Origin of the sequence: Streptomyces sp. NBC_00289 (assembly GCF_041435115.1) — a bacterium.
In the GTDB taxonomy this organism is placed as follows: domain Bacteria; phylum Actinomycetota; class Actinomycetes; order Streptomycetales; family Streptomycetaceae; genus Streptomyces.
Genome location: NZ_CP108046.1, coordinates 5,175,206 through 5,232,876, shown reverse-complemented (window position 1 = coordinate 5,232,876; position 57,671 = coordinate 5,175,206). Strand labels below are relative to the sequence as shown.

Genomic DNA, 57,671 nt, shown 5'->3' with positions numbered 1-57,671 from the left:
GAGCGTGCCACCCGTTTCGGTGAGTTCGTCCCGCTGCTGGACAGGCTGCTGACCGAGGACTCGGTGTCCTACGAGGGTGACTTCTACTCGGCTCACGAGGCGCGCAACATCCCGGGCTGTGTGCAGCGCCCCAGGCTGCCCTTCGCGGTGGCCGCGACCGGTCCGCGCGGGTTGCGGCTCGCCGCACGGTACGGACAGGCATGGGTCACCACCGGCGACCCCAAGCTGTACGAGGACGGCAGCCCTGAACAGTCGGTTCACGCCATTCGCGGCCAGGTGGGCAAGCTGACCGACGCCTGTGCCGAGATCGGCCGCGACGTGACCGGCCTCGACAAGATCCTGCTCACCGGATTCACCCCGGACCGCAGCCGTCCCCTGGAGTCGCTCAACGCCTTCGTGGACTTCGCGGGCCGCCACCGGGACCTGGGCTTCACCGACATCGTGATCCACTGGCCCATCCCCGGCTCGGACTTCGCCGCGGACGAGAAGGTCTTCGAACAGATCGCCATGGAGGCGTCCTCCCAGCTGAGCTGATCCGGTGGACCACGACCGCGCTGGTGAGGGCGGTAAGGGCTCGTAGCGAAACAAGTTATGAATCAGTCGCGCGGCGCGTACGTTTCCTGCTATGCCGATCGATATGGAGTCCCTGGCCCGGCGCTACGAGGCGATCCGGGATCACCTGACCGAGCGGCAGCGACGGTTGTGGCTCGGCAACGAGGCTCGTGAGCTGGGTGGCGGCGGTGCACGGATCGTCTGTGAGGCGACCGGGGTGTCCCAGGACACGATCCGACGGGGCCGCGGGGAACTGGACGATCCGCAGCCGCTGGCGGTCGGGCGGTCCCGGGGCCGGGAGGCGGCCGCAGACGGGCCGAGGTCCTGGACCCGCAACTGGCCGTGGACCTGGATGCCCTGGTCGAGCCGGAGACTCGTGGTGATCCGATGAACCCGCTGCGCTGGACCACGAAATCGCTGTCGCACCTGGTTGCCGAGCTGGTCAATCGGGGACACCGGTGCACCGAGAACGTCGTGGCCCGACTGCTGCACGAGGCCGGCTACTCCTTGCAGGGCAACGCCAAAACCGTCGAGGGCAAGCAGCACCCCGACCGCGACGCCCAGTTCCGCTACCTCAACGATCAGGTCAGGGCGGCCCTCGCTGCCGGACAGCCCGTCGTGTCCGTGGACTGCAAGAAAAAGGAACTGATCGGGAACTTCAAGAACGTCGGCAAGGAATGGCGACCGCCTGGGGACCCGGTGAAGGTCAACGTCCACGACTTCCCCGGACCGGCCGGCAAAGCCATCCCCTACGGCGTCTACGACATCGGCGCCAACGCCGGCTGGGTCAGCGTCGGCATGGATCACGACACCGCCGCGTTCGCCGTGAACACCCTGCGGACCTGGTGGAACAACGTCGGCCGGGCCGCATATCCGCAGGCCACGACACTGACGATCACCGCGGACAGCGGCGGATCCAACGGCAGCCGACTACGGGCCTGGAAGACCGGGCTGGCTGCCCTCGCCGCCGAGACCGGCCTGTCGATCACCGTGCTGCACCTGCCGCCGGGTACTTCGAAGTGGAATCGCATAGAGCACCGGCTGTTCTCCGCAATCACCATGAACTGGCGCGGGACACCACTGACCAGCCACGAGGCCGCCGTTTCCCTGATCGGTGCGACGACGACCGAGACCGGCCTGACCGTGTCCGCGGCCCTGGACACCGGTGTCTACCCCACAGGCATCAAGATCAGCGACAAGGCCATGAAGGCCCTCCCGCTGACCCGTCACGAAACCCACGGCCAGTGGAACTACACCATCAGCCCACCCGCCGACACTCCCGAACCCGCAGACGTTAAATCACACTGAGCCCTAACCACTCACCTGCGCGGACTGCCGCACGGGCGTGCGGGCATATGCGGGAGAATGGCCGGGTGACCTCAGCTACCCGCCAGCCCGAAACCCCGGCCGCCACCATGCCGCCGCGGCTGATCGCCACCGACCTCGACGGCACTCTGCTGCGCGACGACAAGTCGGTCTCGCCCCGCACGGTCGCGGCCCTCGCCGCCGCCGAGGAGGCGGGCGTCGAGGTCTTCTTCGTCACCGGCCGCCCGGCCCGCTGGATGGACGTGGTCAGCGACCACGTCCACGGTCACGGCCTGGCGATCTGCGGAAACGGCGCCGCCGTCGTCGATCTGCACGGCGGTCCCGGCGCCCACCGGTTCGTGAAAGTACGGGAGCTGGCCCGGGAGAACGCCCTGGACGCCGTACGGCTGCTGCGGGACGCGGCGCCGGGCACGGTGTACGCGGTGGAGCAGACGTACGGCTTCTACCAGGAGCCGGACTACCCCAAGCTGCACCTGGAGATCCCCGACACCCTCGCGCCCGCCGAGCGGCTCCTCGCACCGGACGCGCCCGGCGCCGACGAGCCGGTGCTCAAAATCCTCGCGTTCCACCCCGAGATCGACCCGGACGCCTTCCTCACGACGGCCCGGCTCGCCATCGGTGAGCGCGCCAACGTCACCCGCTCCAGCCCGAGCGCCCTGCTGGAGATCAGCGGGCCGGGCGTCTCCAAGGCGAGCACGCTCGCCCTGTGCTGCGCCGAACGCGGCATCTCGCACGAGGAGGTCGTCGCTTTCGGCGACATGCCGAACGACGTGGAGATGCTCACCTGGGCCGGCCAGTCGTACGCCATGGGCAACGCACACCCGGACGTCATCGCCGCCGCCTCGGGGCGCACGGTCGCCAACAACGAGGACGGGGTGGCGGTGGTGATCGAACGGATGCTGGCGCTGCGTCCGTAGGCCTACCCGAGCGGCACCCCGCGTTCGGCCAGCCACGGCACCGGGTCCAGGGCGGAGCCCGCCTCGGGGGTGATCCGCACCTCGAAGTGCAGGTGTGGGCCGGTCGAGTTGCCGCTGGTGCCCGACTGCCCGATCCACTGGCCCGTGGCGACGCGCTCCCCCTGGTCGACGGCGACGGCCGCGAGGTGCGCGTACTGCGTGTAGTAGCCGCCCGCGTGCTCGACCACGACCTCGATCCCGAAAGGGCCCCCGCAGGACACCCTGACCACCCGGCCCGCACCGGCCGCCCGCACCGGGCTGCCGATCGGCACCGCGAAGTCCTGCCCGGTGTGCCGGTTCGCCCACCGCGCACCATCGTTGCCGAATCCTGCGGACAGCTCGTACGTCTCGACGGGGGCCACCCACGCACGCGTGACGGCGATCCGTGGCTGGTCGAGCCGGACCGCTCCGCGACACGCGCCGGCCGCGACCGACGCGTCCGCCAGTCCCTGCAACTGCCCTCGCGCGTCCTCGAGTTTCCGCTCGACGGTGTCCTTCAGCGCGGCGAGCTCGGCATTCCGCTTGTCCAGGTTCTGCCACGCCGCGAGGGCTCTCGCCTCGTCCGCGGCAAGCCGGGCCTCGGCCCGCCGTCTCCTGCCGATGGCGTTGTGCACGGCGAGATCCGCCCGCGAGAAGGCCTGTTGTCCCTCCAGCAGCCCGGCGGGGTCGTCCGCGAGGAGAAGCTGCGCGACGAGTGGCAGACCTCCGGTGCGGTATTGGGCACGGGCGATCCGTCCCAGGTCCGCGCGCAGACCGGCGATCTCCTGCCGCTCGCGCTCGAGCGGAGCCTCGGCCCGCAGCGCCCTCGCCCGCTGCGCTTCGGCCGCCGCCCGCCCCGCCTCGTACCGCTGCGTGGCCAGAGCGGCGTCCTCGTACAGCCGCACCACCTGGGTACTGATGCCGCTGCCGGCATCGCCGTCACCTGCGTCCGAGCCGTCGGCGGGCCCGGCCGCGAGGGCCGCCACCGCGCACAGCAGCGCCGCAACGATCAACGGACGGCGGTGGAATGACCCCATGTCAGCGATCGTGCCCCGGGCCGGTGACTCCGGTCCTGTTGAAGGCGTACACCTGGGGGACCTCTGTCCCCGGGTTGGCCCAGTACCGCGCCCGCGTGGGGCGGTGAAAGTCCGGTGCCGGTCCGACAGCGCCCCGGTGGCCTACCGGGCTTCCGGTGGGCCGCTCAGCGCACGGTCGTGAGTAGTTCCGACTCCGTCTCCCGCTCGGCCATCGCCCGCAGCGGCCCCTCCTCGGCGGTCAGTTCGGCGTAGGTGCCGCGCTGCACCACACGTCCCTCGTCGAGCACGACCACCTCGTCCACCGCCTCCAGTCCGGCCAGCCGGTGTGTGATGAGCAGCGTCGTACGGCCTTCGGTCGCGGCCAGCAGATCCGCGGTCAGCGCGTCGGCCGTGGGCAGATCGAGGTGTTCGGCCGGCTCGTCGAGCACGAGGACGGGGAAGTCGGCGAGCAGCGTGCGGGCCAGCGCCAGCCGCTGCCGCTGCCCGCCCGACAGCCGGGCCCCGTGCTCCCCGACCAGCGTGTCGAGCCCGTCGGGCAGGCTGTCGGCCCAGTCGAGCAGCCGGGCCCGCCCCAGCGCGTCCCGCAACTCGCTCTCCGTCGCGCTCTTCCTGGCAAGGAGCAGGTTCTGGCGCACCGAGCTGTCGAAGAGGTGCGCGTCCTGCGCACACAGCCCCACGAGCCGCCGTACGTCGTCGCCGTCCAGTGCGTTCGCGTCCACGCCGGCCAGCGTGTACGTGCCCCGGTCCGCGTCCAGGAAGCGCAGGAGGACCTGGGCGAGGGTCGTCTTGCCGGACCCGGACGCCCCGACCACGGCGACCCGCCGGCCCTCCTCCAAGGTGAGGTCGAGTGCGGCGAGGGCGTCCCGGTCCTGTCCGGAGTGCCGGGCGGCCAGTCCCTTGAGCTCGACCGGGAAAGGGGACTGGGGCGCCTGCCGCGGCCGCTCCGGCTCCCGTACGGGCTCGGGTGCGTCCAGCACCTCGAACACGCGCTCCGCGCTCCTGGCCACCCGCTGCCGGTACTGCGCGGCGAGGGGCATGCCGAGGACCGCCTCGAAGGCGGCCAACGGTGTGAGGACGACGACGGCCATGGCCACCCCGCTCAGCCGTCCGTCGGCGACCGCCTGGGCGCCGAGGAGGGCGGTGGCGGCGACGGTCAGACCGGAGAGCAGCGCGGTGAGTCCGTCGCCGAGCGCTGTGGCGGTGGCGGCCCGCGCGGAGATCCGGGTGAGAGTGCCGTCGGCCCTGTGTGCCTCGGCGGCATGGGCGGGCAGGGCGCCGGCGACGGTCAGCTCGGCGGTTCCGGTGAGCAGGTCCGTCACCCGGGTCGCCAGTGCTCCGCGGGCGGGCGCCAGCCTGCGCTCGGCCCGCCGTGCCACGGCGCCCGTGACGAGCGGGACTCCGGCACCGGCGGCCAGCAGTCCGGCCGCGAGCGCGGCGCCGGCCACGGGAAGCAGCCAGGCCGTGAAGGCGACGGCCGCGGCGGACACCAACACCGCGGCACCGGCGGGCAGCAGCCACCGCAGCCAGTAGTCCTGCAGGGCGTCCACATCGGCGACCAGGCGTGAGAGCAGGTCGCCCCGGCGGGTCCGGCGCAGCCCGGCGGGCGCCAGCCGCTCCAGCCGCCGGTAGACGGCGACTCGAGTGTCGGCCAGCATCCGCAGGACCGCGTCGTGCGAGACGAGCCGCTCGCCGTACCGGAAGACGGCGCGCCCGATGCCGAAGGCCCGCGTCGCCGTCACGGCGACCATGAGATACAGCACCGGCGGCTGCTGCGAGGCCCGGGAGATGAGCCACCCGGAGGTCGCCATGAGTCCGACGGCACTGCCGAGGGCGAGGCTTCCCAGCAGCAGCGCGAGGCCGAGGCGGCCACGCCGGGCGCCGGACAGGGCGCGCACCCGGGCCAGGACACCGGGGGCCCCGGCGGCCGGGCCGGGCGTCTCGATCCCGCCGTCACCTATGTCCCCTGCCGGATCCTCCTCGATCCGGCGGGCCTCGGGCGCCCGGTCCACGGCTTCTGCGGCGGCGGGGACCTGCGCCGGGGCGGTGAGGTCACCGGATGCGGAAGGCGTGGCGTCCTCCAGCCGCACCACCCGGTCCGCGACTCCCAGCAGCGCCGGACGGTGGACCACCAGCAGCACCGTCCGCCCGACGGCCAGTCGCTGTACCGCCTCCACGACCTCGGCTTCCGTGGCTCCGTCCAGCGCGGCCGTCGGCTCGTCCAGGAGCAGGAACGGCCGGTCCGCGAGGAACACCCGGGCGAGCGCGAGCCGCTGCCGCTGCCCGGCGGACAGTCCGGCGCCGTCCTCGCCGAGCCGTGTCTCCGCGCCTTCGGGCAGCGTGTCCACGAACTTCAGCGCGCCCGCGTCCGCAAGCGCCCGCCGTACGGCGACTTCGTCCGCGTCGGGCCGTGCGAGCCGTACGTTCTCGGTGATCGTCCCGGCGAACAGCTGGGGCCGCTGAGGCACCCAGGCGACCAGTGAGTGCCACTGCGCGAGATCGATGTCGGTGAGATCGGCTCCCCCGACCAGGATCCGCCCCTCGCTGGGCCGCACGAACCCCAGAAGGGCGTTCAGCAGCGTCGACTTGCCCGCACCGCTCGGCCCGACGAGCGCGACCGTCTCCCCGAGCTCGACGGCGAAGGACACGTCCGACGCGGCGTCTCCGGACCTCCCCGGGTAGCGAACCGTGACGTGGTCGAAGGACAGGGCGCCGTTCGGCACGGCGCCGGCCCCCGAAACCGGCACCGGCGTCTCGAGCACCGCGAAGATCTCCTCGGCCGCGGCAAGTCCCTCAGAGGCCGCGTGGTACTGCGCACCCACCTGACGCAGGGGCAGATAGGCCTCGGGCGCGAGGATGAGGATGACCAGGCCGATGTACAGGTCCATCTCCCCGTGCACGAGTCGCATGCCGATCGTCACGGCGACCAGGGCCACCGAGAGCGTGGAGAGCAGTTCCAGCGCGAAGGAGGAGATGAAGGCGATCCGCAGGGTGCGAAGGGTGGCCTGCCGGTACTCGTCGGTGATCCGCCGGATCGACTCCGCCTGCGCCTTGGCCCGTCCGAACACCTTGAGGGTCGGCAGGCCGGCGACGACGTCCAGGAAGTGCCCGGACAGCCTGGACAGCAACTGCCACTGCCGGTCCATCCGGGACTGCGTGGCCCAGCCGATCAGCACCATGAAGACGGGGATGAGCGGCAGGGTCCCGACGATGAGGGCGGCCGAGACCCAGTCCTCGGTCACGATCCGGGCCAGCACCGCCACCGGCACGACCACAGCGAGCCCCAACTGCGGCAGATAGCGCGAGAAGTAGTCGTCGAGGGCGTCGACTCCCCGGGTGGCGAGGGCGACGAGTGACCCGGTCCGCTGTCCGCCGAGCCAGCCGGGACCGAGCGCCGCCGCGCGCTCGAGCAGCTTCCGGCGCAGCTCCGACTTCACCGCCGCACTCGCCCGGTGCGCGGCGAGCCCGGTGAGCCATGAGACCAGGGCACGACCGATCGCGACGGTCACCAACAGCGCGAGGGGAGACTGGAGTTCAGTGGCGGACATCCCGTGCTGGAACGCCCCCACGACCACCTCGGCGATGAGCATCGCCTGCGCGATGACCAGTCCCGCCCCGATGACCCCGAGGACGACGACCGCCACCAGGAATCGGCGTGTGGCGTGGGCGTATCGGAGCAGACGTGGATCGATCGGTTTCACGTGAAACATGCCCTTCGGTCCAGAGAGGGGTGTTTCACGTGAAACACCGGGAAACACCCCTCCGCGGCGGACTCAGTGTGCGGCTTCGGCGATGTGCTGCGTGCCGATCCGCTTGCGGAACACCCAGTAGGTCCAGCCCTGGTAGAGGAGGACGAGCGGTGTCGCGATCCCCGCACACCAAGTCATGATCCTCAGGGTGTACGGGCTGGACGAGGCATTGGTGACCGTGAGACTCCAGTCCTCGTTGAGCGAGGACGGCATGACGTTCGGGAAGAGCGTCAGGAAGAGCATCGCCACGGCGGCCACGATGGTGATCCCGGACAGGGCGAACGACCATCCCTCCCGCCCAGCCTGGTTCGCCACCAGTGCCGCGACCAACGCGACGACCGCCACGACCATCGCGACCAGGCTCTTGCCGTCGCCGCCGTTCACCTGCGTCCAGAGCAGGAAGAGCAAGGCGGCTCCGGCAGCGAGGAGACCGACCCGCAGCGCCAGCTTCCGCGCCCTCTCACGGATGTCCCCGACCGTCTTGAGTGCCGTGAACACCGCACCGTGGAAGGTGAAGAGCGTCAAGGTCACCAGACCGCCGAGCAGCGCGTACGGGTTGAGCAGGTCCCACAGGGTGCCGACGTACTCGAAGTTCCGGTCGATCTTCACGCCTCGCACGATGTTGCCGAAGGCCACGCCCCACAGGAACGCCGGGATCAGCGAGGTCCAGAAGATCGCGGTCTCCCAGTTGCGCTGCCAGTTCTCCTCGGGCCGCTTCGCCCGGTACTCGAAGGCGACGCCCCGGAGGATCAGACAGACCAGGATGACCAGCAGGGGCAGATAGAAGCCGGAGAAGAGGGTGGCGTACCACTCGGGGAAGGCGGCGAAGGTCGCGCCGCCGGCCGAGAGCAGCCACACCTCGTTGCCGTCCCACACGGGACCGATCGTGTTGATCAGCACCCGCTTCTCGGGACGGTCCCGAGCCAGCAGCTTGGTGAGGATGCCGACTCCGAAGTCGAAGCCCTCCAGGAAGAAGTAGCCGGTCCACAGGACCGCGATGAGGACGAACCAGACGTCGTGGAGTTCCATGACTCAGCAGCTCCCTGGGCCTAGTAGGAGAAGGCCATCGGCTTGTCGGCGTCACGGGTGTCGCCGCCGATCTTCGTGGGCGGGTTGAGGTCGGCCTCGGTGAGCTCGGGCGGCCCGCCCTTGACGTACTTCACCAGCAGCTTGACCTCGACGACGGCGAGGACGGCGTAGAGCGCGGTGAAGACGAGCATGGAGGTGAGGATCTCGCCCTGGGAGACGCCGGGGGAGACCGCGTCCCGGGTCTGCATCACGCCGTAGACGACCCACGGCTGGCGGCCCATCTCGGTGAAGATCCAGCCCCAGGAGTTGGCGATCAGCGGGAAGCCCAGGGTCCAGATCGCCACCAGCCAGTACAGCCTGGTGAGCTTGGGTCCGAGCGCCTTGTTCCTGAAGAGGACCAGATGCGGCACCTCGTCCTCGCCGACCCGCAGGTGCTGGGGGAGCATGAACTTCCTGCGGGTCAGCCACAGCCCGGCGAGGCCGATCGTGAAGGACGCCATGCCGAAGCCGATCATCCAGCGGAACGCCCAGAAGGTGACGGGGATGATGGGGCGGTAGTCGCCGGGGCCGTACTTCTGCTGCTCGGCCTTGTTGGTGTCGTTGATACCGGGGACGTAGGAGTTGAAGTCGTCGTCGGCGAGGAACGACAGTATCCCCGGGACGGACAGCTCGACGCTGTTGTGCCCCTTGCTGACGTCCCCGTACGCGAAGATCGAGAACGGCGCGGAGTTCTGGCCGTCCCACAGCGCCTCGGCGGCCGCCATTTTCATCGGCTGCTGCTTGAACATGACCTTGCCGAGCGTGTCACCGCTGATCGCGGTGAGCAGGCCGGCGATGGCCACGGTGACCAGCCCCAGCCGCAGCGAGGTCTTCATCACCCGCACGTGCTTCTTGCGGAAGAGGTGGAAGGCCGCGATGCCGACCATGAAGGCGCCGCCGGTCAGGAAGGACGCGGCGAGCGTGTGGAAGGCCTGGGCCAGCGCGGTGTTCTGGGTCAGCACCTGCCAGAAGTCCGTGAGCTCGGCACGACCCTTCGCCTTGTTGATCCGGTAGCCGACGGGGTGCTGCATCCATGAGTTGGCCGCGAGGATGAAGTACGCCGACAGGATCGTGCCGATCGAGACCATCCATATGCAGGCCAGGTGGATCCGCTTCGGCAGCTTGTCCCAGCCGAAGATCCACAGGCCGATGAACGTGGACTCGAAGAAGAAGGCGATCAGGGCCTCGAAGGCGAGCGGGGCACCGAAGACGTCACCGACGAAGCGGGAGTAGTCCGACCAGTTCATACCGAACTGGAACTCCTGCACGATGCCGGTGACCACGCCCATCGCGATGTTGATCAGGAAGAGCTTGCCCCAGAACTTGGTCGCCCTGAGGTACTTCTCGTTCTCGGTCCGCACCCAGGCGGTCTGCAACCCGGCCGTGAGAGCGGCAAGAGAGATCGTCAGGGGGACGAACAGGAAGTGGTAGACGGTGGTGATGCCGAACTGCCAACGCGCCAGAGTCTCCGGCGCCAAAGCCAGGTCCACGTCGTCAGTCTCCTTACGTTGCCACCACGCGGCGGCAGTATGCCCCTTTTGTCGTACGCATCACGGGAGCAACCGGGACACGCTTGTGAACGCGTTCACATTCACAAGCCATTATGGCGTACTGATTTTCGACAATCCACAGGGGGTCCCTCTAGGGCCCTTCGGCCCCCTCCTGGATCCCCGGAGTCCCCTGGGGCCCAAAAACGGGCGGAGGTCCACTGGTGAAGTTCGCCAGTGGACCCCCGCCCGCGGAATCGGGCCTCGAGCCCGGTTAACCGCTGCGGCGGCGCTGCTAGAGCTCCTTCCGGAACCCTTCCGCCACCCGCAGGAAGATGTCGTTCGCCTCGTTCTCACCGACCGTGACCCGCACACCCTCACCGGCGAAGGGGCGCACCACCACACCCGCCTGCTCGCAGGCGGCCGCGAAGGCGACCGTCTGCTCCCCCAGCCGCAGCCACACGAAGTTGGCCTGCGTCTCGGGCACCGTCCAGCCCTGCGCCCGCAGCGCGTCGACCACCCGCGTGCGCTCGCAGACCAGCGAGCCGACCCGGCCGAGCAGTTCGTCCTCGGCCCGTAGGGAGGCGACGGCCGCGTCCTGGGCGAGCTGGCTCACACCGAACGGCACGGCCGTCTTGCGCAGCGCCGCCGCGACCGGCTCATGGGCGATGGCGAACCCGACGCGCAGGCCGGCGAGACCGTACGCCTTGGAGAACGTGCGCAGAACACAGACGTTCGGCCGGTCCCGGTACAACGTCACGCCGTCCGGCACCTCGATGTCCCGGATGAACTCCCGGTACGCCTCGTCCAGCACCACCAGCACATCGCCCGGCACGCGGTCGAGGAACCGTTCCAGCTCGGCCCGTCGGACGACCGTGCCCGTGGGGTTGTTGGGGTTGCAGACGAAGATCAGCCGCGTCCGGTCGGTGATCGCGTCCGCCATGGCGTCCAGGTCGTGCACATCACCGGGCGTCAGCGGCACCGGGACCGCGGTAGCGCCGCTGACCTGCGTGATGATCGGGTACGCCTCGAAGGACCGCCAGGCGTAGATCACCTCGTCGCCAGGTCCGGAGGTCGCCTGCACCAGCTGCTGGGCGACACCGACCGAGCCGGTGCCGGTCGCCAGGTGGGAGAGGGGAACGGCGAAGCGCTCGGACAGTTCGTCCATCAGGCCGGTACACGCCATGTCCGGGTAGCGGTTGAACGACGCGGCGGCGCCCGTCACCGTCTCCATCACGCCCGGCAGCGGAGGATAGGGGTTCTCGTTGGAGGACAGCTTGTACGCGACCGGACCGCCGGACGCGGCGGGCCTGCCCGGCTTGTAGGTGGGGATACCCTCCAGCTCGGCACGCAGCTTGGGGCTCGTCTCGCTCACCGCAGTCCTCCTCGCGACCACCGGCGGACCGTCACCACCACCGGCTTCCAATACTCCTCACCTTATGAGGATTCCGCACCGCTGCGTACAGATGGGGGACGACCTCTGCCGGTCGGGACCGAAACCTCATCCGTCACACCAGCATCAGGGGCATCACCGTACGAAGTCACACGAATCGAGGGGGCGCGGCTACATATATCTATGCGCCGGTGGCTCACGCCGTAGCGCGCATCCCTCGTGCAGGTGAGTTGAGACCTCTTCGAAACATGGGGTACTTGGCAGGCCGGTGCGGGTCGTCGAGTCATGTCCTGGCATGGAATCGTTCAAGTCCCTTGGTTTCCAAGGCAATTGAACAGTGATGACCTTGCAGAAACGTGCCTGTCAATGCGTGCATATGCGTCCGCCCTACCCCACCGCATGAGCCCTACTATCGGCTCGCCATGACAGCAGCAGGGAAGCACCAGGTGAGCCGCGCGGAAACCTCACGCCGAGGCAGCCGGCCGGGCCGGGCGGGCATCAGGGACGTGGCCGCCGCCGCCGGAGTGTCCATCACGACCGTCTCCGACGCCCTCAACGGGAAGGGCCGGCTCCCGGACGCCACCCGACGCCACGTCCGCGAAGTCGCCGACCGGCTCGGATACCGCCCGTCAGCCGCCGCACGCACGCTCCGTACCGGCAAGTCCGGACTGATCGGCCTGACCGTGACGACGTACGGGGATGAACCTTTCACCTTCACCGAGTTCGCGTACTTCGCCGAGATGGCGCGCGCCGCCACCTCGGCCGCGCTCGCCCGCGGCTACGCCCTCGTCATCCTCCCCGCGACCTCACGCCACGACGTGTGGTCGAACGTCGCCCTCGACGGGACCGTGGTCATCGACCCGTCCGACCACGACCCGGTGGTGAGCGAACTGGTCCGGCAGGGGTTACCTGTCGTCTCCGACGGCCGCCCGGCCGGCTCGCTCCCGGTCACCGCCTGGGTCGACAACGACCACGAGGCCGCCGTACTCGGCATCCTCGACCATCTGGCCGACGCGGGAGCCCGCCGCATCGGCCTGCTGACCGGGACCACCACCGACACCTACACCCACCTGTCGACCACCGCCTACCTGCGCTGGTGCGAGCGCGTCGGCCAGGATCCGGTGTACGAGGCCTATCCGGCGCACGATCCGTGCGCGGGCGCCGTCGCCGCCGACCGGCTGCTCGCCCGCCCCGACCGGCCCGACGCGGTCTACGGCCTGTTCGACCCGAACGGCACCGACCTCCTCGCCGCCGCCCGCCGCTACGGGCTGCGCGTCCCGGAGGACCTGCTGCTCGTCTGCTGCAGCGAGTCCACCGTGTACGCCAACACCGAGCCGCCCATCACCACGCTCTCCCTCAAGCCGCGCCGCATCGGCACGGCGGTGGTCCAGCTCCTCATCGACGCCATCGAGGGCCTCGAATCGGACCAATTGGTCGAGCAGGTGATACCGACCGAGCTGATCGTGCGTACCTCGTCCCAGCGACGTCCTCCGCGTACGACCGTCAGCCCCCCGCGTTCGCCCGAGGAGAAGTAGACACGGGCGATCGAGAGACGGCCGAAGCCCTGCCCAATCGGGGCGAAAGCCGCGGTGAACCGGAGTCCCGCTCTGATTCACCACCCCTGGGTCATCACACGGCGCGATCCGCATTCCTATGATGGGCCCACGACACCGCGGGCCGCTGCGACCAGGCAGTCCGATGCGGTGCAGATGCGGCGCGATGGTGGAGGGGTCGATGACTCAGGGGGCCGGTCAGGGACCCGAGGCGGAACGGACGGCGACGTTGCGCGACTTCCGGGTACCGGCATACGTCCACGAGACCGGGCCGTACTCCGACAGCAGCCACGCCGACGGTGCCGTCAGACCCGTAGAGGAGCCGGTGGAGCATCCGGAGGGGTACACGCCCACGCAGCGCGATCTTCCCGTCATCAACCGCGGTGACACGCTTCAGGTGACGATCGACCCGGCGTCCGTTCCGGCCCAGCAGTCCGCCGGCGGGCCGGGGCCCCTGTTCGTCGTCGGAGACGTGCACGGCTACATCGACGAACTGGTGGCCGCCCTCCAGGAGAAGGGCCTGGTCGACTCGGCGGGGAACTGGTGCGCGGGCACCGCCCGGCTGTGGTTCCTCGGCGACTTCACCGACCGCGGCCCCGACGGCATCGGTGTCATCGACCTCGTGATGCGGCTGTCCGCCGAGGCGGCCGCGGCCGGCGGCTACTGCAAGGCCCTCATGGGCAACCACGAACTGCTGCTGCTCGGCGCCAAGCGGTTCGGCGACACCCCCGTCCACTCCGGCGCGGGCACCGCCACCTTCCAGGCGGCCTGGCTGCTCAACGGCGGCCAGAAGACCGACATGGACCGCCTCCAGGACCATCACCTCCAGTGGATGGCCCGCCTCGACGCCGTCGAGGAGGTCGACGGCCACCTGCTCGTCCACTCGGACACCACCGCGTACCTCGACTACGGCGACTCGATCGAGGCGGTCAACGACACCGTCCGCGAGACGATCACACGCAACGACGCGGACGAAGTGTGGGATCTGTTCCGCAAGTTCACCAAGCGCTTCTCCTTCCGCGACGAAGGCGGCGCCGACGCCGTGCGCTCGCTGCTGGACACCTACGGCGGCACCCGCATCGTCCACGGGCACAGCCCCATCCCGTACCTGATGGGCGAAGTCGGCTCCGAGGACGACGAGGACACGACCGATCCCCTGGTCGAGGGCCCGCACGTCTACGCCGACGGCCTCGCCATCGCGATGGACGGCGGAGTGACCATGGCCGGAAAGCTCCTGGTGCAGCAACTTCCCCTGGACATCTGAGCATTCGGGGGGCAAACGCCCCCACGGCGGACTGACGGACGACGGCGCAGGCCAGGGGCCAATTTCTGCAAACCCCCTGTCACCTTGTGCCGTCACCGCTCTACCATCGGCTTATCCGTAGCAGGCTCCCCTCCGTTTCTGCCCGACGGCTCGTCGTCATGCGAGCCACCAGCCCTACGGAGCATCGGGGGATGCAGATGAACAGCGTTCCGCAGCACCTGCTGAGCGAGGACCGCCAGGAATACGAGCGGATCCTCGATGAGGCGCTGCGCTCCGCCCCACACCGCCCGGAACTGGCCGCTGTCGGACAGCGGCTCAACACCGAACAGCTGCGCACCATGGCGCTCAACGCCACCGCACTCATCACGGCGGCCGCGGCGACCGAGTACCAGCACTACGTGAAGGTCCGCGAGGAACTACGCCAGCCGGCGCCGTCCACCCCCTCGTCTGTTCGCGAAACCGGCCCCCTGGAGCCGGGCGCGAGCGCGATGGGGCTCGCCACCACCATGGGAGAGGTCGCCGAGACGGCCGGCGCGGGCGCCGTCGCCGTCGTCGCGGTCCTGGCCCCCGTCCTCGCCGGAACCGCCGCGGCGATCTTCCTGCTCGTGGGTTACATCCTGAAAATGCTGGACCCCGAGCCGGCGTTCGCCCAGACCATGATCACCGCCGGCTGGGTGTTCGGCGCCGTCACCGCGGCCGCCATCCTGGTCGCCGCCGTCGGGCTGCTGCTCACGGCTCTGCGCAACAGGCCCTCACTCACCGCCGGACCGTACGGCGAGATGAGCGCGGAAGTGGCCCGGGCCGGGGAGACCTGGCGCGAAGCCCTGCTGGAGCGCGGCATCCTGCCTTTCCTACGGGAGGCACTGGCCGACCCCGGCAGCGCCGCACTGCACCGTGCGGCACCGCAGGCGCCGATCAACCGCATGCCGCACCTCGGTTACGGCCGCCCGGGTTTCAGCAGCCCCGACGACGGTCCCGCGAGTCCGCGTCCGAGCTTCACGAGCCCGGACTACACCAGCCCGGACTTCGGAGGACCGGACCACCAGCCGGAGTAGCCCTCGGCTTGCGCCCCCGCCCCGGGGCACCCCTCCGCATCGGAGGACCCCGCCTCGGGGAGCGCAAGCCGGACACCCGGCCGTCGGCCGACCGTGCGTGCCTCGGGATCAGTCGACGACCGGCAGATAGACCCGGTTGCCGGCCGCCGCGAACTCCTTCGACTTCTGAGCCATCCCCTCCTCGACCGCCTCCCGGGATCCGCCGTGTTCGCGGCGGATGTCCTGGGAGATCTTCATGCTGCAGAACTTCGGCCCGCACATCGAGCAGAAGTGAGCCGTCTTGGCGGGTTCGGCGGGCAGCGTCTCGTCGTGGAACTCCCGGGCCGTGTCCGGATCGAGGGCCAGGTTGAACTGGTCCTCCCAGCGGAACTCGAACCGGGCGTCGGAGAGCGCGTCGTCCCATTCCTGCGCACCCGGGTGGCCCTTGGCGAGATCGGCCGCATGGGCGGCGATCTTGTACGTGATGACTCCGGTCTTGACGTCGTCACGGTTGGGCAGGCCCAGGTGCTCCTTGGGCGTGACGTAGCAGAGCATGGCCGTGCCCCACCAGGCGATCATCGCGGCGCCGATGCCGGAGGTGATGTGGTCGTACGCCGGCGCGACGTCCGTCGTCAGCGGGCCGAGGGTATAGAACGGAGCTTCATCGCAGATCTCCTGCTGAAGGTCGATGTTCTCCTTGATCTTGTGCATCGGGACATGTCCCGGGCCTTCGATCATGGTCTGTACGTTGAAACGCTTGGCTGTCCGGTTGAGTTCCCCGAGCGTCCGCAACTCCGCGAACTGCGCCTCGTCGTTGGCGTCCGCGATCGAGCCCGGCCTGAGGCCGTCGCCGAGCGAGTACGTGACGTCGTAGGCGGCGAGGATCTCGCAGAGTTCCTCGAAGTTCTCGTACAGGAAACTCTCGCGGTGGTGCGCGAGGCACCAGGCGGCCATGATCGAACCGCCACGGGAGACGATGCCGGTCTTGCGGTTCGCCGTCAGCGGTACGTACGGCAGGCGCACGCCCGCGTGGACGGTCATGTAGTCCACGCCCTGCTCGGCCTGTTCGACGACCGTGTCCTTGTAGATCTCCCAGGTCAGCTCCTCGGCGCGCCCGTCGACCTTCTCCAGAGCCTGGTAGAGCGGCACCGTGCCGATGGGAACGGGGGAGTTGCGCAGCACCCATTCCCGAGTGGTGTGGATGTTGCGGCCGGTGGACAGGTCCATGACCGTGTCGGCGCCCCAGCGGGTCGCCCAGGTCATCTTCTCGACCTCTTCCTCGATAGAGGAAGTCACCGCGGAATTCCCGATGTTGGCGTTGACCTTCACCAGGAACCGCTTGCCGATGATCATCGGCTCGATCTCCGGGTGGTTGACGTTGGCCGGCAACACCGCACGCCCCGCCGCGATCTCCTCGCGGACCACCTCGGGTGCCACGTTCTCCCGGATGGCCACGTACTCCATCTCGGGTGTGACCTCGCCGCGGCGCGCGTAGGCCAGCTGCGTGACCGCCTCGCCGTCACGGCTGCGGCGCGGCTGACGCGGCCGTCCGGGGAAGACAGCGTCGAGGTTGCGCAGACCGCCTCGCGGTGAGGTGTGCTTGACGCCGTCGTCCTCGGGCCGGACGGGACGGCCTGCGTACTCCTCGGTGTCGCCACGGGCGACGATCCAGTTCTCCCGCAGCGGAGGCAGGCCCCGGCGGACGTCGGTGTCGAGGAGGGGATCGGTGTACGGGCCCGAGGTGTCGTACAGCGTGACCGACTGCCCGTTGGTGAGGTGCACCTGACGGACCGGCACCCTCAGGTCGGGGCGTGAGCCCTCGACATACCCCTTGTGCCAGCCGATGGACTTCCCGCTCTCCCCGCTGGTCGCGCCCTCCTTCGAAGGATCCGTCGGAATCTGCGTGGAGGCAGGCGTGCGTGCGTCCTTGTTGGTCATGAGACCTACTCCCTACGCCGGCATTACCCGGTAACAGGTTCGGCGGTCGACGCAGCGATGTCCGTCTGCCGATGTTTCATGTGAAACATCACTCGGTTCGGGTGACGTCCCTGTGAAACACCGCAAAGACGGAGGTCAGCGCCCTCTCAGCCCGGTGCTCCGAGCTCCCGCGTGTGCAAAGGTGACTCCACGCTAGCGTCAATTCGGGCGCGGTGAACAGAGGGCCCCTGCCGTTCTTGCGATGATCGGTCGGTGACCACGACGCATCAGCCCCCGTACCCGCCGTCCGAGCCGCCCCGCGGGCCCGGCCGAGGAGACGGCCAGGGCGACGGGCACAACCACGGCCTCGGACCCGGCCACAACTTCGCGGGTGGCGTCCACCACGGCTCCGGTGGCGGGCACGCCCACGGACCGGGCCCCAGCGGCGGGTCCGGCCACGGCTCCGACGACGGGCACGGCTCGGGCTCCGGTGGCGGCCACGGGCACTCGCACAGTCACGGGCCGGCCGCACCCGTGTCCAAGCATCTGCGCAAGGTCATCGCGGCGATCCTCATCCCGTTCGGCATGGCGGTGGTGGTCGGGCTCGTGGTGCTGTGGCCCGGCGGCGCCCCGGCACACGAGCGCACCGGTGTCGGCTTCGACCGCCAGACCCAGCACGCCACGGTCACCGAGGTGGTGAGCGTGAGCTGTGCGTCGGTGAACGCCTCCGGGGGCGCACCGACAGGTGACACCTCCACCGCCGAGGGCTCGTCCGCCCAGCAGCAGGCGAACGGGACCTGCAAGAAGGCGACGATCCGGGTCGACACCGGTGACGACAAGGGCCGTACGTTCACGGAGATCGTCCAGCCGGACCAGTCACGGCAGTTGCACGAGGGTGAGAAGGTCGTGGTCGCCTACGAGCCTTCCGCACCCAAGGATTTGCAGTACTCCGTCACCGACGTGAACCGCAGGTTCCCCATGGCCCTGCTCGCCGGCATCTTCGCGGTGGCCGTCGTGGTGGTGGGACGGCTGCGCGGCATCATGGCGCTGGTGGCGCTGGCCGCCAGCTTCCTGGTGCTGACCCTGTTCATCCTGCCTGCGATTCTGCAGGGCTCGAATCCGCTGGCCGTGGCCGTGGTCGGGGCGAGCGCCATCATGCTCATCGCCCTGTATCTGTGCCACGGTCTGTCGGCCCGTACGTCGGTCGCCGTGCTCGGAACCCTCATCTCGCTGGTGCTGATCGGCGTACTCGGCTCGTTGTTCAACGGCTGGGCCGCGCTCACCGGCAACACGGACGACAACACCGGCCTGATCCACGGCCTGTTCCCGTCGATCGACATGAGCGGTCTGCTGCTCGCCGGCATCATCATCGGCTCGCTCGGTGTCCTCGACGACGTGACGGTCACCCAGACGTCCGCGGTCTGGGAGCTGCACGAGGCGAAACCGTCGATGGGCCGGCGTGGGCTGTACCGCGCGGGCATCCGCATCGGACGCGACCACATCGCGTCCGTCGTCAACACACTCGTGCTCGCCTACGCGGGCGCGGCGCTGCCTCTGTTGCTGCTCTTCTCCATCGCACAGAGCAGTGTGGGGACGGTCGCCAACAGTGAACTCGTCGCGGAGGAGATCGTGCGCACGCTCGTCGGCTCGATCGGCCTGGTCGCCTCCGTGCCCGTCACGACGGCTCTCGCGGCCCTGGTGGTCGCCGCCGACCGGCCGAATCCCGAGGCGGTGACGGCGGAGCCCCAGGAGGCTCCCGCGCGTGGCGGCAGGGGTCGGCGGCGCAAGCGCTGAAGCGGACGGTCCCGCTGAAGCGGACGGTCAGTGCGAGGCGTTCGGTCCCGCCCGCCTCGGCCGCCTCACCGTTCCTGCCGTGAAGTACCGGGGACGTAGGGATTCCCTGCCGGCGCAGCTGCCGGGACGGAAGCGTCCTGCCGGCGAAGTACCCGGGGCCGAAGCGTTCCTGCCGGTGAAGCCTCCGGGGCGGAAGCGTTCCTGCACGGCCGCACCGCACCCGGTTCACCGACGCGGGCGGATTCGCGGTCCCCGGCTCGTGCTGCGCGGCCACCCGTCCCGGTGCGGCGAAGAGTTCAGTCCACCTCGTCGCCGTACGGCATCAGCCCGTGCTCTGTTCCTCGGCCAGGATGCGGTCCAGCGCCTCGTCGAGGTGGGCGTCGAAATCGCCGATCGCACCCTCCTGGCCCAACGGCACCAACTTGTCGGTGCGGTCCAGGAAGGCGATGAGCGGAGCCGTCGACGAGCGGAACAGCGCCTGGTCGCCGCTGACCTGTAGCCGGATCAGAACCTCGCCCAGCGACTCGGGGTCGGCGGGTGAGACCCGCACGTCTCCCTCCCCGCACGGCCGACCCACGCCGTCGATCAGCAGCTCGCGACCGAAAGCCCAGGTCACCGGCGCGTCGCCGGGCAGATGGAAGGTCAGCCGGACTGCGTAGGGATCACCGGCCTCGTAGCGCAGTTGCACCGGGATGCGGAAGGAGAGCTCCTCGGAGACGAGGAAGCTCATCATGACCTCTGCCTGTACGGACTCGCGCATCGCCTACCCCGTCATATGCCGTCGATTGGCCGGGAATCAACCCTCTGACATTGAAGGCATCTTGCAGAAAGTACACAACAGATCACAAGGAGTGAGTTTTCAGATACTGATAGAGATGGCCAGCGACCCCAGGAGCCGACCCACCTCGTCCTGCAGTTGCCGGGCCGCCGCCAGGAGGCGATCGGCCTGATGGGAGGGGAGAGAAATGGCCATCGAGGCGGCCGTGGTGCCCACGGTGATCGGGATCGCCGCACACACCGTCCCCAGCGCGTACTCCTGCCGCTCGGTCACCGGATCCATCCGCCGCATGTGCTGGAGACGCCGGAGCAATGTGTGATCGTCACGCACCGTGTACGGAGTGACGGACTGCACGGGATAGCGGTCGAGGTGGTCGCGCCGAGCGTCCTCGTCCAGCTGAGCCAGCAGGCACTGCCCGATGGCGTGCGCGTGCCCGGTCTCGCGGAAGTCGGCCCACTCCTCGACCGCCGGATTGCCCGGGGTGTCGGCGACGCACATGATCTCGATCTCGCCGTCGCGGTACATCGCGTAGTACACGGGTACGCCGATCGCATCGCGCCAGTGCGCGAGCGTGTCGGCAACCGTGCTGCGACGTTTCTGCTGGGCTCCGTTGCTGCCCAGTCGCTCGGCCGCCTCACCGAGGAAGAACAGCCCCTTGTCGCGGCGCAGATAGCCCTCGTGCACGAGGGTGCGCAACAGGTGGTATGCCGTGGGGAGCGCCAGCCCGGTCTCACGGGCCAGTTGTTTGGCGGGGGCCCCGTGCACGTGCTCGGCGACACATTCCAGCAGGCGCATCGCCCGCTGCACGGACCCGATGAGCGTGGCCGCGTGCGGTGCGGCGGAGTGGGGCGGGGAGGAGTGCGGTTGCTCGGGCAGTGCCGCCGGGAGCCGCTGGGCCGCGGATGCCGTCGGATGCGGCCGTAGCGGGGGCGTGGGCTGCTCGGGGGGCCGGAGGCGGGCCCCCGGGGAAGAGACGGCGGTGTGGGCCGCTGCGGGCGGTGCGTGGGCTTCCGCAGGGGCGATGTCTACCGTGGCCAAGGGTCACTCCCGAAGTGCGAGGGGGCAGCCCGTGCGGGTCACACGGGAGGGGGTGTACGCCGCTCGCGGGGTGGTCCCCGCGTCGAGTTCCCGGACTTTAACCGCCTGCCACCGCTTGCAGACGGCCTGTCCGTGAAACTTCCCCCGCCCGAGGGAACCGGTGATTCCTGTTACCGGTCACCGGTTGCCCGGGAGGCTCACCAGTCGCCCCGCGACGAGGAACTCGCCGTGAACTTCCGTACGACGTAGATCAGTCCGCCCACCAGGGCCACGAAGACCAGTGCCTTGAAGAGCAGGCCGATGAAGAAGCCGACGACGCTGGCTATCAGTCCGCCGAACACGACCAGGGCGATGACCGGCACCGCAACCCACTTCACCCACCAGGGCAGTCCCGCGAAGATCTCTCGCATCGCTCTTGTCCTTACCTCTCCGCCCGTCGCTGTGCCGGGTTCCGTCGACGACCTGCACGCGCGGTGCCGGGTCCTGTCGACCCCCGCACTTCTGATGCCAGGTCCTGCTTGTGCCTGCGTTCGATGCTAGGGCCGGGAGGGGCCCCGACGGGGGCCTCGCATCCCTTGTCGTCCCCTGACCGAACCCCTAGGGAACCCTGAGGCGACAGATCAGCTCTCGGGCGGAGAGAAGACCACCAGGACCCGCAGATCCTCGCTGATGTGGTGGAACTTGTGGGCCACACCGGCCGGCACGTACACCACGCTGCCGCGCGCCACCTGAGTGGTCTCCAGGCCCACGGTGATCGCCGCGCGGCCGCTCACCACGAAGTAGACCTCGTCCTGGTTGTGGGGCTGCTGCCGGTCGTGCTCACCGGCGTCCAGGGCGTACAGGCCGACCGACATGTTCCGTTCGCGCAGAAACTGCAGGTAGGCACCATCATTGGCGGCGCGCTCCGCCTCCAGTTCGTCCAGCCGGAATGCCTTCATCTGCTTCGTCCGCCCTCGCCCGTACTCGTAACCGATCTCTTCTGCCACGATCAGACACATGAAGAATTTCCTAGTCAAGACGATCGCCAACGCGGGTGCCCTGGCGGTCGCGGTGTGGCTGCTCGACAAGATCACTCTGGCCGGTGACAGCACGGGCAAGGAGTTCGCCACCCTGATATTGGTCGCCCTGGTCTTCGGCCTGGTGAACTTCCTTGTCAAGCCGGTCGTGAAGGTGCTGACCTTCCCGTTGTTCATCCTGACGCTCGGCCTGATCACCCTGGTGGTCAACGCGTTGATGCTGCTGCTCACCTCGTGGCTCGCCGACAAGCTCGACCTGAGCTTCCATGTCGACGGCTTCTGGACCGCCGTCCTGGGCGGCTTGATCATCTCGATCGTCTCCTGGGCGCTGAACGTCGTCCTGCCGGACGGGGACTGAGTCCGTCATGTCCTATCGCGTCTGCTTCGTCTGCACGGGCAACATCTGCCGCTCGCCGATGGCCGAGTCCGTCTTCCGTTCCCGCGTGCGGGAGGCCGGGCTCGGCGGCCGGGTCGAAGTCGACAGCGCCGGCACCGACGGGTGGCACGAGGGCGACGGTGCCGATCCGCGCACCGTCGCCGTCCTCGAGGACAACGGCTATGGGAGCGGCCACACGGCCCGGCGGTTCCAGGCGTCCTGGTTCTCCCGCCTAGACCTCGTCCTCGCGCTCGACGCCGGCCACCTCAGGGCCCTGCGCCGCCTCGCGCCCACCGCTCAGGACGCGGAGAAGGTGCGGTTGCTCCGTTCGTACGATCCCGCCGCCGGGGACCTGGACGTACCGGACCCGTACTACGGGGGGATGGACGGCTTCGAGGAGTGTCTTGAGATGGTGGAGGCGGCGAGCGACGGTCTGCTCGCCGCGGTACGTGAGCACGTGGAAGGACGAGCGGCATGAGCGGTACGGAGACACAGGGCCCGGCGGACGGCAGCGGGGACGGCACGCGCGCGGTGAGGGCCGGGTTGCCCGAGCCGGTCAAGCACGAGCCGACACTGCCCGGGCCGGTCTTCGCCGCCCACTTCCACCTGCCGGGCGATCCCACCGGCCCGTACACCTACGGCCGCGACGAGAACCCCACCTGGACCCTGCTGGAGCGGGCCATCGGCGAGCTGGAGGCGCCCGGGCAGGACGGCGTCCAGACGCTCGTGTTCGCCTCCGGCATGGCCGCCATCTCCTCGGTGCTCTTCTCCCAGCTGCGCGCCGGGGACAGCGTCGTCCTGCCGAACGACGGCTACCAGGTGCTGCCCCTGGTCCGCGCCCAACTGGAGGCGTACGGCATCGAGGTCCGCACCGCTCCCACCGGCGGCGACGCGCAGCTCGACGTCCTCGACGGCGCGAAGCTGCTGTGGATCGAGAGCCCGTCGAACCCCGGTCTGGACGTGTGCGACATCCGCAGACTCGTCGAGGCGGCACACACGCGCGGCGCCCTGGTGGCCGTCGACAACACGCTGGCGACGCCGCTCGGGCAGCGCCCGCTGGAGCTCGGCGCCGACTTCTCGGTCGCGAGCGGCACCAAGCAACTCACCGGGCACGGTGACGTCCTGCTCGGGTACGTCACCGGCCGCGACGCCGAGACCATGGCCGGCGTGCGCCGCTGGCGGAAGATCGTCGGTGCGATCCCGGGGCCCATGGAGGCCTGGCTGGCCCACCGCTCGATCGCCACGCTCCAGTTGCGGGTCGAACGGCAGAACGCGAGCGCGCTCGTCCTGGCCGAGGCGCTGCGGGGACGGCCTGAGGTGACCGGGCTCCGGTATCCGGGGCTGCCCGACGATCCCTCGTACAAGATCGCCTCACAGCAGATGCACCGCTATGGGTGCGTGGTTTCCTTCACCCTGCCCACGCGCGCGCATGCCGACCGATTCCTCGACGCGCTGCGGCTCGTGGACGACGCGACCAGCTTCGGCGGGGTGCGGTCCACTGCCGAACGGCGCGGCCGCTGGGGCGGGGACGCGGTGCCGGAGGGGTTCATTCGTCTCTCGGTCGGAGCCGAGGATCCGCAGGACCTGGTGGCGGACGTGCTGCGTGCGCTGGCCGAATCGGCGCACTGACCGGCGGGTTGTCGGTGCCCGGCCGCGTATGGACGGACGGTCCGAGCCTCCCCCCTCGTGGCTCGGACCGTCCCGGTTCTGCGCGCGAAGAACCGCGCGCCCAAGGCTAGTTGACTCTGTGTCAGTGTCCAATCACAGTAGCGACAGAGACCTATCGACTTATTTATAGTTGGGCGCGGCCGGGGGGCCGGGAAAAAGGGCAGGAAGGGGAGGGCGTCTATGGATCTGGCCTTACTGCGCACGTTCGTGACCGTGCACCGGGCCGGCTCCTTCACTCGTGCCGCCGCTCTGCTCGGCCTCTCCCAGCCCGCCGTCACCTCGCAGATACGCACCCTGGAGCGGCAGTTGGGCCGCCCGTTGTTCCTGCGCCAGGCCCGCGGTGTGACACCGACGAGCATCGGAGACGAGCTCGCGCACAAGGCCGCGCCGCATCTCGACGCCCTGGTGGAAATCACCGAGACCGGGCTCGACGACGACTCCTCCGTACGGAGCCTGCACCTCGCCGGTCCCCCCGAATTCACCGCCGAGCGGGCACTGCCCGCCCTGACGGAACTGACCGGCGAGGACGGTCAGGGGTTCGCCCTCCGCACCTCCTTCGGGAATGCCGAGGAAACCCTGGAGGGGCTGGCCGCCGGACATCATGATCTGGCCATCTGTACGGCCCGTCCGCGCGGACCGCTGCTCACGGCGACTCCGCTCTGCGACGAGGAGCACATCCTGGTGGCCTCCCCGCGCTGGGCCGGGGAGATCGGTCTGGAGGAACCTCGCCGTGACGGAGCGGTCGCACTGGAACGGGCACCGTTGATCGAGGTGCACGAGTCCCTCCCCTTCGTCTCCCGCTACTGGGCCTCCGTCTTCGACTCCCGCCCAGCCGCCCCGGGCACCGTCATCGTTCCCGACCTGCGGGCGGTCCTCGCCTGTGCGGTAGCCGGCGCGGGCCTCGCGGTGCTGCCCCGCTATCTGTGCGCGGCGGCCCTGGAGCGTGGTGACGTCCTGGCTCTGCATGATCCGGCAGTGCCACCCTTACGGACGTACTTCCTGGTCGTCCGTACCGGCACGCTGGCCATGCCGCACATCGCGCGGGCCCATGAGTGGCTGCTGCGTACGGCCGCCGACTGGTGCTGAGCCGCGTTTCCCCGGTATCGAGGGGCTGGGCCACGAGAGATCACGCCCTGAGCTCGGTCGGTGACCTTTCGCGATGTTTCACGTGGAACCAGCCGGGCCACATTCCTCCCATGACCGTCCGACCCGTGGTCAAGCGCACCGCCCGTGCCGTTCTGCTGGATGGCGACGACCTGATCCTGATCAAACGCACCAAGCCCGGCGTGGATCCCTACTGGGTCACGCCTGGTGGCGGGGTCGAGCCGGAGGACCCGACGGTCGTGCATGCACTGCATCGCGAGGTCTACGAGGAACTCGGCGCCAAGATCACAAACGTCGTGCCGTGCTTCGTCGACACCGTCGAGCACATCGGCGCGGACGGTGGCGCGACCGGCGTGAAGGTGCAGCACTTCTTCGTCTGCAACCTCGAATCCATGAACACGGCGCTACGCCACGGCCCCGAGATGGACGAACCCATCGGCGAGTACGAGATCGTGCGGGTGCCGTTCACCCGGGTCGGGATCGCCTCCGTCCACCTCGTGCCGCTGTCCCTACGGCACTACCTGGACGGGAACATCGAGGGTGTACGCGCCATGCAGGCCCCGGACCTGGGCTGACGCCGGCGCGGGCGCGGGCGCGGGCGCGGGTCAAGATCCGACGGCGACGAGCTCCTCCACCGAGTCGTGCCGTATGCGTTGTGCCGGGATGCCGATGTCCCGCAGGGCATCCACTCCGCTGCGGATCATTCCGGGCGGACCCGAGACATAGGCGTCGTAGTCGTGCCACGGCCCGTACGCCCGTATCGCGTCCGGGAGCTGGAGTTGCGCCTGCCGGTCGACGACAGCGCGGACCGATAGCCAGGGGTGGGACTGCTGGAGCCTGAGCAGGGTGTCCATGTCGTACAGGTCGTGGTCGGAACGGGCGCCGTAGAACACCTCGACCGGCCGCCGCTCACCGTGCTCGGCGACATCCTCGACCAGCGCCTTGATCGGGGCTATGCCGGTGCCGCCGCCCAGGCAGAGCAGCCCGTTGTCGGTGGTGTGGTCGACGGTCATGGAACCGCTCGGCGGGCCCAGCCTGATGGTGTCGCCGAGCCGGGCGCGGTGCACCAGAGCGTTGGAGACCCAGCCCGCGGGGACGGCCTTCACGTGGAACGACAGCAGACCGTCGGAGCGGGGCGCTGAGGCGAAGGAATAGTGCCGCCAGATCCGTGGCCACCAGGGGGTTTCCACGCTCGCGTACTGACCGGCGAGGAAGGGGTAGGGCTGGTCGGGGCGGACGGTGACGACCGCGACGTCCGGCGTCCGCAGCTCGTGCGCCACGACCTCCGCGTACCACCAGGCCGGGGCGGTGCGTTCGTTGACGGCCGCGGCGTCGATCATCACCTGCGAGATCGTCGTGTACGTCCGGACCCAGGCCGCCTCCGTCTCCGCGCTCCAGACGCTCGAGGCGTACTTGTTCAGCGCACCGATCAGGCACTCCCCGACGGCCGGGTAGTGCTCGGCCCGGGTGCCGTACTTGCGGTGGCCCCGGCCCAGGTTCTGCAGATAGGCGACGAGCACCTCGGTGTTGTCGATGTGCTCGGCCGCGGTGAGCAGCGCCTTGAGAAGCCGGTCCCGTTGGGTGTCCATCGCGGCGGGAAAGAGCGAACGCAGATCGGGGTGGCGCACGAAGAGCAACGCGTAGAAGTACGAGGTGACCTTGTCGGCCACGGGGGCGACCTCGGCCATGGTCCGGCGAATGAGGACAGCATCCGGCGAGGCGCTGTCCTGGGAGGGCTCGGCCGGAAGTTCCCGGGTGATGCGGGCGGGCACCTTCGGCTCGGGCGGGATCGGTGGGGCGGACCGTTGGGCAGGCAGTCGGTGGGGGGTGAGCGGTGCTTCGACAGGTGTGGACACAGATGCGGGGGGCGACGCCCGGGGCGTCTGTAGCGCGGCCGGCTCGGCGCCGGCCGGGGCGGCCTGGGGGTGGCCGAGTGCGAGCGCGGTGCGGGGATCGGTGAATGCGGGGACGGTGTGGGGATCGGTGACGGCAGCGTCCGTTCGACGATCGTCGAACGCGGGGGCGGGCGGGGTTCCGCGGGCCGCGGTGGAGGCCTGCGCAGCGCCTCCACCCTCCGGACTCGTCCCAGTGGCGGCCGCGGTCCTGCCCACGGGGCGCAGCGCCGCCAGACGACTGCCCTCGTTGGTCTCCTGTCCGCTGCTGTGCGTCGTCTCCGGCTGCACGCGTGGGGTGAACCAGCCGCCCGCACCGCCTGAAGTGCCGTTGTCGGCCGACGTGGTGGTCGGAGCGTCCATGATGTGCCTCGCCTCGAACATCTTTCGGTCGGTCTGCGCACCTCCGCGTTCGGAGAGTGCCTGCTTCCCCCGCAGACGGCTTGCCTTTCCGTTCGGTGCCGCCGGCCGATACGGCCACATTCAACGTGCGTTGGCGCTTCGTACGGACAAGTAAGGCGAGAGTGTGACATTGGCCCCAGTCCTCTCACCGCATCGTCCCACCCGGTCCGGATGCCCAGTCGTTCAACCGAAAACGCAGGCCTTCGATCTCTCCGTCCCGTCAGGCTGCACTGCTTCGTTCACGGTTCGCACGGGATGTGCACTCCTCGCCCGCCGCGAACCGGAGTCGACCATACCGGCCACCGCTCCGCCCACAACCACCCCCTCCTTCACCCTGAATGAAGAAGGGGGTGAACCCAGCGAATAGCTCAACTACCGTGCGTGGCGCACCAATTCATAGGCTTCCCACAGATCCTTGCCGCGGTAGGAGTGGGTGGAGACGTCGGACAGATGGCGGTCCGCGTTGACCGCGACGGAGACCGGCACCACACCGAACAGTTCCCTGTCCGACGAGGAGTCGCCATAAGCAACGCAGTCGGCCCGCCGTATGCCGAACTCCGCACAGAGTCGGTCGGCGATCAGTACCTTGGCCGCCGCGCTGAGGACGCCGGACGGGTCCACTGGTTCGGTGAAGGGAACAGCGGGAAACCGTGATCCGTACGCGGCATGCGCACCCCATCCGGTCAGCCGTTCCACGAAGAAGGACGGGGAGAGCGACACGACCGCGCAGTAGTCGCCCCTCTCTCTGATCTCCGCCCACACCTCGCGAATACGAGCCAACCAGGGCGCACTCTCGAAGGCCGCCGTCACATGGGCTTCCGTGAGGTCCGTCCAGAGCTCACGGACCCGAGTCGCGTACTGGGGTGGTGTGATCAGCCCCGCCAGGACAGCCTCGTCGAGGGCCTGCGTCTCTGCCTCCAGTCCGAGCTGCCGCGAGATTTCCACGGGCGCGCTGGTTCCGTGCAGCAATGTGCCGTCGAGGTCGAAGAGATGAAGTCTCGCCATGCTTCCAGAGGCTAGTGGGACCTGCCGCTCACTCCCCCGGAAGATTGCCGGATGCCTGCCGTTCGCCGATGTTTCACGTGAAACTCCCAAGGTCTGGCCGCGTGCTGTGGGGTTGGCCACGCATGGCCAAAAGCTCGTATGTCCCGTCGGAAAGAGGTGGACGCCGAGGGCGCCCGTCCGACAGCCTGACCTGCGTGCCGACTCCCTCCCTCACCGCTCTGCCCATCCGCCGTCTGACGCTTCGCGATCTCACCGCCTGCGCCGACTTGTCCGAGGACCGGGGGTGGCCGCGCGAGGAGCACAAGTGGGGCCTCCTGCTCGCGGCCGGCAAGGGGTACGGCATCGACGACCCCGGCGGAGGCCTGGTGAGCGCCTGTGTCGTCACGGAGTACGGGCCGCGGGAGCGCCCCGATCTCGGGGCCATCGGGATGGTGCTGGTCGCCGAACGGCATGCTCGCCAGGGCGTCGGCCGACGTCTGATGCGTCACGTCGTCTCCGAGCTGGGCCCGACACCCCTGACTCTGCACGCGACACCGTACGGGCGCCCGCTCTACGAGGAGCTCGGTTTCAAGGTCATCGGACGGGCCGAGATGCTGCACGGCCGCTTTCGGCCCGGTGGGCCGGAACCCGAGGTCGTGACGCGTGCGGCCACCGCCGAGGACATCGCCTCGATCCTCCGGCTCGACGAGGAGGTGTTCGGCGCCGACCGTACACACATCGTCACCCGTCTGCCCGCCTTTGCCGACCAGTTGCGTGTGGCCGAGGCACAGGGGCGGATCATCGGATACGCGGCTGCCTGGCCCAACATGGACACCCATGTCGTGGGCCCGCTGATCGCCCACGACGCCGAGACGGCGCAGGCGCTTCTCACGTCCCTCGCCGCCCGCACCGACCGCCCCCTGCGGACCGATATCGACGTACGTCATGAAGAGCTGCTCGACTGGGCCAAGCAGCGTGGTCTGGAGTCCATCGCCTTCAACGCGGTCATGACGTACGGCATCACGGAGCTGCCCGGGGACTGGAGCCGACGGTTCGCACCGTTGACGGTGGCAGCCGGCTGAGACATCCCCGTACGGCGAACGCCGGTTCCCGGCTGGATACCGCCGGTGGGAGCGCTACGGCTCAGCCGTGGACAGCGGCCCGCCGCTCGGCGACCGAGGCGTCCGCGACGACCGTGGCGGGGACGTTGTCACGGCGCTCCAGGCCGGCCGACAGGAAGGCGAGAAGCAGCGCGGCCACGGCGAGGGCGGCGCCGACCCAGTTGGGAGCCGTATATCCGAAGCCGGCCCCGATGACGAGACCGCCGAGCCACGCGGAGAGCGCGTTGCCGAGGTTGAAGGCGCCGATGTTCACAGCCGAGGCCAGGGTCGGCGCGCCGTGCGCCTGGTCGAGTACGCGCTTCTGAAGCGGCGGGACGGTGGCGAACCCGAGGGCGCCGATGAGGGTGATCGTGACGGCTGCCGCCGCCTTGTGGTGCGCGGTGAGCGTGAAGAGCGCCAGTACGAGTGCCAGGGCCCCCAAGGAGACGTACAGCAGAGGCATCAGGGCGCGGTCGGCGAACCTGCCGCCGACGAGGTTGCCGGCGACCATGCCGAGGCCGAAGAGCACCAGCAGCCAGGTGACGGAGCTGTCGGCGAAGCCTGCGACGTGGGTCATCATCGGCGATATGTAGGTGATGGCCGCGAAGACTCCGCCGAAGCCGAGGACGGTCATCGCCATCGCGAGCAGGACCTGAGTGTTCTTGAACGCGGCCAGTTCGTGCCTCAGCCGCACTCCCTGTGGCCTGGGCAGCTCGGGGACGAGCTTGGCTATGCCGACCAGGCCGATGACACCCAGACCGGCCACGAGGCCGAAGGTGACCCGCCAGCCGACCGACTGCCCGACGAGCGTGCCGAGCGGGACACCGACGACGTTGGCGACGGTCAGTCCGGTGAACATCATCGCGATGGCCCCGGCCTTCTTGTCCGGGGCGACCAGGTCTGCCGCGACGACCGAGCCGATACCGAAGAAGGCACCGTGCGCGAGCGAGGCGACGACCCGGCCGATCAGCATGACGGCGAAGGACGGCGCCAGGGCGGAGAGCAGGTTGCCGACGACGAAGAGGCCCATCAGCAGCATCAGCATCCGCTTACGGGAGATCTTGGTGCCGAGGACGGTCATCAGGGGAGCACCGAGCATGACGCCGAGTGCGTAGCCGGTCACCAGGAAGCCGGCGGTGGGAATCGAGACACCGAAATCGCCGGCGACCTCGGGCAGCAGACCCATGATCACGAACTCGGTCGTCCCGATTCCGAAGGCCCCGATCGCGAGGGCCAGAAGCGCGAGCGGCATGTGCAGGCACCTTCCAGAAGATTGCAGAAGCTCGTCAAGCACCGTTCACGTTAATTGCACACGCGGGCTATATGCAAACGCCGACTATCGCGGAGTTGACGTATCCTGAGGGGAAGCCGCTCCTGGACGGAGGAACGCCCATGACCGCCACGGACCCCGCGCTCACCGCCCTCGCACAGGGCTGGTGCGCCCTCTCGCTCCTGCACGGGAGGATCGAGGCCCACATCGAGCGCGCACTGCAGAGCGGCCACGATCTGAGCGTGCGCGAGTACTCCCTGCTCGACGTGCTCAGCCGCCAACACGACGGCGAGGGGGGCCATCTACAGATGAAGCAGGTCGCCGACGCGGTTGTCCTCAGCCAGAGCGCCACCACCCGACTGGTCACCCGGCTCGAGGACCGCGGCCTGCTCTCCCGGTACCTGTGCCCCACCGACCGGCGCGGCATCTACACCGACGTCACGGACGCCGGCCTCGCGCTCCTTGAACAGGCACGGCCCACCAACGACGCCGCCCTCCGCGAGGCACTCGACGAAGCGGCCAAGAGCCCGGAACTCGCCCCACTGGTCCGAGTCGTGGAATCACTCAACGCTCCCGCGGCAGCGTGAGAAGCACCATTCCGGGACGTCGGCTACGTAGGGTGCGGGCATGGGAGATCTTGAGATACGGCCCGCCACGAAGGACGACATCGCGGCGATCGTGGCGATGCTCGCCAACGACCCCCTGGGAGCCCAGCGGGAGTCCCCCGACGATCTGACGCCGTACCTGGCGGCACTGGAGCGCCTCTCGTCCGACCCGAACCAACACCTGGTCGTCGCCGTCCGCGCGGGCCGCGTCGTCGGTACGCTCCAGCTCACGGTGATCCCGGGGCTGTCGCGTCGCGGCTCCACCCGGTCGGTCATCGAGGGGGTTCGCATCCATACCGACGAGCGCGGCAGCGGCCTGGGGACCCTGTTCATCGAGTGGGCGGTCGATGAGTCCCGGCGTCAGGGGTGCCAGTTGGTGCAGCTGACCTCCGACGCCACCCGCACGGACGCCCACCGTTTCTACGAGCGGCTCGGTTTCACGGCCTCACACGTCGGCTTCAAGCTCCAACTGTGAACGCGGTTCGAGCAGGCGAAGCGGCCTGTTTCACGTGAAACAGGCCGCACTCACGGCACGGGCGCCCCCAGCGACTGTCCTAGCGGAAGCCCCGCCACCCCTCGGGATCCACTCCACCCGGGACAGAGGCCCCCTCGTCGTACGGCTGACGGGTGAACACGAAGGAGCCGAGGTCCAGATGGTCCACGGACCCGTCAGGACGTCGTACGGCCTTCAGGAGCTCTCCCGCGTAGTAGCCCTCCAGACCCGTCCACGTGCCGTCACCGTTCGGACGGAAGCGAGAGCGGCGGCCGTTGCCGGCCAAGGGCTCGAGCGAAGCCAGCCCGTCTGCCGTCAACCGCAGGGCGAAGCCGTACGTCCCCCAGTACCACTGGCCCGTCAACTCCAGCGCCGATGGATCGACTTCGGCCAAGGGCCGCCAGGGGTCCGGGATACGTGGTTCCGCCTCGGCGACGATCCGCACGAGGTCCGCGGCCACGGTCGACAGCATCGGGCCCGAGGTGCAGTTGGCCAGCGCCACCGCGGCGACATCGTCCGCCACGCTGATGGTGAGGTTCGCCAGGAAGCCGGGCAGCGAACCCGAGTGCCCCACGAGCAGCCGGCCGTCCCGGTGCTGGATCTGCAACCCGAGCCCGTAGGTGGCACCGTCCACGACGTCCGCGGCCTCGGCCGGCGCGGCGGGCGTCCGCATCTCCTGAACGCTCCGCGCACGCAGCACCCGGTCGTCCCCCCGCGTCAGGAACGCGGCGAACCGTGCCAGGTCGCCGGTCGTCGACCAGAGCTGACCGGCCGGAGCCATTCGACCGAGGTCCTCAGCCGGTTCGGACAACATCGCGTCGGCCCAGGGGTGGACCGCCCAGCCGCCCGCGTGAGGCGCCTGCGGACGCACGCCCGTGCGATCAAGGCCCAGAGGATCGAGCACCTCGTCCCGCAGGACCTCCTCCCAGGGAGCTCCCCGCAGCTTCTTGACGAGCGCGCCCAGCAGCGTGTAGCCGGGGTTCGAGTAGTGGAAGCGGCGGCCGACCGGATGCCGGAAGGGCTGATCACCCAGCACGTCGGCGAGTGAAGGACGCAGAGCCCCAGGACTGCGTTCCCACCACGGAGCGGGCGACTCGGCCGCCAATCCGCTCGTGTGCGCCAGCAGTTGCGCGACGGTCACCTCCCCCGTGCTGGTGCCCGGCACGTGCTTCTCCAGCGGATCCCCGAGGTCGAGCACACCCTCGTCCCGCAGCCGCATGACGAGCACGGCGGTAAAGGTCTTGGTGATCGAGCCGATCCGGTACTGCACGTTCTCGTCCGGCCCGTGGCCCTCCACCGAGGTCCGCGCCCCGTGCCACACGGCGCGGCCGTCCCGTACCACCGCGGCCACCAGCGACGGTGCGCGCCCTTCCGCCTGGGCCACCGCGATGCGGTGCAGCAGCGCCCGGCGGGTACCGGGGAGCAGCTCTTCCTGAGGTGTCGTCATGCCCCCAGTCCATCCCCTGGAGGACTCCGCCGTCGAGCCCATTTGTCCCGGGGCGGCGGACTCAGGTCTGCGCCATGTCCACGAACCGCGAGTAGTGACCCTGGAAGGCGACCGTGATCGTCGCCGTCGGACCGTTTCGGTGCTTGGCCACGATCAGGTCGGCCTCTCCGGCCCGGGGCGACTCCTTCTCGTAGGCGTCCTCCCGGTGCAGCAGGATGACCATGTCGGCATCCTGCTCGATCGAACCGGACTCACGCAGGTCGGAGACCATCGGCTTCTTGTCCGTACGCTGCTCGGGACCACGGTTGAGCTGCGAGAGCGCGATCACCGGAACCTCCAGCTCCTTGGCCAGGAGCTTGAGGTTCCGGGACATGTCCGAGACCTCCTGCTGACGGTTCTCGGCGCGCTTGGAGCCGCCGGACTGCATCAGTTGCAGGTAGTCGATCACGACCAGCCTGATGTCATTGCGCTGCTTGAGACGTCGGCACTTGGCGCGGATCTCCATCATGGACAGGTTCGGAGAGTCGTCGATGAAGAGCGGGGCGGCCGAGACGTCCGGCATCCGGCGGGCCAGTCGCGTCCAGTCCTCGTCGGTCATCGTGCCCGACCTCATGTGGTGCAGCGCGACCCTGGCCTCGGCGGACAGCAGACGCATCGCGATCTCGTTCCGGCCCATCTCGAGGGAGAAGATGACGCTGGGCAGGTTGTTCTTGATGGACGCGGCTCGAGCGAAGTCCAGCGCGAGCGTCGACTTACCCATGGCCGGACGGGCGGCGATGACGATCATCTGGCCCGGGTGCAGGCCGTTGGTCAGCGAGTCGAAGTCGGTGAAGCCCGTGGGCACACCGGTCATCTCCCCGCTGCGTGAGCCGATCGCCTCGATCTCGTCGAGCGCACCCTCCATGATGTCGCCGAGCGGCAGATAGTCCTCGCTGGTGCGCTGCTCGGTGACCGCGTAGATCTCGGCCTGGGCCCGGTTGACGATCTCGTCGACGTCGTCGTCCGCCGCGTACCCCATCTGCGTGATGCGGGTGCCGGCCTCGACCAGACGCCGCAGGACCGCACGCTCGTGGACGATCTCCGCGTAGTACTCGGCGTTCGCCGCCGTTGGCACGGTCTGGACGAGAGTGTGCAGATACGAGGCGCCGCCGACCTTGTTGATCTCCCCGCGCTTGGTGAGCTCCGCGGCGATCGTGATGGGGTCGGCGGGCTCGCCCTTGGCGTAGACGTCGAGGATCGCCTGATAGACCGTCTCATGTGCGGGCTTGTAGAAGTCGTGGCCCTTGAGGACCTCGACGACGTCCGCGATGGCGTCCTTGGACAGCAGCATTCCGCCGAGCACGGACTGCTCGGCATCCAGGTCCTGTGGTGGGACGCGCTCGAAGGACGAGCCACCGCCGTCCCAGGACCCGTTCTCCCGGCCGCGGTCATGCTGCTCGTCGCGTCCCCGGCCGCCTTCACCGCGGCGTCGGGAGGCAGGCAGACGATCACTGGGACCGCTGTCGGCCCACGGGTCGTCCAAGGGCTCGGAAATACTCACCGAGCCACCTCCTCCCGTCCGCCGAGCGGACCTCGGCGTGCCCCTCTGTTCTACGGCACGCCACTGACAACTGAGAGCCCCAACTCCGGTTCTGGCGCGTCGGTTTTGTGACGTTTTCCAAGGCAGACGGACAGAGCGGGTGCCGCACCACGTTAGGCCCGCGGGCACCGTCAGCCAATCTGGTTATCCACAGGCCATGTGGACGACGGCCCGGATGCTGTGGAGAACTCCCCAAAACCTGTGCACGACCCGGTGGACAGGCCTGTGAACAAGCCCTCGCTCCCGTCAGGCAACCCGCTCTGACCTGCATCTTTCCCGTCCACTGGCTGTGCAGAAGAAAAACTTCCCCACTCGGACCAAGTTCGCTTCGAACGGTGCGCGACGACGGGCGCCGGGGGACGGCAAGTAAGGGTCCCAACTCAATTGCATCTCTTACCTGTGGACGATTACATTGGTGCTCATGACACAGGCTCCCGCGACCTCCAGGGCCGCCCGGCGACAACACGATCGAGAGATCGTCGCATTGGCCGTCCCGGCCTTCGGCGCACTCGTCGCCGAGCCCCTCTTCGTCATGGTCGACAGCGCGATCGTGGGCCATCTCGGCACGGCCCAACTAGCGGGACTCGGCGTCGCCTCGGCACTCCTCACGACTGCCGTCAGCGTCTTCGTCTTCCTCGCCTACGCCACCACGGCAGCCGTCGCCCGCCGCCTCGGGGCCGGCGACCTCGGGGCCGCCATCCGCCAGGGCATGGACGGCATCTGGCTGGCACTGCTGATCGGCGCCGCGGTCATCGCCATCGTGCTCCCGACAGCGCCGTCCATCGTAGAGCTCTTCGGTGCCTCCGACACGGCCGCCCCGTATGCGATCACCTACCTGAGGATCTCAGCCCTGGGCATCCCGGCGATGCTCGTCGTCCTGGCGGCGACCGGCGTTCTGCGCGGACTCCAGGACACGAAGACCCCGCTTTACGTGGCCGTCGGAGGCTTCATCGCCAACGGCGCCCTCAACATAGGACTCGTCTACGGCGCCGGCCTCGGTATCGCGGGCTCCGCCTGGGGAACCGTCATCGCTCAGTGCGGGATGGCCCTGGTCTATCTGGCCGTAGTTGTCCGTGGGGCCCGCAAGCACGGCGCCTCACTGCGTCCCAACACCGCCGGGATCAAGGCCTCCGCCCAAGCCGGCGTACCGCTGTTGGTCCGCACACTGTCGCTGCGGGCCATCCTGATGATCGCCACGGCTGTCGCGGCCCGTCTCGGAGACGCCGACATCGCCGCCCACCAGATCATCCTGTCCCTGTGGAGCCTGCTCGCCTTCGCCCTGGACGCCATCGCCATCGCCGGGCAGGCCATCATCGGGCGCTACCTGGGAGCCGACGATCCACAGGGAGCACGTGCCGCCTGTCGCCGGATGGTGGAGTGGGGCATCGCGGCAGGAGTGGTACTCGCGCTGCTCGTGGTGGTCAGCCGACCACTTTTCCTGCCCCTGTTCACCAGCGACTCGGTGGTCAAGGGCGCCGCACTGCCGGCCTTGCTCATGGTGGCGTTCTCCCAGCCGATCTGCGGAGTCGTCTTCGTCCTGGACGGCGTCCTGATGGGCGCGGGCGATGGACCGTATCTGGCCTGGGCGATGGTGCTCACCCTGGTGATCTTCACGCCTGTTGCCCTGCTCATCCCCGTACTCGGTGGTGGACTCACCGCGCTCTGGGGTGCGATGACGCTGATGATGACCGTGCGGATGCTGACCCTCTGGCTGCGTGCCCGATCGGGGCGGTGGATCGTGACAGGCGCGACACGCTGACCGTTTCACGTGAAACCGGCGTTTCACGTGAAACACGGTCGCCGTCCGATCGCTTGCGGACACGAAGAAGGGGCCATACCCGGGTGGGTGTGGCCCCTTCTCGCAGCTGTTGAGCCGAACGCGACGATCAGGCCGCGACGACCTCGAGGTTCACCTTGGCGGCGACCTCGGGGTGCAGACGCACGGACGTCTCGTGGGCGCCCAGGGTCTTGATCGGAGAGGTCAGCTCGATACGGCGCTTGTCGACCTCGGGGCCACCGGAAGCCTTGATCGCGGAAGCGATGTCGGCCGGGGTGACGGAACCGAAGAGACGACCGGCGTCGCCGGAGCGGACAGCCAGACGGACCTTGACGCCCTCGAGCTGGGCCTTCACAGCGTTGGCCTGCTCGATGGTCTGGATCTCGTGGATCTTGCGAGCACGACGAATCTGCTCGACGTCCTTCTCGCCGCCCTTGGTCCAGCGGATAGCGAACTTCCGCGGGATCAGGTAGTTGCGAGCGTAACCGTCCTTGACGTCGACGACGTCGCCCGCTGCACCGAGGCCGGAGACCTCGTGGGTGAGGATGATCTTCATTTGTCGGTCACCCTTCCCTTAGCGCGCGGTGGAGGTGTAGGGCAGCAGCGCCATCTCACGGCTGTTCTTGACAGCCGTGGCGACGTCACGCTGATGCTGCGTGCAGTTGCCGGTCACGCGGCGGGCACGGATCTTGCCGCGGTCGGAAATGAACTTCCGCAGCATGTTCGTGTCCTTGTAGTCCACGTACGTGACCTTGTCCTTGCAGAAAGCGCAGACCTTCTTCTTAGGCTTGCGCACAGGCGGCTTCGCCATGGTGTTTCTCCTGTGTGATCAAGAAGTTTGGGTACGAACCCGTCCCTAGAAGGGGGGCTCGTCCGAGTAGCCGCCGCCGCTGCCACCGCTGCCGCCGCCGGAGTTTCCACCCCAGCCGCCGCCACCGCCGCCGCCCTGGTTGCCACCGGCGGGAGCCCCGCCGGTCGCCCACGGGTCGTCGGCGGGAGCACCGCCGCCGCCCTGCTGACCGCTGCCGCCGGAGCCACCGCCCCAACCGCCGCCGCCCTGGGCGCCGCCGCCGCCACCGCCGCCGTAGCCACCCTGCCCACCGCGACCGGCGGTCTTGGTGACCTTGGCCGTGGCGCTGCGCAGGCTGGCACCAACTTCCTCGACGTCAAGCTCATAGACCGTGCGCTTGACACCCTCACGGTCCTCGTAGGACCGCTGCTTCAGCCGGCCCTGCACGATGACGCGCATGCCTCGCTGGAGCGACTCCGCGACGTTCTCCGCCGCCTGACGCCAGACCGAGCAGGTCAGAAAGAGGCTTTCGCCGTCCTTCCACTCGTTCGTCTGACGGTCGAAGGTGCGGGGAGTGGACGCGACACGGAACTTCGCGACCGCCGCACCGGAGGGGGTGAAGCGCAGCTCGGGGTCGTCGACAAGATTGCCGACGACCGTGATGACGGTCTCGCCTGCCATGGGGGAACCTCTCGGCGGGTTTGCTGCTGGCTGCTAGTGCTGCTGCTACTCGAATCCCGAGATCAGCTGAGCGGGAGGCTCAGTGGGTCTCGGGGCGGAGGACCTTGGTCCGGAGGACCGACTCGTTCAGGTTCATCTGGCGGTCGAGCTCCTTGACGACCGCAGGCTCGGCCTGCAGGTCGATGACCGAGTAGATGCCCTCAGGCTTCTTCTTGATCTCGTACGAGAGACGACGACGGCCCCAGGTGTCGACCTTCTCCACCTTTCCGTTGCCCTCACGGACGACGGAGAGGAAGTTCTCGATCAGCGGGGAGACAGCGCGCTCCTCGAGATCGGGGTCGAGGATGACCATCACCTCGTAATGACGCATGTGGAACCCACCTCCTTTGGACTCAGCGGCCACGGTCGTTCCGTGGCAGGAGGGTTGTGATGCGTACGCAACGGTATCGGCCGCCACTGACAATCGGGGGTTCCTTGCAGGACTCCCTGGCGTGACGTGGGCAGACACCGGTGCAGAGGGTACAGAGTACCCGCACACACGCTTCCGGTTGAAATCCGGCCCCCAGGACCGTCAGTCTGTACACATCGGGTGTGCATGGCGCTACGATGCGCCGTCTTCCGCAGGAGGTGCCCTATGGCACAAGCAATGCGACCCAACACCGTCGGAGGCCTTTTCGCCACGGACGGCCGGCCCCATCCGCTCCAGGACACGCTGCTCGTGGTGACCCTGGTGCTCGGACTGACGGCCGTCATCACGGCGATTTTCGACAGTCTGCACCTGGTCAGCTCATGGGCCGGCCTGGTGGGGATCCTCATCGGCGCGTACGGCCAGTGGATCTCGGAGACGACCCGCGAACGCTTCGGACTCATTGTGGGTCTCGGCGCCAGCGCGGTCGGCTTCTTCCTCGGCATGGCGCACGGTGGGCTCTTCGGCGGGGTCATCGGCTGACGCCAGGGACACCGCTCTCCGAACACCGCACAACGCACCGCTGAACGGCTCGGCGGCCCACAGGCCGAGGCGAAGGTGCCGTACGCCCAGTCGGAGCGCTCTCCGGGCGCAGTAGGCTTCGCCGCGAGAGCCAGGAGCCCCTGTACCCATGGGGACACACCAGCCCGAGGAGCGCCCCGAATGAGCCTGACCCTGAGGACCATCAGTCGCGAGCAGCATCTGGCATACATCCAGAGCCTGCCGTCGGCGAGTCACATGCAGGTTCCGGCCTGGGCTGATGTGAAGGGGGAGTGGCGCTCCGAGAGCCTCGGCTGGTTCGACGGCCGCACCGGCGACATGGTCGGCGCCGGCCTCGTCCTGTACCGGCAGCTGCCCAAGATCAAGCGATACCTGGCCTACCTTCCCGAGGGCCCGGTCATCAACTGGTTCGCGCCGAACCTCACCGAGTGGCTGGAACCGATGCTCGCGCATCTCAAGCAACAAGGCGCCTTCTCGGTGAAGATGGGCCCGCCGGTGATCATCCGGCGCTGGGAGGCCCCCTCCATCAAGCAGGGCATCCAGAACCCCGACGTGAAGCGACTGCGCGACATCGAGGCCGACTTCATCGAGCCGCGCGCCTTCGAGGTCGCGGACAAGCTGCGCCGTATGGGCTGGCAGCAGGGCGAGGACGGCGGCGCCGGCTTCGGCGACGTGCAGCCCCGGTACGTGTATCAGGTGCCGCTGGCCAACCGCTCTCTGGAAGAGGTCCACGCGAACTTCAACCAGCTGTGGCGCCGCAACATCAAGAAGGCCGAGAAGGCCGGCGTCGAGGTCGTCCAGGGTGGTTACCAGGACCTCGAGGAATGGCAGCGCCTGTACGAGATCACGGCTGTGCGCGACCACTTCCGGCCGCGCCCCCTGTCGTACTTCCAGCGCATGTGGACGGCCCTCAACAACGAGGACCCCAACCGGATGCGGCTGTACTTCGCCCGGCACAACGGCGTGAACCTGTCGGCGGCCACGATGCTGATCGTCGGCGGGCACGTCTGGTACTCCTACGGCGCCTCCGACAACATCGGCCGCGAGGTCCGGCCCTCGAACGCGATGCAGTGGCGGATGCTGCGGGACGCCTACGCGCTCGGCGCGACCGTGTACGACCTGCGGGGCATCTCCGACTCGCTGGACGAGACCGACCACCTCTTCGGCCTGATCCAGTTCAAGGTGGGCACGGGCGGCCAGGCGGCCGAGTACCTCGGCGAGTGGGACTTCCCGCTGAACAAGCTGCTCCACAAGGCGCTGGACATCTACATGTCGCGCCGCTGACGCCTCGCTGTTTGGTTCCATACCTCTGATACACCGCAGCCACGAGAAAGGTTCCAGGGCCGGCCATGGCGCTCACCCTCTACGTCGACACCGCGCGCTGGCGGGCGCATCACAAGCACGTGCAGGAGCAGTTCCCCGCGCTCGTGCCGGTCTGCAAGGGCAACGGTTACGGCTTCGGACACGAGCGCCTGGCGGAGGAGGCCACACGCCTGGGCTCGGACGTCCTCGCCGTCGGCACGACCTACGAAGCCGCGCGTATCAAGGACTGGTTCGGCGGTGACCTGCTGGTGCTGACGCCCTACCGCCGCGGCGAGGAGCCCGTGCCGCTGCCGGACCGGGTCATCCGCTCGGTGTCGTCGATCGACGGCGTCTACGGCCTCGTGGGGGCCCGCGTGGTCATCGAGGTGATGTCCTCGATGAAGCGGCACGGCATCAGCGAACAGGAACTGCCGCAGCTGCACGCTGCCATAGAGAACGTCCGTCTCGAGGGCTTCGCGATCCATCTGCCGCTGGACCGCACCGACGGCTCGGACGCCGTCGAGGAGGTCATCGGCTGGATGGACCGACTGCGCGCGGCCAGGCTGCCGTTGCACACGATGTTCGTCAGCCACCTCAAGGCCGAGGATCTCGCCCGGTTGCAGCAGCAGTTTCCGCAGACCCGCTTCCGCGCCCGCATCGGCACGCGGCTGTGGCTGGGGGACCACGACGCCACCGAGTACCGCGGGGCCGTCCTGGACGTCACGCGTGTCTCCAAGGGCGACCGTTTCGGCTACCGGCAGCAGAAGGCCGCCTCCGACGGCTTCCTGGTGGTCGTGGCGGGCGGTACGTCGCACGGGGTGGGCCTGGAGGCTCCCAAGGCCCTGCACGGCGTGATGCCGCGCGCCAAGGGGGTCGCACGCGCCGGCCTCGCCACGGTGAACCGGAACCTTTCTCCGTTCGTCTGGGACGGCAAGCAGCGCTGGTTCGCCGAGCCGCCGCACATGCAGGTCTCGATCCTGTTCGTGCCCTCGGAGGCTTCGGAGCCGAGGGTGGGCGAGGAGCTGGTGGCCCATCTGCGGCACACCACCACGCAGTTCGACCGGATCGTCGACCGCTGACAGCCCTGGGACAGCCGAAGGCCGTACACGGAACCCTCCGTGTACGGCCTTTTTCGCGTCTCGTCACTGCGTTGTTCGCTCACAGCGAAATGAGACCAACCTGGCGTAACGCCCGGGCGTCCCTCAGGCCGGACCGCCGGCCTGGTCCTGGCTCCCCCACTCGACGTGCGGTGTCGCGAGGTGGGCGGCGTGCCGCGGCGGATGGGCGGCGGGGCCGAGGGCGAATACGTCCTCGGCACCGTCGAGCACTCCACCCGAGGGGTCGTCGTCGCCCGCCCGGCGCACCACGTCCCGCTCCGGCATGAGGATGTCACGCACCACCACGGCGCACAGATACAGCGTTCCCAGGAGATGCAGGCCGATGGCCCAGTGGTAGCCGTCGGTCGGCAGGCCCTTGTGGGCGTCTCCGCTGGTCGTGTACGCGAGGTACATCCAGATCCCCAGGAAGTACGCCACCTCGCACGCCTGCCAGATCAGGAAGTCCCGCCACTTCGGACGGGCCAGGGCGGCGAGCGGGATCAACCAGAGGACGTACTGCGGCGAGTAGACCTTGTTCGTGATGATGAAGGCCGCGACGATCAGAAACGCGAGCTGGGCGAACCGCGGGCGGCGCGGCGCGGTCAGGGCGAGCACCGCGATGCCCACACAGCACAGCAGGACCAGCAGCATGGCGAAGAGGTTGACGTTCTCCGTACTGAGCGGGTTCTTCGAGTTCTGGGCCATGATCAGCCAGAAGGACCCGAAGTCGACGCCCCGCTCCTGGCTGAAGGTGTAAAACTTCGACCATCCGTGGAAGGCGAAGAGCATCACCGGCAGGTTCACCACCAGCCAGGCGACGACCGCACCCCCCAGCGCCTTCCCGAAGTCCCGCCACTTGCCCGCCCGCCAGCACAGCAGGAACAGCGGGCCGAGCAGGAAGACGGGATAGAGCTTGGCGGCCGTGGCGAGCCCCAGCAGGACGCCGAAGGCGAGAGAGCGGCCCCGCGACCACATCAGCATCGCGGCGGCCGTCAGAGCGACCGCCAGCAGGTCCCAGTTGATGGTCGCGGTCAGCGCCAAGGCCGGCGCCACGGCGACCAGCAGACCGTCCCAGGGCCGCCTGGCGTGCGTGCGTGCCACGCATACGACGACGACGGCCGCGCACACCATCAGCATCCCGGCGTTGACCATCCAGTACCACTGTTCCTGGTCCTGGATGGTGCCGCTGCCCGGTGTGAGCCAGGAGGCCACTTCCATGAACACGCCGGTCAGCACCGGGTATTCGAGGTACTGCATGTCGCCGGGCAGCTTGTCGAAGTACGGCACGAGCCCGTCGGCGAAGCCACGCCCCTGGTAGAGGTGCGGGATGTCCGAGTAGCACGCGTGCGTGTACTGCGAGCTAGCGCCGAAGAACCAGGCGCCGTTGTAGCAGGGCGCCTTCTGGACCAGGCCAAGAGCGAACACGCCGATCGCCATGAGCGCGACGATCCGTACGGGAGTCCACCAGGAGGTCCCTAGCAGGGCACGCCGTCCGATGGGGCCACCGATCAGCTCGCTGCCGTTGGCGGCGACCTCGTCCTCCGTGGTCGGCCGCACCGGGTCCGTGGCGTGGACGCTCGCTTGCGTCGATTCAGCACTGGGCATGCCGCACATCCTGCCGTACGTGTCTAGGAATACGCCGAGGGCCGCCGTACCTGGTGGGTACGACGGCCCTTGTTTCACGTGAAACACCCTTGTCGGGCTATACGGCCACTAACCGGTCGCGCCTCCGAAGATGCCTCCGTTGCCGTTGCCTCTGGTGTTGCCGTTCCCGGTCGACTCCGTGACCGAGGGCGAGGAGGACACGCCTCCGTCGGTGCCACCCGAGTCCGTACCGCCGGTTTCGCCGGGGCACTGGAACTCGAACTGGCAGCTTTCGCTCACCGTGGGAGTCGGAGAGGTCACCGTCTCACTGGGCGTCGGGGTAGGAGTGGGAGTCGGCTCCTGCGTCTCACTGAACGTGGGGGTGGGAGTCGGGCTCGGCACGTCGTTGACGATCTCACCGATGGGCTCGGGGGTCGGGAAGTCCTTCACCGACAGGCCCTTCATGGCCTGCTCCATGTAGTCGTGCCAGATCTCCGAGGGGAACGAGGCACCGTGGATCTTCTCCTGGCCACCCGTCCCGTACATCTTCAGGAAGGTGCGGTTCTTCTTGGTCTCGTCGTCGTCGTACCGGAACATGCTGATCGAGGTGGACAGCTGCGGGGTGTAGCCGACGAACCAGGCCGACTTGTTGCCGTCGGTGGTACCGGTCTTGCCGGCCACCTCACGGCCCGCAAGCTGGGCGTTGGTGCCCGTGCCCTTCTCGACCACGGTCTTGAGGACGTCGGTGACGTTGTCGGCCACCTTGGGCTCGAACACCTCCTTGCTCACGGTCTTGTGGGTGAAGACCGTGCCGTCCTTGCCCGTGACCTTCTTGACGGAGAACGGTTCGCGCTGCTCACCACTGGCCGCGAAGGTGGCGTACGCGCCGGCCATGCGGATCGCGCTGGGCGCGGAGATACCGATGGAGAAGGACGGGAAGCTGGTGCCGGTGAGGCTGTCCCCCTTGATGCCCGCGTCGACGGCGGACTCCTTCACCTTGTCCAGGCCCACGTCCATGCCGAGCTGCACGTAGGCGGAGTTGACCGACTCCCGCATCGCCTCGCGGAGGTCGATCTGGAACTTCGGCGGGCTGCCGTACGACGCGTTGCCGTCATTGGTCTGCAGCCACTCCTCGCCCTTCTCGTTCTTCCAGACGTTCTTCTGGTAGTCCTCGATCTTCAGCTTGTTCTGGCCGCTGTAGAGGCTCTTCGGAGAGACGACGGTGCGCTCGTCCTGAGGCTGTGACGCGGGACCCTCGGGATTGCGTACACCCCACTTCATCGCCGCCGCGAGCACGAACGGCTTGAACGTCGAACCGACCTGGACGCCGGTGTAGTCGGCGTTGTTGGTGAAGTGCTTGGTCGCGTTCTCACCGCCGTAGATGGCCTTGATCGCACCGGTCTCCGGATCCACGGATGCCCCGCCGAACTGGACGTGGGTGTCCGTGTCCGGGCGCTTCTTCGGGTCGATGTTGGCCTTCTGGACCTTCTTGACCGCGGCTTCCAGCGCGTTGACCTTCTTCTTGTCGAAGGTCGTGTAGATCGAGTAGCCGCCGCGCTGCAGGTCGGTGTCGGTGATGTCGGTGTTGTTGACCAGGTAGCCCTTGGCCAGGTCGACGAGATAGCCGATCTGGCCGCCCAGCTCGGTGTTCGAACGCGGGTTCTTCGACTTCGGAAGTTCCCTGTACTTGTCCCGCACCGAGGCGCTCAGATGCCCGTACTCGACCATCTTGTCGAGGGTGTCCTGCATCTGGGCCAGGGCCCGCTTCTGGTTCTTGACAGCAGTGGCACCCACCGGGTCGACGCTGGGCAGACCTGCCGGGTCGTAGTACGTGGCGCCCTTGAGCATGGCCGCGAGGAAGGCGCACTGGCCCTCGTCGAGATTGACCGCGTCCTTGTCGAAGTACGCGCGTGCCGCCGCCTGGAGCCCGAAGGCGCTGCGCCCGTAGTACGCGGAGTTCAGGTAGCCGGCCATGATCTTCTCTTTGGAGACCGTGGTGCCCACCTTCACGGAGATGAAGATCTCCTTGAACTTGCGCGAGATGGTCTGCGACTGGTCGTCCAGCCGCGCGTTCTTGACGTACTGCTGGGTGATGGTGGAGCCACCCTGCGTCTGACCGCCCGTGGCCATGTTGTACACGGCGCGGGCGATGCCCTTGGGGTCGATACCGCTGTCGGTCTCGAAGGTCTTGTTCTCCTGCGAGATGACGGCGTACCGCATCGCTTTGGGGATGGACGCATAGTTGATGATCTGCCGGTTCGTCTCGCCACCCGTGGAGACCATCTCGGTGCCGTCGCCCCAGTAGAAGACGTTGTTCTGCGCCTTCGCCGTCTGGGCCTCGTTGGGGACACTCACCATCGCGTAGCCGATGCCGGCGACGGCGACCAGGCTGCCCATGAAGCCGAGGAACAGTCCCGTCACCAGCTTCCACGACGGCAACCAGCGACCCACGCCGTACTTTCCCGCCCGCGGGTAGTCGATGAACCGCTTCTTCACGGGACCGGCAGGGCGTCCTCTGCCCCGGCCGCCGGGACCGTTGGGACCCCCGGGGCCACCACGCCGGCCACCGCGGCCGACGGGCTCTTCCGCTCTGCGACGGCTGCCACTGCTTCTCTGCGCCGCGCGACGGGCTTCCGCACGGCCACCGGACAGGCGTTCCTCACCCCCCGGACCGTAGGAGGCCGACTCCTGGGCGCTCGTCCCATAGGAGTCGGAAAGAGACCCGGTGGCGCCTCGCGGTGCCGCACGGCGGCCGGAGGACGAGCTGGACTGGCCGCGTCGGTTCGCGGCACGTCCGCCTCCCTGCGGCGGCGGCGGTTTGCGACGGTGCTCGCTCATCGAACGACTACTCCTCGGGCAGGCGCACCTTTGCGCGCCTGGAAAAGGCGACTGGTTTCCGGTCCCCCCGAAGTACGGATGTGGTCGGTCCCGCATTCACCCGTACTGCACCGGGGACGAGGACGTCCCCATGCGTCACTCGGTTCCCGGTGGTGTGCATGGCGCACAGACTACGCACCGCCAAAACCTGTCTAGCCCAGAAGTTCACCCCAAACCTGGCAACTTGCTCGCAATGAATCAGTGATGTGATCCCGTTCACCCTCTCCTCTCTTGCCGCAACCGGAAGCTCGATCTATCGTGCTGATGTATCGAGTCGATACATCAGCTCGGCATAAAGACCGTCAGGGCCCGTCCGTGGCAGAGAGGAGGCGACGATGAGCCGGCGTGCCGGAATCCTCGAGTTCGCCGTCCTCGGCCTGCTCCGCGAGTCCCCGATGCACGGCTATGAGCTGCGCAAACGGCTCAACACGTCGCTGGGCGTGTTCCGTGCGTTCAGCTACGGAACGCTGTATCCCTGCCTCAAGACGCTGCTCGCCAACGGCTGGTTGATCGAAGAGACGGCGGCCGCCTCCGAGGCGGCCCTCACCGCGACACCACTCGCAGGGCGTCGCGCCAAGATCGTCTATCGGTTGACGGCGGAAGGTAAGGAGCACTTCGAGGAGCTGCTCTCGCAGACGGGACCCGACGCGTACGAGGACGAACACTTCGCCGCCCGCTTCGCCTTCTTCGGGCAGACGTCACGCGACGTACGCATGCGCGTACTGGAGGGTCGCCGCAGCCGGCTGGAGGAGCGTCTCGAAAAGATGCGCGCCTCCCTGGCACGCACCCGGGAGCGCCTCGACGACTACACGCTTGAGCTCCAGCGCCACGGGATGGAGTCCGTGGAGCGCGAAGTGCGCTGGCTGAACGAGCTCATCGAAAGTGAGCGGGCAGGCCGGGACCTGAAAGGTCCCGGCCAAGGAGAACCCACTCGCGACACCACAGAGGGAGCGCCGGGCGTCCTGCCCCGGACCGGGGACATCCCCGGTCCGGATACGCCCGGCGACACCACCACGTGAGGCCCCTGCCAGGGCCTCACTCGTACACACAGGGAGCAACCGGAATGGGTTCGGTTCGCGTAGCCATCGTCGGCGTGGGCAACTGCGCCGCCTCGCTGGTGCAGGGAGTCGAGTACTACAAGGACGCCGACCCGGCGACCAAGGTGCCCGGCCTGATGCACGTCCAGTTCGGCGACTACCACGTCGGTGACGTCGAGTTCGTCGCCGCCTTCGACGTCGACGCGAAGAAGGTCGGCCTCGACCTCTCCGACGCCATCGGTGCCAGCGAGAACAACACCATCAAGATCTGCGACGTCCCGAACAAGGGCGTCACGGTCCAGCGCGGCCACACCCTCGACGGTCTTGGTAAGTACTACCGCATGACCATCGAGGAGTCCGCCGAGGAGCCGGTCGACATCGTCCAGATCCTCAAGGACAAGCAGGTCGACGTCCTCGTCTGCTACCTGCCCGTCGGATCCGAGGACGCGGCGAAGTTCTACGCCCAGTGCGCCATCGACGCCAAGGTCGCCTTCGTCAACGCTCTCCCGGTCTTCATCGCCGGCACCAAGGAGTGGGCGGACAAGTTCACCGAGGCGGGCGTCCCGATCGTCGGCGACGACATCAAGTCGCAGGTCGGCGCCACCATCACGCACCGTGTGATGGCGAAGCTGTTCGAAGACCGCGGTGTCCGTCTCGAGCGCACCATGCAGCTCAACGTCGGCGGCAACATGGACTTCAAGAACATGCTGGAGCGCGACCGCCTCGAGTCCAAGAAGATCTCGAAGACGCAGGCCGTCACCTCGCAGATCCGTGACCGCGAGCTCGGCGAGAACAACGTCCACATCGGCCCGTCCGACTACGTGGCCTGGCTGGACGACCGCAAGTGGGCGTATGTCCGCCTCGAGGGCCGTGCCTTCGGCGACGTCCCGCTGAACCTGGAGTACAAGCTCGAGGTCTGGGACTCCCCGAACTCGGCGGGTGTCATCATCGACGCCCTGCGCGCTGCGAAGATCGCCAAGGACCGCGGCATCGGCGGCCCGATCCTCTCCGCGTCGAGCTACTTCATGAAGTCCCCGCCGGTGCAGTACTTCGACGACGAGGCCTACGCCAACGTCGAGAAGTTCATCAAGGGCGAGGTCGAGCGCTAGAAACCGCTCCCCGAACGACCGCTGAGGGCCCCCTGGGCGTTGCTCCCGGGGGCCCTTGCCGTGTGTGAGGCTGTGCCCCATGTCCGTCGTCCGCGACCTGCGCGTCCTGCTCCGTTTCCGGAACTTCCGGCGCCTGCTCGTCGTACGGCTGCTCTCCCAGGGCGCCGACGGCGTCTACCAGATCGCACTCGCCGCCCACGTGGTCTTCTCCCCGGAGAAGCAGACCTCAGCTGCCGCCATCGCCTCCGCGATGGCGGTCCTGCTGCTTCCGTACTCCCTCGTGGGTCCCTTCGCCGGCGTCCTGCTGGACCGCTGGCGCCGCCGCCAGGTCTTCCTGTACGGCAACCTGCTGCGCGCCCTGATGGCCTCGCTGACGGCTGTCCTGGTGATCGGCAACGTCCCGGACTGGCTCTTCTACGTCTCCGCGCTGTGCGTCACCGCCGTCAACCGTTTCGTCCTCTCAGGTCTGTCCGCGGCGCTGCCTCGCGTGGTCGACGACGAACGCCTCGTGATCGCCAACTCCCTTTCCCCCACCCTCGGGACCCTCGCCGCGACCGCGGGCGGCGGCCTCGCCTTCGGCGTACGGCTGGTGTTCGCCGGCTCCGACGCCGCCGTGGTCCTGCTGGGCGCCGCCCTGTACCTGTGTGCCGCGCTCGCCTCGCTCCGCATGGCACCGGAACTGCTGGGGCCCGAACCCGGGTCGGTGCCGCCACGGCTGGGCACGGCGCTCACCGGCACCGCTCGCGACCTGGCAGCTGGCCTACGGCATCTCGCCACGCCTCCGCGCCGCAGGGCCGCCCTGGCTCTCTCCGCGATGACCCTGATGCGGTTCTGCTACGGCGCCCTGACGGTCATGGTGCTGATGCTCTGCCGCTACGCCTTCTCCTCGGACGCGGACGAGGGACTGCGCCTGCTGGGACTGGCGTTGGGCGTCTCCGGAGCCGGGTTCTTCGCGGCGGCCGTGGTGACGCCCTGGGCGGCGGGGCGGCTGGGACCGGACCGCTGGATCGTCGCCTGCGCCGGAGCCGCCGCGGTGCTGGAGCCGGCCCTCGGGCTTCCGTTCGCCATCGCGCCCATGCTGGCCGCGGCGTTCGTCCTGGGCGTGACCACCCAGGGCGCGAAGATCGCGACGGACACCCTGGTGCAGTCCTCGGTCGACGACGGCTTCCGTGGCCGGATCTTCTCGCTGTACGACGTGCTGTTCAACATCGCCTTTGTCGGTGCGGCCGCGGTGGCCGCTCTCATGCTGCCGCCCGACGGCCGTTCAATCCCCCTTGTGGTCACGATCGCCGTTATCTACGCGGCAGTTGCTGTTGTTATGGCCCGCTTTGAGCGCCAGTAAGTGTCACATCAGTGCCACAGAGCTCCTCCCGACCACAGAGTTGTCACAGGGGCCCGGTAACTTACCTGCGTCTTACTTACGCCATGTGCGCGTCACATACCTATGTTGCAGGGGGACCCCAGTGACCACTCCGCCGCCCCAGGGCCAGAACCCGTTCGCTCAGGGCCAGCCGCCCGTCGGCCAGCCCCAGGGCCAGGCCCCGTATCCGCCCCAGGGCGGCTACCCGCAGCAGCCCGGTCAGCCTGGGTTCCCGCAGCAGGCCACGGCTCCGTACGCACCGGTCCCGCCGCAGGCTCCGCGCCGCCGTCCCAAGTTCAAGACCATCAAGAACGTCGTCATCGTCGTCGCCGTGCTGACCGCGGTCATCGGCGGCTGGATCGCCAGCCGTGACGACGCCGATCACGCCAACGTGGGCGACTGCCTGAAGTCCGCGTCGTCGTCCTCGGACCGCATGGAGGTCGTGGACTGCACTTCCTCCGGCGCCGAGGCCAAGGTGGTCAAGAAGATCAAGGGGCACTACTCGCAGATCACCGCTGAGACCGAGTGCCGCAAGGTCGCCAGCGCCACCAGCTTCTACGCCGAGACGGGCGACGGGGACGAGTTCCTGCTCTGCCTGACGGACGTGTGATCTGACCGGACCTGTTGACCCGATGCACTGTTTCACGTGAAACAGCGTCGGGGCAGCCATCGGCAGAAATACGGAGCGGGGCATGTTTCACGTGAAACATGCCCCGCTCCGCTGTCGTGTGAGAAAGGGCTCCGCCCTCAGACCTGCGGCTCCCGCGCCCACCACTCCTTGAGGGCGGCCACCGCGTCATCGAGTCCCATCGGTCCGTTCTCCAAGCGCAGTTCCAGCATGTACTTGTACGCCCGCCCAATGGCGGGACCGGGCCCGACACCAAGGATTTCCATGATCTGGTTGCCGTCGAGGTCCGGACGGATGGCGTCCAGCTCCTCCCGTTCCTGGAGTTCGGCGATCCGGTCTTCCAGGCCGTCATACGCACGGGACAGCGTGGCCGCCTTGCGCTTGTTCCGGGTTGTGCAGTCCGAGCGGGTCAGCTTGTGGAGACGGTCGAGCAGTGGTCCCGCGTCGCGGACATAGCGACGAACCGCCGAGTCCGTCCACTCCCCGGTTCCGTACCCGTGAAAGCGCAGGTGGAGTTCGACGAGACGTGAAACGTCCTTCACCAGATCGTTGGGGTACTTCAGAGCCGTCATGCGCTTCTTGGTCATCTTCGCCCCGACCACCTCGTGGTGGTGGAACGAAACCCGGCCGTCGTCCTCGAACCGCCGTGTACGGGGCTTGCCGATGTCGTGCAGCAGCGCCGCCAGACGAAGGATCAGGTCGGGGCCGTCCTCCTCCAGCGCCATCGCCTGTTCCAGAACGATCAGCGTGTGCTCGTAGACGTCCTTGTGCCGGTGGTGCTCGTCACTCTCCAGCCGCAGGGCGGGGAGCTCGGGCAGCACATGATCGGCGAGCCCGGTGTCGACCAGCAGCGTCAGGCCCTTGCGGGGGTGCGCGGAGACGATCAGCTTGTTCAGCTCGTCCCGTACCCGCTCGGCCGAGACGATCTCGATGCGCCCGGCCATGTCCTTCATCGCACCCACGACCTCGGGAGCCACCTCGAAGTCGAGCTGGGCGGCGAAACGCGCGGCCCGCATCATCCGCAGCGGGTCGTCGGAGAAGGACGCCTCGGGCGTGCCCGGCGTACGCAGCACTCGGGCCGCGAGGTCGTCGAGTCCTCCGTGCGGGTCGATGAACTCCTTCTCCGGGAGCGCGACGGCCATCGCGTTCACCGTGAAGTCGCGCCGGACGAGGTCCTCCTCGATGGAGTCGCCGTACGCCACCTCGGGCTTGCGCGAGGTGCGGTCGTAGGCCTCCGACCGGTAGGTGGTCACCTCGATCTGGAAGGACCTGTCGACGCCCCCGACACGGGCGTCCTTCTGCACTCCGACCGTGCCGAAGGCGATCCCGACCTCCCACACCGCGTCCGCCCACGGCCGCACGATCTTGAGCACGTCCTCGGGACGAGCGTCGGTCGTGAAGTCGAGGTCGTTGCCGAGCCGGCCGAGCAGCGCGTCCCGGACCGAGCCACCGACCAGGGCGAGGGCGAAGCCGGCCTCCTGGAAACGGCGGGCGAGGTCGTCTGCGACAGGGGCGACCCGGAGCAGTTCAGTCACCGCGCGGTGCTGCACCTGGCTCAGGGCGCTGGCGTTGTCTTCGTTGGCGTTCGGCACAACAGAAGAGGGTACGTGGCCCGGACCACCGCGAGCGCCTCCATTGAATGTGCACATCCGCCGCCAACGACACATGCCCCCTACCTGCACAAGATCTACCTTGGAGACGTACGGCATCTCCTCGCCCATACATGCACATACAGGGCGGCTCGACGTGGTTTCCCGATCTTGTGGCAGAGTCCGCGGCACTTCCCCTCAGCGGGCATCGTTACCATGCGTGGACGCACATTCCGACGACCACTGACGACGACGAGGGACGGACGAGCGCGTGGCCGAGGCGGCAGACTTCCTGGGGACGAGTCCCTCACCTGCCCGCCGGTGGCTGCGGCGCACCGGAGCACTTCTGGCCGGGGCGCCCCTGCTGGCCGGTCTGCTCCAGCTGCCCGCTGCCCCCACCGCACTCGCCACGGAACAGGCTTCCCCGAAGGCCGCCGCCGGCTCGGGGACGGTGGCCGTCGCCGTCAACACGCTCAGCCCGGCCGCCCCTACCGACGGGGACACCGTGACGGTGTCCGGAACCGTGACCAACAACGGCAAGCAGACCGTCACCGGTGCCCACGTCGGGCTTCGGGTGGGGCCCGTGCTGAACACCCGCTCGGCCATCGACGACATCGCCAGGGACAGCACAAGCGTCCAGGCCGCCACCGGCTCGGAGGTCGGCGGCACCTATGTCGAGAAGTTCTCCAAGCTGGCACCTGGCGTCGCCCAGCCCTTCTCGATCTCCGTACCGGTCGACGAGCTGAACCTCGGCGCCGACGGGGTCTACCCGTTCGCCGTCTCCCTGTCCGGACAGACGTCCGCCCAGCCGTGGGAGCAGTTGCTGGGCGTCCAGCGGACGTTCCTGCCGTGGCAGCCGGAAGAGGCCGACACCAGGACGAAGACGACGTACCTGTGGCCGCTCGTCTCCACCGTCCACATGACGGCGCGGACCGGCTCGAACGAACAGCAGACTCCGGTCTTCCTCAACGACGACCTCGCCGGGGAGATCGCTCCCGGCGGACGCCTGGACCAGCTCCTGTCGCTGGGCAGGGACCTCGACGTCACCTGGGTGATCGACCCGAACCTGCTCGCGTCGGTCGACGCGATGACGCACAACTATCAGGTCCAGGGCGCGAACGGCACCACCACGGCGGGCACCCACCAGGCGGTCGCCAACCAGTGGCTCGCCGAACTCCAGGCGGCGGTGAAGGACAAGGAGGTGGTCACCCTTCCCTTCGCCGACCCGGACCTGGCATCCCTCGCCCACAACGGCACGAGGGTCACCGGTTCCCTGAGCCACCTCAAGGAAGCCACCGACGTCGTCGACAACACGGTTGAGCCCATCCTCCACACACAACCGACCACCGATTTCGCCTGGCCCGTGGACGGTGCCGTGGACCCGTCGATCGTCAAGGTCGCGACCTCCGCCGGCGCCGACAAGGTGATCGCGCGCAGCGACAGCCTCCAGGAGACCGGCGGACTGCCGTACACCCCCTCCGCGGCTCGCCCCATCGGCGGCGGCACCACGGCGGTCGTGGCGGACGCGCGACTGTCGACCGCGTTCCAGGGAGACCTGATGAAGGCCGCGTCCGGCACCCTCGCCGTACAGACCTTCCTGGCCCAGAGCCTCGCCCTGAACGGCCAGACGAACAAGCAGCGCAGCATTGTCGTCGCCCCCCAGCGCATGCCCACGGCACGCCAGGCTCAGGCGATGGCCGAGGCGATCACAGCCCTGCAGGACGGGAACTGGTCCGAGTCCCAGGAACTCACGACGGCCGCTTCCGCGAAGCCCGACCCCGGTGCCACCACACGGGTGCCGTCGACGTCCGCGTACCCCTCCGCACTGCGCAAGCAGGAGCTGCCGCGAGCCGCCTTCGAGGAGATCGCGGGCACGCAGGCCGAGCTCGACAACTTCAAGGTGATCCTCACCGACCAGTCCCGTGTGGTCACCCCCTTCGGGCGGGCCATGAACCGGGGGATGTCCACGTCGTGGCGGGGGCTCGCCGCTGAAGCGGCCGACTACCGCAGTGGCGTGAAGTCGTATCTGGACAGCCTGACCGGCCAGGTCCAACTGATCGACAAGTCCGACACCAAGCTTTCCGGCCGCAGTGCCACGATCCCTGTGACGGTGCAGAACAACCTGGTGCAGGGCGTCGGCCACCTCAGGCTGCGGCTCACCTCGACGAGCCCGCGCCTGGAGATCGGTGGCGATTCCTTCGACGAACAGCCCGTCACGGTCTCCGGTGGGCACAGCCAGACGGTGAAGTTCACCACCACGGCCAAGGCCAACGGCCAGTACGCGGTGGTCGCCCAGCTGTACACGGAGGACGGCCAGAAGTACGGCGATTCCGTCACCTTCGAGGTGAAGGTCACCGAGTTCACGGCCACCGTGATGCTGGTCATCGGCGGCGGCTTCCTCCTGCTCGTCCTGGCCGGGTTCAGGATGTACACGCACCGCAAACGCGCCGCGGCCCGTGAGGCCGAGGAGGCCGGTACGGACGACCTGGGCGAGGCGCGGGAGGCCGGGGACGGCACGGAGAACCCCGGGAGGCCCGATGAACGTCTCCATGGGGAGTCGGGTACCCGGTCGGGGGCAGACGCCCCTGAGCAGCCGAGTGACCCGGCAGCGGACACCCCAGCGGAAAGCACGGACCCGTCCGGCACGGGTGAGAGAGTGGACCGTTGAGGATGTCGTGGCCGGTGGGCCCGGGACGATGAGGTGGGGTAACCATGAACGCGCCGTACGACGGTGACCGCGGCCAGGCCGCGGGCAGCTCGGGTCACCCCGAGGGCCCGCCGCCCGAGCACGGCCAGGTGCCGCCGCAGTCTCCCGCGGACATGTACCTCCAGGACGCCTACGACCAGGACCCCTACCGGGCGCAGGACCTCTATGCCCAGGACCCGGTCGCCGAGGCGCTCTACGACCGTGCCGCGCATCCCCCGCCGCCGCCGGGCGCATACGAGCCGCAGCCGCCGCTGTACGCCCAGCCGCCCCAGTCGCCGTACGCCCCCGATCCCCATGTGTGGGCGCAGACCCCGCCGCCCGAACCCGAGGGCCCGACCCAGTACCTGCCGTACGGCGACGATCCCCGGACGACCCAGTTCGTGGGGGTCGACGACCTGGTGACCGGGGCCGGCGAGGAGCACCACGAGCCGGACGCCTTCGCACATCTCTTCCGCGATCAGCAGCAGGGCGGCCAGACGCCCTCTGCAGACGCCCGGGCGGTGCCCGGCCCGGCCTCCGCACCGGCCGCGGGCCAGCACCAGGCAGCGCCTCCCTCGCCCACAGTGGAAACGCCGGCGCCGGTGCCCCCCGCCGCCCCTGCCGCGAAGCGCGGCGGCCGCGCCTCGGGTCTGCTGAAGTCGAGCGCCGTGATGGCGGCGGGCACGATGGTCTCGCGCCTCACCGGCTTCATCCGCTCCGCGCTGATCGTCTCCGCACTCGGCACCGCACTCCTGGGCGACACCTTCCAGGTCGCCTACCAGCTGCCGACGATGATCTACATCCTCACCGTCGGCGGCGGTCTCAACTCGGTCTTCGTCCCGCAGCTCGTGCGTGCCATGAAAGAGGACGACGACGGCGGCGAGGCGTTCGCCAACCGCCTGCTGACCCTGGTCATGGTGGCGCTCGGGCTGCTCACCGCGCTGGCGATGTTCGCGGCCCCGCTCCTGGTCCAGGTGCTGTCGAACCCGGTCGCCGGGAATCCCGCGGCCAACGACGTGGCCGTCACCTTCACCCGCTACTTCCTGCCCTCGATCTTCTTCATGGGCATTCACGTGGTGATGGGCCAGATCCTCAACGCCCGCGGCAAGTTCGGCGCGATGATGTGGACCCCGGTCCTCAACAACATCGTCATCATCGTGACGCTCGGCATGTTCCTCTGGGTGTACGGCACCGCGGCCGACTCCGGCATGGGAGTCACGAACATTCCGCCGCAGGGCCAGCGGCTCCTCGGCATCGGAATTCTCCTCGGCCTCGTGGTGCAGGCCCTGGCGATGATCCCGTATCTGCGCGAGACCGGCTTCAGGCTGCGTCTGCGTTTCGACTGGAAGGGCCACGGCCTCGGCAAGGCCGCGATGCTCGCCAAGTGGACCATCCTCTTCGTCCTCGCCAACCAGGTCGGCGCGCTCGTCGTCACCCAGCTGGCCACCGCGTCGGTCACGGACACGCAGATCGCCGGTACGGGTTTCAGCGCCTACGCCAACGCCCAGCTGATCTGGGGTCTGCCGCAGGCCATCATCACCGTTTCCCTGATGGCGGCTCTGCTGCCGCGCATCTCCCGCTCGGCGGCCGAGGGCGACGGCGGCGCGGTCCGGGACGACATCTCCCAGGGCCTGCGCACCACCGCCGTCGCCATCGTCCCCATCGCCTTCGGCTTCCTCGCCCTCGGCATCCCGATGTGCACCCTGATCTTCGGCTCGTCCGGCACACGCGCGGCCACCAACATGGGCTTCATGCTGATGGCCTTCGGCCTCGGTCTGATCCCCTACTCGGTGCAGTACGTGGTCCTGCGCGCGTTCTACGCCTACGAGGACACCCGAACTCCCTTCTACAACACGGTCATCGTGGCCGCGGTCAACGCCGGCGCCTCGGCCCTGTGTTTCTTCGTCCTCCCGGCCCGCTGGGCCGTGGTCGGCATGTCCGCCGCCTACGGTCTCGCCTACGCCATCGGCGTCGGTGTCGCCTGGAACCGGCTCCGCAAGCGGCTGGGCGGCGACCTGGACGGCTCTCGTGTGCTGCGGACGTACGCCCGGCTCTGCCTGGCCTCGGTGCCTGCGGCGCTGCTCAGCGGTGCGGCCTGCTACGGGATCGGGCACACACTCGGCCAGGGTGTCGTCGGCTCCTTCGCCGCGCTGCTGGCGGGTGGGGCGGTACTGCTCGGGGTCTTCTTCGTCGTGGCTCGTCGCCTGCGGATCGAGGAACTGAACTCGCTGGTGGGTATGGTCCGTGGGCGCCTGGGGCGTTGAGGCGGGGGTAGGCGCACAACCATCGACCGCCACCGTGTGTCGTGCATAGCGGCAGACTGTGGGCACAATTGGATTCGGCGTCGCACGGCGCGCAACGGATGGGGAGGCAGGAACGACGGTGGCGGAGCGGAGCACGGCTGCCGTCGACGTGGCAGACAACAGCGGTGACGAACCGCTGACCGCCAAGGCGGACCAGTCCACGGCCGACGGGGAGGCCCAGAACCGGGAGCGGGACACGGACGACGTCGAGGCACAGGGGAGTGGCGGGACCACGAGTCCCGGGAAGGTTTCACCACCCGAACTGCACAGCGGACACAAACTCGCCAGACGCTACCGCCTCGAGGAGTGCGTCACCCGTCTGGACGGCTTCAGCAGTTGGCGCGCCGTCGACGAGAAACTTCGTCGCGCGGTCGGCGTCCATCTCCTGCCCGCGGACCACACACGGGCCCGTTCGGTACTCGCCGCGGCACGCTCCTCGGCGCTGCTCGGCGATCCCCGTTTCGTCCAGGTCCTCGATGCCGTCGAGGAGGACGACCTTGTCTACGTCGTTCACGAGTGGCTCCCCGACGCCACCGAACTGACCGCTCTCCTCGCGGCCGGCCCGCTGGAGGTGTACGACGCCTACCAGATGGTCAGCCAGGTCGCCGCCGCTATGGCCGCCGCCCACCGCGAGGGCCTGGCACACCTGCGTCTGAACCCGAACGCGATCCTGCGTACCTCGAGTGGTCAGTGGCGCATCCGCGGCCTCGCCGTCAACGCCGCGCTGCGCGGCGTCAGTTCCGACACGCCGCAGCGCACCGACACGGAGGCGATCGGCGCCCTGCTCTACGCGGCGCTCACCCAGCGCTGGCCCTACGAGAGCGACGCCTACGGTCTGGCGGGCCTTCCCAAGGACGTCGGTCTCATCGCCCCCGACCAGGTGCGTGCGGGGGTGCACCGCGGGCTGTCCGAGCTGGCCATGCGGGCACTCGCCAACGACGGCGCGACCGCGTCCCGGCACGAGTCGCCGTGCACCACACCGGAGGAGCTGGTGAAGGCGATCAGTGAGATGCCGCGCATCCGCCC

The 57,671-nt window shown here is 68.7% G+C and carries 47 protein-coding genes, 1 pseudogene and 1 riboswitch (2 of these 49 running past the window's edge); of the genes and pseudogenes, 26 read left to right on the top strand and 22 right to left on the bottom strand.

Features of this window, described 5'->3' with window-relative positions; translation table 11 throughout:
• The 3 genes and pseudogenes from OG985_RS23690 to OG985_RS23680 all read left to right on the top strand — a co-directional run.
• On the top strand, positions 1 to 534 hold the 3' portion of the coding sequence (locus OG985_RS23690; RefSeq protein ID WP_371670340.1) for an LLM class flavin-dependent oxidoreductase. The gene continues 369 nt to the left of window position 1, outside the view; 534 of the gene's 903 nt are visible here — the last part of the coding sequence; the start codon falls outside the window, past its left edge; the stop codon is at positions 532 to 534.
• A 91-nt stretch (positions 535 to 625) separates the two neighbouring features.
• A pseudogene (locus tag OG985_RS23685) lies at positions 626 to 1,818 on the top strand (ISAzo13 family transposase); the annotation flags it as partial.
• Between the two features lie 89 nt (positions 1,819 to 1,907).
• Complete coding sequence (locus tag OG985_RS23680; protein ID WP_371670339.1) at positions 1,908 to 2,795, top strand: Cof-type HAD-IIB family hydrolase; 888 nt, start codon at positions 1,908 to 1,910, stop codon at positions 2,793 to 2,795.
• A gap of 2 nt (positions 2,796 to 2,797) precedes the next feature.
• Here OG985_RS23680 and OG985_RS23675 read toward each other — a convergent pair whose 3' ends face one another.
• From OG985_RS23675 to hisC, 5 genes are all read right to left on the bottom strand, one after another.
• Positions 2,798 to 3,850 carry a M23 family metallopeptidase gene (locus OG985_RS23675; protein ID WP_371670338.1) on the bottom strand — a complete coding sequence of 351 codons (1,053 nt, stop codon included), beginning with the start codon at positions 3,848 to 3,850 and terminating at the stop codon, positions 2,798 to 2,800.
• Between the two features lie 164 nt (positions 3,851 to 4,014).
• Complete coding sequence (gene cydD / locus OG985_RS23670) at positions 4,015 to 7,557, bottom strand: thiol reductant ABC exporter subunit CydD (RefSeq protein ID WP_371670337.1); 3,543 nt, start codon at positions 7,555 to 7,557, stop codon at positions 4,015 to 4,017.
• A 63-nt stretch (positions 7,558 to 7,620) separates the two neighbouring features.
• Positions 7,621 to 8,625 (bottom strand): cytochrome d ubiquinol oxidase subunit II, encoded by a 1,005-nt coding sequence (gene cydB / locus OG985_RS23665; protein ID WP_371670336.1) that lies wholly within the window; start codon positions 8,623 to 8,625, stop codon positions 7,621 to 7,623.
• 20 nt (positions 8,626 to 8,645) lie between these two features.
• Positions 8,646 to 10,154, bottom strand: coding sequence for a cytochrome ubiquinol oxidase subunit I (locus OG985_RS23660; protein WP_371670335.1), 1,509 nt, complete (start codon positions 10,152 to 10,154; stop codon positions 8,646 to 8,648).
• 292 nt (positions 10,155 to 10,446) lie between these two features.
• Positions 10,447 to 11,526, bottom strand: a complete 1,080-nt coding sequence (gene hisC, locus OG985_RS23655; RefSeq protein WP_371670334.1) for a histidinol-phosphate transaminase — start codon at positions 11,524 to 11,526, stop codon at positions 10,447 to 10,449.
• 440 nt (positions 11,527 to 11,966) lie between these two features.
• Between hisC and OG985_RS23650 the strand changes: the two genes are divergently transcribed.
• From OG985_RS23650 to OG985_RS23640, 3 genes are all read left to right on the top strand, one after another.
• On the top strand, positions 11,967 to 13,079 hold the full coding sequence (locus OG985_RS23650) for a LacI family DNA-binding transcriptional regulator (protein WP_371670333.1): 1,113 nt from the start codon (positions 11,967 to 11,969) through the stop codon (positions 13,077 to 13,079).
• Positions 13,080 to 13,263: 184 nt separating this feature from the next.
• Positions 13,264 to 14,361, top strand: a complete 1,098-nt coding sequence (locus OG985_RS23645) for a metallophosphoesterase (protein ID WP_371670332.1) — start codon at positions 13,264 to 13,266, stop codon at positions 14,359 to 14,361.
• A gap of 191 nt (positions 14,362 to 14,552) precedes the next feature.
• Positions 14,553 to 15,416, top strand: coding sequence for a hypothetical protein (locus OG985_RS23640; RefSeq protein ID WP_371670331.1), 864 nt, complete (start codon positions 14,553 to 14,555; stop codon positions 15,414 to 15,416).
• A gap of 108 nt (positions 15,417 to 15,524) precedes the next feature.
• Here OG985_RS23640 and thiC read toward each other — a convergent pair whose 3' ends face one another.
• Positions 15,525 to 17,333 (bottom strand): phosphomethylpyrimidine synthase ThiC, encoded by a 1,809-nt coding sequence (thiC, locus tag OG985_RS23635; protein ID WP_371670330.1) that lies wholly within the window; start codon positions 17,331 to 17,333, stop codon positions 15,525 to 15,527.
• Positions 17,326 to 17,514: riboswitch (TPP riboswitch) on the bottom strand. (Overlaps the previous gene by 8 nt.)
• Before the next feature lie 71 nt (positions 17,515 to 17,585).
• Between thiC and OG985_RS23630 the strand changes: the two genes are divergently transcribed.
• On the top strand, positions 17,586 to 19,106 hold the full coding sequence (locus OG985_RS23630) for a YibE/F family protein (protein WP_371670329.1): 1,521 nt from the start codon (positions 17,586 to 17,588) through the stop codon (positions 19,104 to 19,106).
• Positions 19,107 to 19,428: 322 nt separating this feature from the next.
• On the opposite strand, the gene OG985_RS23625 is transcribed toward OG985_RS23630, so the two are convergent.
• From OG985_RS23625 to OG985_RS23610, 4 genes are all read right to left on the bottom strand, one after another.
• Positions 19,429 to 19,866 (bottom strand): SsgA family sporulation/cell division regulator, encoded by a 438-nt coding sequence (locus tag OG985_RS23625; RefSeq protein ID WP_371670328.1) that lies wholly within the window; start codon positions 19,864 to 19,866, stop codon positions 19,429 to 19,431.
• 99 nt (positions 19,867 to 19,965) lie between these two features.
• The gene (locus OG985_RS23620; protein WP_371674474.1) at positions 19,966 to 20,760 is read right to left on the bottom strand and encodes an IclR family transcriptional regulator; all 795 of its coding nucleotides are present in this window, start codon (positions 20,758 to 20,760) and stop codon (positions 19,966 to 19,968) included.
• 359 nt (positions 20,761 to 21,119) lie between these two features.
• A complete protein-coding gene (locus tag OG985_RS23615; RefSeq protein ID WP_356031601.1) occupies positions 21,120 to 21,332 on the bottom strand; it encodes a DUF5326 family protein in 213 nt (70 codons plus the stop codon).
• Positions 21,333 to 21,542: 210 nt separating this feature from the next.
• Complete coding sequence (locus OG985_RS23610) at positions 21,543 to 21,860, bottom strand: cupin domain-containing protein (RefSeq protein ID WP_363284954.1); 318 nt, start codon at positions 21,858 to 21,860, stop codon at positions 21,543 to 21,545.
• Between the two features lie 58 nt (positions 21,861 to 21,918).
• Between OG985_RS23610 and OG985_RS23605 the strand changes: the two genes are divergently transcribed.
• From OG985_RS23605 to OG985_RS23585, 5 genes are all read left to right on the top strand, one after another.
• On the top strand, positions 21,919 to 22,296 hold the full coding sequence (locus tag OG985_RS23605) for a phage holin family protein (protein ID WP_371670327.1): 378 nt from the start codon (positions 21,919 to 21,921) through the stop codon (positions 22,294 to 22,296).
• 7 nt (positions 22,297 to 22,303) lie between these two features.
• Positions 22,304 to 22,792, top strand: a complete 489-nt coding sequence (locus OG985_RS23600) for a low molecular weight protein-tyrosine-phosphatase (protein WP_371670326.1) — start codon at positions 22,304 to 22,306, stop codon at positions 22,790 to 22,792.
• Positions 22,789 to 23,943, top strand: coding sequence for a cystathionine gamma-lyase (locus OG985_RS23595; protein ID WP_371670325.1), 1,155 nt, complete (start codon positions 22,789 to 22,791; stop codon positions 23,941 to 23,943). Before OG985_RS23600 ends, OG985_RS23595 begins: the two co-directional genes overlap by 4 nt.
• A gap of 219 nt (positions 23,944 to 24,162) precedes the next feature.
• Positions 24,163 to 25,068 carry a LysR family transcriptional regulator gene (locus OG985_RS23590; RefSeq protein ID WP_371670324.1) on the top strand — a complete coding sequence of 302 codons (906 nt, stop codon included), beginning with the start codon at positions 24,163 to 24,165 and terminating at the stop codon, positions 25,066 to 25,068.
• 110 nt (positions 25,069 to 25,178) lie between these two features.
• Positions 25,179 to 25,661 (top strand): NUDIX domain-containing protein, encoded by a 483-nt coding sequence (locus tag OG985_RS23585; RefSeq protein ID WP_371670323.1) that lies wholly within the window; start codon positions 25,179 to 25,181, stop codon positions 25,659 to 25,661.
• A gap of 30 nt (positions 25,662 to 25,691) precedes the next feature.
• On the opposite strand, the gene OG985_RS23580 is transcribed toward OG985_RS23585, so the two are convergent.
• Both OG985_RS23580 and OG985_RS23575 read right to left on the bottom strand, forming a co-directional pair.
• Positions 25,692 to 27,341: a globin domain-containing protein gene (locus tag OG985_RS23580; RefSeq protein WP_371670322.1), complete on the bottom strand. Its 1,650-nt coding sequence runs from the start codon at positions 27,339 to 27,341 to the stop codon at positions 25,692 to 25,694.
• Positions 27,342 to 27,752: 411 nt separating this feature from the next.
• Positions 27,753 to 28,385, bottom strand: coding sequence for an HAD family hydrolase (locus OG985_RS23575; protein WP_371670321.1), 633 nt, complete (start codon positions 28,383 to 28,385; stop codon positions 27,753 to 27,755).
• Between the two features lie 194 nt (positions 28,386 to 28,579).
• On the opposite strand from OG985_RS23575, the gene OG985_RS23570 reads away from it, so the two are divergent.
• Positions 28,580 to 29,446: a GNAT family N-acetyltransferase gene (locus tag OG985_RS23570; RefSeq protein WP_371670320.1), complete on the top strand. Its 867-nt coding sequence runs from the start codon at positions 28,580 to 28,582 to the stop codon at positions 29,444 to 29,446.
• A 61-nt stretch (positions 29,447 to 29,507) separates the two neighbouring features.
• Here the strand turns inward: OG985_RS23570 and OG985_RS23565 are convergent, their stop codons facing one another.
• Positions 29,508 to 30,716 (bottom strand): MFS transporter, encoded by a 1,209-nt coding sequence (locus OG985_RS23565; RefSeq protein WP_371670319.1) that lies wholly within the window; start codon positions 30,714 to 30,716, stop codon positions 29,508 to 29,510.
• Positions 30,717 to 30,856: 140 nt separating this feature from the next.
• Here OG985_RS23565 and OG985_RS23560 point away from each other — a divergent pair, with 140 nt between their 5' ends.
• Both OG985_RS23560 and OG985_RS23555 read left to right on the top strand, forming a co-directional pair.
• Positions 30,857 to 31,321 carry a MarR family winged helix-turn-helix transcriptional regulator gene (locus OG985_RS23560; RefSeq protein WP_371670318.1) on the top strand — a complete coding sequence of 155 codons (465 nt, stop codon included), beginning with the start codon at positions 30,857 to 30,859 and terminating at the stop codon, positions 31,319 to 31,321.
• A 40-nt stretch (positions 31,322 to 31,361) separates the two neighbouring features.
• Positions 31,362 to 31,814, top strand: a complete 453-nt coding sequence (locus OG985_RS23555; protein ID WP_371670317.1) for an N-acetyltransferase family protein — start codon at positions 31,362 to 31,364, stop codon at positions 31,812 to 31,814.
• A 79-nt stretch (positions 31,815 to 31,893) separates the two neighbouring features.
• Here OG985_RS23555 and OG985_RS23550 read toward each other — a convergent pair whose 3' ends face one another.
• Together OG985_RS23550 and dnaB are read right to left on the bottom strand one after the other, a co-directional pair.
• Complete coding sequence (locus tag OG985_RS23550) at positions 31,894 to 33,279, bottom strand: serine hydrolase domain-containing protein (RefSeq protein ID WP_371670316.1); 1,386 nt, start codon at positions 33,277 to 33,279, stop codon at positions 31,894 to 31,896.
• 61 nt (positions 33,280 to 33,340) lie between these two features.
• The gene (gene dnaB, locus OG985_RS23545) at positions 33,341 to 34,819 is read right to left on the bottom strand and encodes a replicative DNA helicase (RefSeq protein ID WP_371670315.1); all 1,479 of its coding nucleotides are present in this window, start codon (positions 34,817 to 34,819) and stop codon (positions 33,341 to 33,343) included.
• A 460-nt stretch (positions 34,820 to 35,279) separates the two neighbouring features.
• Here dnaB and OG985_RS23540 point away from each other — a divergent pair, with 460 nt between their 5' ends.
• Positions 35,280 to 36,617, top strand: coding sequence for an MATE family efflux transporter (locus OG985_RS23540; RefSeq protein ID WP_371670314.1), 1,338 nt, complete (start codon positions 35,280 to 35,282; stop codon positions 36,615 to 36,617).
• Between the two features lie 127 nt (positions 36,618 to 36,744).
• Here the strand turns inward: OG985_RS23540 and rplI are convergent, their stop codons facing one another.
• The 4 genes from rplI to rpsF form a co-directional block, all read right to left on the bottom strand.
• Complete coding sequence (gene rplI / locus OG985_RS23535) at positions 36,745 to 37,191, bottom strand: 50S ribosomal protein L9 (RefSeq protein ID WP_371670313.1); 447 nt, start codon at positions 37,189 to 37,191, stop codon at positions 36,745 to 36,747.
• An 18-nt stretch (positions 37,192 to 37,209) separates the two neighbouring features.
• The gene (gene rpsR / locus OG985_RS23530; RefSeq protein ID WP_003949403.1) at positions 37,210 to 37,446 is read right to left on the bottom strand and encodes a 30S ribosomal protein S18; all 237 of its coding nucleotides are present in this window, start codon (positions 37,444 to 37,446) and stop codon (positions 37,210 to 37,212) included.
• Between the two features lie 45 nt (positions 37,447 to 37,491).
• Positions 37,492 to 38,106: a single-stranded DNA-binding protein gene (locus OG985_RS23525; protein WP_371670312.1), complete on the bottom strand. Its 615-nt coding sequence runs from the start codon at positions 38,104 to 38,106 to the stop codon at positions 37,492 to 37,494.
• A gap of 79 nt (positions 38,107 to 38,185) precedes the next feature.
• The gene (rpsF, locus tag OG985_RS23520) at positions 38,186 to 38,476 is read right to left on the bottom strand and encodes a 30S ribosomal protein S6 (RefSeq protein WP_006604399.1); all 291 of its coding nucleotides are present in this window, start codon (positions 38,474 to 38,476) and stop codon (positions 38,186 to 38,188) included.
• A 264-nt stretch (positions 38,477 to 38,740) separates the two neighbouring features.
• Here rpsF and OG985_RS23515 point away from each other — a divergent pair, with 264 nt between their 5' ends.
• The 3 genes from OG985_RS23515 to OG985_RS23505 all read left to right on the top strand — a co-directional run bounded on the left by OG985_RS23515 (position 38,741) and on the right by OG985_RS23505 (position 41,454).
• Positions 38,741 to 39,055: a hypothetical protein gene (locus OG985_RS23515; protein ID WP_371670311.1), complete on the top strand. Its 315-nt coding sequence runs from the start codon at positions 38,741 to 38,743 to the stop codon at positions 39,053 to 39,055.
• Between the two features lie 180 nt (positions 39,056 to 39,235).
• The gene (femX, locus tag OG985_RS23510) at positions 39,236 to 40,357 is read left to right on the top strand and encodes a peptidoglycan bridge formation glycyltransferase FemX (protein ID WP_371670310.1); all 1,122 of its coding nucleotides are present in this window, start codon (positions 39,236 to 39,238) and stop codon (positions 40,355 to 40,357) included.
• Positions 40,358 to 40,422: 65 nt separating this feature from the next.
• Positions 40,423 to 41,454, top strand: coding sequence for an alanine racemase (locus OG985_RS23505; protein WP_371670309.1), 1,032 nt, complete (start codon positions 40,423 to 40,425; stop codon positions 41,452 to 41,454).
• Positions 41,455 to 41,577: 123 nt separating this feature from the next.
• Here OG985_RS23505 and OG985_RS23500 read toward each other — a convergent pair whose 3' ends face one another.
• Entirely contained in the window at positions 41,578 to 43,077 is a 1,500-nt protein-coding gene (locus OG985_RS23500; RefSeq protein WP_371670308.1) for a glycosyltransferase family 87 protein, read from the bottom strand.
• A 108-nt stretch (positions 43,078 to 43,185) separates the two neighbouring features.
• Entirely contained in the window at positions 43,186 to 45,894 is a 2,709-nt protein-coding gene (locus OG985_RS23495) for a transglycosylase domain-containing protein (RefSeq protein ID WP_371670307.1), read from the bottom strand.
• A gap of 374 nt (positions 45,895 to 46,268) precedes the next feature.
• Between OG985_RS23495 and OG985_RS23490 the strand changes: the two genes are divergently transcribed.
• The 4 genes from OG985_RS23490 (at position 46,269) to OG985_RS23475 (ending at position 50,049) form a co-directional block, all read left to right on the top strand.
• A complete protein-coding gene (locus OG985_RS23490; RefSeq protein WP_371670306.1) occupies positions 46,269 to 46,952 on the top strand; it encodes a PadR family transcriptional regulator in 684 nt (227 codons plus the stop codon).
• A 44-nt stretch (positions 46,953 to 46,996) separates the two neighbouring features.
• Complete coding sequence (locus tag OG985_RS23485) at positions 46,997 to 48,079, top strand: inositol-3-phosphate synthase (RefSeq protein WP_371670305.1); 1,083 nt, start codon at positions 46,997 to 46,999, stop codon at positions 48,077 to 48,079.
• 79 nt (positions 48,080 to 48,158) lie between these two features.
• Positions 48,159 to 49,421: an MFS transporter gene (locus OG985_RS23480; RefSeq protein WP_371670304.1), complete on the top strand. Its 1,263-nt coding sequence runs from the start codon at positions 48,159 to 48,161 to the stop codon at positions 49,419 to 49,421.
• A 121-nt stretch (positions 49,422 to 49,542) separates the two neighbouring features.
• Positions 49,543 to 50,049, top strand: coding sequence for a hypothetical protein (locus OG985_RS23475; RefSeq protein ID WP_371670303.1), 507 nt, complete (start codon positions 49,543 to 49,545; stop codon positions 50,047 to 50,049).
• Between the two features lie 137 nt (positions 50,050 to 50,186).
• Here the strand turns inward: OG985_RS23475 and OG985_RS23470 are convergent, their stop codons facing one another.
• Positions 50,187 to 51,659, bottom strand: coding sequence for a CCA tRNA nucleotidyltransferase (locus tag OG985_RS23470; RefSeq protein WP_371670302.1), 1,473 nt, complete (start codon positions 51,657 to 51,659; stop codon positions 50,187 to 50,189).
• Positions 51,660 to 51,927: 268 nt separating this feature from the next.
• On the opposite strand from OG985_RS23470, the gene OG985_RS23465 reads away from it, so the two are divergent.
• The 3 genes from OG985_RS23465 to OG985_RS23455 form a co-directional block, all read left to right on the top strand.
• Complete coding sequence (locus OG985_RS23465) at positions 51,928 to 54,324, top strand: DUF6049 family protein (RefSeq protein ID WP_371670301.1); 2,397 nt, start codon at positions 51,928 to 51,930, stop codon at positions 54,322 to 54,324.
• 44 nt (positions 54,325 to 54,368) lie between these two features.
• Positions 54,369 to 56,606 (top strand): murein biosynthesis integral membrane protein MurJ, encoded by a 2,238-nt coding sequence (gene murJ / locus OG985_RS23460; RefSeq protein ID WP_371670300.1) that lies wholly within the window; start codon positions 54,369 to 54,371, stop codon positions 56,604 to 56,606.
• Positions 56,607 to 56,724: 118 nt separating this feature from the next.
• A protein-coding gene (locus OG985_RS23455) for a serine/threonine protein kinase (protein ID WP_371670299.1) crosses the window boundary here: on the top strand, positions 56,725 to 57,671 show its 5' portion. Its footprint extends 772 nt past the window's final position; 947 of the gene's 1,719 nt are visible here — the first part of the coding sequence; its start codon is at positions 56,725 to 56,727; its stop codon lies off the right edge, out of view.

Excerpts from the sequence above, each read along its gene's own strand:
- thiC (WP_371670330.1), bottom strand. The coding sequence starts at position 17,333 with ATGACCAACAAGGACGCACGCACGCCTGCCTCCACGCAGATTCCGACG.
- murJ (WP_371670300.1), top strand. The coding sequence starts at position 54,369 with ATGAACGCGCCGTACGACGGTGACCGCGGCCAGGCCGCGGGCAGCTCG.
- OG985_RS23555 (WP_371670317.1), top strand. The coding sequence starts at position 31,362 with ATGGGAGATCTTGAGATACGGCCCGCCACGAAGGACGACATCGCGGCG.
- OG985_RS23485 (WP_371670305.1), top strand. The coding sequence starts at position 46,997 with ATGGGTTCGGTTCGCGTAGCCATCGTCGGCGTGGGCAACTGCGCCGCC.
- OG985_RS23610 (WP_363284954.1), bottom strand. The coding sequence starts at position 21,860 with ATGAAGGCATTCCGGCTGGACGAACTGGAGGCGGAGCGCGCCGCCAAT.
- OG985_RS23595 (WP_371670325.1), top strand. The coding sequence starts at position 22,789 with ATGAGCGGTACGGAGACACAGGGCCCGGCGGACGGCAGCGGGGACGGC.
- OG985_RS23580 (WP_371670322.1), bottom strand. The coding sequence starts at position 27,341 with ATGGACGCTCCGACCACCACGTCGGCCGACAACGGCACTTCAGGCGGT.
- OG985_RS23575 (WP_371670321.1), bottom strand. The coding sequence starts at position 28,385 with ATGGCGAGACTTCATCTCTTCGACCTCGACGGCACATTGCTGCACGGA.
- rpsR (WP_003949403.1), bottom strand. The coding sequence starts at position 37,446 with ATGGCGAAGCCGCCTGTGCGCAAGCCTAAGAAGAAGGTCTGCGCTTTC.
- OG985_RS23500 (WP_371670308.1), bottom strand. The coding sequence starts at position 43,077 with ATGCCCAGTGCTGAATCGACGCAAGCGAGCGTCCACGCCACGGACCCG.
- cydD (WP_371670337.1), bottom strand. The coding sequence starts at position 7,557 with ATGTTTCACGTGAAACCGATCGATCCACGTCTGCTCCGATACGCCCAC.
- cydB (WP_371670336.1), bottom strand. The coding sequence starts at position 8,625 with ATGGAACTCCACGACGTCTGGTTCGTCCTCATCGCGGTCCTGTGGACC.
- OG985_RS23495 (WP_371670307.1), bottom strand. The coding sequence starts at position 45,894 with ATGAGCGAGCACCGTCGCAAACCGCCGCCGCCGCAGGGAGGCGGACGT.
- OG985_RS23645 (WP_371670332.1), top strand. The coding sequence starts at position 13,264 with ATGGTGGAGGGGTCGATGACTCAGGGGGCCGGTCAGGGACCCGAGGCG.
- OG985_RS23590 (WP_371670324.1), top strand. The coding sequence starts at position 24,163 with ATGGATCTGGCCTTACTGCGCACGTTCGTGACCGTGCACCGGGCCGGC.
- rplI (WP_371670313.1), bottom strand. The coding sequence starts at position 37,191 with ATGAAGATCATCCTCACCCACGAGGTCTCCGGCCTCGGTGCAGCGGGC.
- OG985_RS23480 (WP_371670304.1), top strand. The coding sequence starts at position 48,159 with ATGTCCGTCGTCCGCGACCTGCGCGTCCTGCTCCGTTTCCGGAACTTC.
- femX (WP_371670310.1), top strand. The coding sequence starts at position 39,236 with ATGAGCCTGACCCTGAGGACCATCAGTCGCGAGCAGCATCTGGCATAC.
- OG985_RS23490 (WP_371670306.1), top strand. The coding sequence starts at position 46,269 with ATGAGCCGGCGTGCCGGAATCCTCGAGTTCGCCGTCCTCGGCCTGCTC.
- OG985_RS23680 (WP_371670339.1), top strand. The coding sequence starts at position 1,908 with ATGCGGGAGAATGGCCGGGTGACCTCAGCTACCCGCCAGCCCGAAACC.
- OG985_RS23515 (WP_371670311.1), top strand. The coding sequence starts at position 38,741 with ATGGCACAAGCAATGCGACCCAACACCGTCGGAGGCCTTTTCGCCACG.
- OG985_RS23605 (WP_371670327.1), top strand. The coding sequence starts at position 21,919 with ATGAAGAATTTCCTAGTCAAGACGATCGCCAACGCGGGTGCCCTGGCG.
- OG985_RS23615 (WP_356031601.1), bottom strand. The coding sequence starts at position 21,332 with ATGCGAGAGATCTTCGCGGGACTGCCCTGGTGGGTGAAGTGGGTTGCG.
- OG985_RS23525 (WP_371670312.1), bottom strand. The coding sequence starts at position 38,106 with ATGGCAGGCGAGACCGTCATCACGGTCGTCGGCAATCTTGTCGACGAC.
- OG985_RS23600 (WP_371670326.1), top strand. The coding sequence starts at position 22,304 with ATGTCCTATCGCGTCTGCTTCGTCTGCACGGGCAACATCTGCCGCTCG.
- OG985_RS23560 (WP_371670318.1), top strand. The coding sequence starts at position 30,857 with ATGACCGCCACGGACCCCGCGCTCACCGCCCTCGCACAGGGCTGGTGC.
- rpsF (WP_006604399.1), bottom strand. The coding sequence starts at position 38,476 with ATGCGTCATTACGAGGTGATGGTCATCCTCGACCCCGATCTCGAGGAG.
- OG985_RS23505 (WP_371670309.1), top strand. The coding sequence starts at position 40,423 with ATGGCGCTCACCCTCTACGTCGACACCGCGCGCTGGCGGGCGCATCAC.
- OG985_RS23550 (WP_371670316.1), bottom strand. The coding sequence starts at position 33,279 with ATGACGACACCTCAGGAAGAGCTGCTCCCCGGTACCCGCCGGGCGCTG.
- OG985_RS23625 (WP_371670328.1), bottom strand. The coding sequence starts at position 19,866 with ATGCGCGAGTCCGTACAGGCAGAGGTCATGATGAGCTTCCTCGTCTCC.
- OG985_RS23640 (WP_371670331.1), top strand. The coding sequence starts at position 14,553 with ATGCAGATGAACAGCGTTCCGCAGCACCTGCTGAGCGAGGACCGCCAG.
- OG985_RS23540 (WP_371670314.1), top strand. The coding sequence starts at position 35,280 with ATGACACAGGCTCCCGCGACCTCCAGGGCCGCCCGGCGACAACACGAT.
- OG985_RS23585 (WP_371670323.1), top strand. The coding sequence starts at position 25,179 with ATGACCGTCCGACCCGTGGTCAAGCGCACCGCCCGTGCCGTTCTGCTG.
- OG985_RS23565 (WP_371670319.1), bottom strand. The coding sequence starts at position 30,716 with ATGCCGCTCGCGCTTCTGGCCCTCGCGATCGGGGCCTTCGGAATCGGG.
- OG985_RS23675 (WP_371670338.1), bottom strand. The coding sequence starts at position 3,850 with ATGGGGTCATTCCACCGCCGTCCGTTGATCGTTGCGGCGCTGCTGTGC.
- OG985_RS23650 (WP_371670333.1), top strand. The coding sequence starts at position 11,967 with ATGACAGCAGCAGGGAAGCACCAGGTGAGCCGCGCGGAAACCTCACGC.